This is a genomic window from Paenibacillus liaoningensis, from assembly GCF_059609455.1.
In genome coordinates, this window is record NZ_JCAALU010000026.1 from 1 (window position 1) to 55,929 (window position 55,929).

The 55,929-nt window shown below is 47.6% G+C and carries 71 protein-coding genes, 1 pseudogene and 1 other annotated feature; of the genes and pseudogenes, 3 read left to right on the forward strand and 69 right to left on the reverse strand.

Features of this window, described 5'->3' with window-relative positions:
• Positions 1-193: 193 nt before the first annotated feature.
• Together AC6B99_RS30340 and AC6B99_RS30345 are read right to left on the reverse strand one after the other, a co-directional pair.
• Positions 194-415, reverse strand: a complete 222-nt coding sequence (locus AC6B99_RS30340) for a hypothetical protein (RefSeq protein ID WP_046234262.1) — start codon at positions 413-415, stop codon at positions 194-196.
• A gap of 162 nt (positions 416-577) precedes the next feature.
• Positions 578-1,204, reverse strand: coding sequence for a stage II sporulation protein M (locus AC6B99_RS30345; protein WP_056035841.1), 627 nt, complete (start codon positions 1,202-1,204; stop codon positions 578-580).
• 108 nt (positions 1,205-1,312) lie between these two features.
• On the opposite strand from AC6B99_RS30345, the gene pdaB reads away from it, so the two are divergent.
• Entirely contained in the window at positions 1,313-2,128 is an 816-nt protein-coding gene (gene pdaB, locus AC6B99_RS30350) for a polysaccharide deacetylase family sporulation protein PdaB (protein ID WP_056035838.1), read from the forward strand.
• Between the two features lie 29 nt (positions 2,129-2,157).
• Here pdaB and AC6B99_RS30355 read toward each other — a convergent pair whose 3' ends face one another.
• Positions 2,158-2,778: a KinB-signaling pathway activation protein gene (locus AC6B99_RS30355; protein ID WP_496664935.1), complete on the reverse strand. Its 621-nt coding sequence runs from the start codon at positions 2,776-2,778 to the stop codon at positions 2,158-2,160.
• 163 nt (positions 2,779-2,941) lie between these two features.
• On the opposite strand from AC6B99_RS30355, the gene gerD reads away from it, so the two are divergent.
• Positions 2,942-3,640, forward strand: a complete 699-nt coding sequence (gene gerD, locus AC6B99_RS30360; RefSeq protein WP_056035833.1) for a spore germination lipoprotein GerD — start codon at positions 2,942-2,944, stop codon at positions 3,638-3,640.
• A 244-nt stretch (positions 3,641-3,884) separates the two neighbouring features.
• Here gerD and salA read toward each other — a convergent pair whose 3' ends face one another.
• The 66 genes and pseudogenes from salA to AC6B99_RS30690 form a co-directional block, all read right to left on the reverse strand.
• Positions 3,885-4,994: an iron-sulfur carrier protein/transcriptional regulator SalA gene (gene salA, locus AC6B99_RS30365; protein ID WP_496664936.1), complete on the reverse strand. Its 1,110-nt coding sequence runs from the start codon at positions 4,992-4,994 to the stop codon at positions 3,885-3,887.
• 106 nt (positions 4,995-5,100) lie between these two features.
• Positions 5,101-5,880 (reverse strand): N-acetylmuramoyl-L-alanine amidase CwlD, encoded by a 780-nt coding sequence (gene cwlD / locus AC6B99_RS30370; RefSeq protein WP_056035848.1) that lies wholly within the window; start codon positions 5,878-5,880, stop codon positions 5,101-5,103.
• A gap of 113 nt (positions 5,881-5,993) precedes the next feature.
• Positions 5,994-6,122: pseudogene (sat, locus tag AC6B99_RS30375) on the reverse strand (sulfate adenylyltransferase); the annotation flags it as partial.
• A gap of 1 nt (position 6,123) precedes the next feature.
• Complete coding sequence (locus AC6B99_RS30380; RefSeq protein WP_056035820.1) at positions 6,124-6,819, reverse strand: phosphoadenylyl-sulfate reductase; 696 nt, start codon at positions 6,817-6,819, stop codon at positions 6,124-6,126.
• Positions 6,820-7,197: 378 nt separating this feature from the next.
• The gene (rpsI, locus tag AC6B99_RS30385; protein ID WP_046234255.1) at positions 7,198-7,590 is read right to left on the reverse strand and encodes a 30S ribosomal protein S9; all 393 of its coding nucleotides are present in this window, start codon (positions 7,588-7,590) and stop codon (positions 7,198-7,200) included.
• A gap of 20 nt (positions 7,591-7,610) precedes the next feature.
• Complete coding sequence (gene rplM / locus AC6B99_RS30390; RefSeq protein ID WP_046234254.1) at positions 7,611-8,048, reverse strand: 50S ribosomal protein L13; 438 nt, start codon at positions 8,046-8,048, stop codon at positions 7,611-7,613.
• Positions 8,049-8,232: 184 nt separating this feature from the next.
• Positions 8,233-8,991 carry a tRNA pseudouridine(38-40) synthase TruA gene (truA, locus tag AC6B99_RS30395; RefSeq protein ID WP_494865553.1) on the reverse strand — a complete coding sequence of 253 codons (759 nt, stop codon included), beginning with the start codon at positions 8,989-8,991 and terminating at the stop codon, positions 8,233-8,235.
• A gap of 199 nt (positions 8,992-9,190) precedes the next feature.
• The gene (gene rplQ / locus AC6B99_RS30400) at positions 9,191-9,556 is read right to left on the reverse strand and encodes a 50S ribosomal protein L17 (RefSeq protein WP_046234252.1); all 366 of its coding nucleotides are present in this window, start codon (positions 9,554-9,556) and stop codon (positions 9,191-9,193) included.
• Positions 9,557-9,598: 42 nt separating this feature from the next.
• Positions 9,599-10,543, reverse strand: coding sequence for a DNA-directed RNA polymerase subunit alpha (locus tag AC6B99_RS30405; protein ID WP_046234251.1), 945 nt, complete (start codon positions 10,541-10,543; stop codon positions 9,599-9,601).
• 126 nt (positions 10,544-10,669) lie between these two features.
• Positions 10,670-11,065, reverse strand: a complete 396-nt coding sequence (gene rpsK, locus AC6B99_RS30410; RefSeq protein ID WP_046234250.1) for a 30S ribosomal protein S11 — start codon at positions 11,063-11,065, stop codon at positions 10,670-10,672.
• A gap of 19 nt (positions 11,066-11,084) precedes the next feature.
• Positions 11,085-11,453 carry a 30S ribosomal protein S13 gene (gene rpsM, locus AC6B99_RS30415; RefSeq protein ID WP_046234249.1) on the reverse strand — a complete coding sequence of 123 codons (369 nt, stop codon included), beginning with the start codon at positions 11,451-11,453 and terminating at the stop codon, positions 11,085-11,087.
• Between the two features lie 18 nt (positions 11,454-11,471).
• A complete protein-coding gene (gene rpmJ, locus AC6B99_RS30420; RefSeq protein ID WP_003333770.1) occupies positions 11,472-11,585 on the reverse strand; it encodes a 50S ribosomal protein L36 in 114 nt (37 codons plus the stop codon).
• Between the two features lie 44 nt (positions 11,586-11,629).
• On the reverse strand, positions 11,630-11,845 hold the full coding sequence (infA, locus tag AC6B99_RS30425; RefSeq protein WP_046234248.1) for a translation initiation factor IF-1: 216 nt from the start codon (positions 11,843-11,845) through the stop codon (positions 11,630-11,632).
• A 3-nt stretch (positions 11,846-11,848) separates the two neighbouring features.
• Positions 11,849-12,130 carry a KOW domain-containing RNA-binding protein gene (locus AC6B99_RS30430; RefSeq protein ID WP_056035813.1) on the reverse strand — a complete coding sequence of 94 codons (282 nt, stop codon included), beginning with the start codon at positions 12,128-12,130 and terminating at the stop codon, positions 11,849-11,851.
• Positions 12,131-12,137: 7 nt separating this feature from the next.
• Positions 12,138-12,899: a type I methionyl aminopeptidase gene (gene map / locus AC6B99_RS30435; protein ID WP_056035809.1), complete on the reverse strand. Its 762-nt coding sequence runs from the start codon at positions 12,897-12,899 to the stop codon at positions 12,138-12,140.
• On the reverse strand, positions 12,899-13,549 hold the full coding sequence (locus AC6B99_RS30440; RefSeq protein ID WP_056035806.1) for an adenylate kinase: 651 nt from the start codon (positions 13,547-13,549) through the stop codon (positions 12,899-12,901). The genes map and AC6B99_RS30440 overlap by 1 nt, the downstream gene beginning before the upstream one ends.
• Before the next feature lie 86 nt (positions 13,550-13,635).
• On the reverse strand, positions 13,636-14,937 hold the full coding sequence (gene secY, locus AC6B99_RS30445) for a preprotein translocase subunit SecY (RefSeq protein ID WP_056035803.1): 1,302 nt from the start codon (positions 14,935-14,937) through the stop codon (positions 13,636-13,638).
• Positions 14,938-15,378, reverse strand: a complete 441-nt coding sequence (gene rplO, locus AC6B99_RS30450) for a 50S ribosomal protein L15 (protein ID WP_046234243.1) — start codon at positions 15,376-15,378, stop codon at positions 14,938-14,940.
• 44 nt (positions 15,379-15,422) lie between these two features.
• The gene (gene rpmD / locus AC6B99_RS30455; protein WP_046234242.1) at positions 15,423-15,602 is read right to left on the reverse strand and encodes a 50S ribosomal protein L30; all 180 of its coding nucleotides are present in this window, start codon (positions 15,600-15,602) and stop codon (positions 15,423-15,425) included.
• A gap of 13 nt (positions 15,603-15,615) precedes the next feature.
• Positions 15,616-16,113 (reverse strand): 30S ribosomal protein S5, encoded by a 498-nt coding sequence (gene rpsE / locus AC6B99_RS30460; RefSeq protein ID WP_046234241.1) that lies wholly within the window; start codon positions 16,111-16,113, stop codon positions 15,616-15,618.
• A 30-nt stretch (positions 16,114-16,143) separates the two neighbouring features.
• On the reverse strand, positions 16,144-16,512 hold the full coding sequence (gene rplR, locus AC6B99_RS30465; protein ID WP_046234240.1) for a 50S ribosomal protein L18: 369 nt from the start codon (positions 16,510-16,512) through the stop codon (positions 16,144-16,146).
• A 60-nt stretch (positions 16,513-16,572) separates the two neighbouring features.
• Positions 16,573-17,115, reverse strand: coding sequence for a 50S ribosomal protein L6 (gene rplF, locus AC6B99_RS30470; protein WP_046234239.1), 543 nt, complete (start codon positions 17,113-17,115; stop codon positions 16,573-16,575).
• Between the two features lie 31 nt (positions 17,116-17,146).
• A complete protein-coding gene (rpsH, locus tag AC6B99_RS30475; RefSeq protein WP_046234238.1) occupies positions 17,147-17,545 on the reverse strand; it encodes a 30S ribosomal protein S8 in 399 nt (132 codons plus the stop codon).
• 31 nt (positions 17,546-17,576) lie between these two features.
• Positions 17,577-17,762: a type Z 30S ribosomal protein S14 gene (locus AC6B99_RS30480; RefSeq protein ID WP_013312154.1), complete on the reverse strand. Its 186-nt coding sequence runs from the start codon at positions 17,760-17,762 to the stop codon at positions 17,577-17,579.
• 26 nt (positions 17,763-17,788) lie between these two features.
• Positions 17,789-18,331: a 50S ribosomal protein L5 gene (rplE, locus tag AC6B99_RS30485; protein ID WP_046234237.1), complete on the reverse strand. Its 543-nt coding sequence runs from the start codon at positions 18,329-18,331 to the stop codon at positions 17,789-17,791.
• A 29-nt stretch (positions 18,332-18,360) separates the two neighbouring features.
• A complete protein-coding gene (gene rplX, locus AC6B99_RS30490) occupies positions 18,361-18,714 on the reverse strand; it encodes a 50S ribosomal protein L24 (protein WP_074905002.1) in 354 nt (117 codons plus the stop codon).
• A 58-nt stretch (positions 18,715-18,772) separates the two neighbouring features.
• Positions 18,773-19,141: a 50S ribosomal protein L14 gene (gene rplN, locus AC6B99_RS30495; protein WP_046234236.1), complete on the reverse strand. Its 369-nt coding sequence runs from the start codon at positions 19,139-19,141 to the stop codon at positions 18,773-18,775.
• Between the two features lie 44 nt (positions 19,142-19,185).
• On the reverse strand, positions 19,186-19,449 hold the full coding sequence (gene rpsQ / locus AC6B99_RS30500) for a 30S ribosomal protein S17 (RefSeq protein ID WP_056035800.1): 264 nt from the start codon (positions 19,447-19,449) through the stop codon (positions 19,186-19,188).
• 54 nt (positions 19,450-19,503) lie between these two features.
• The gene (gene rpmC / locus AC6B99_RS30505) at positions 19,504-19,704 is read right to left on the reverse strand and encodes a 50S ribosomal protein L29 (protein ID WP_046234234.1); all 201 of its coding nucleotides are present in this window, start codon (positions 19,702-19,704) and stop codon (positions 19,504-19,506) included.
• Complete coding sequence (rplP, locus tag AC6B99_RS30510) at positions 19,694-20,128, reverse strand: 50S ribosomal protein L16 (RefSeq protein WP_046234233.1); 435 nt, start codon at positions 20,126-20,128, stop codon at positions 19,694-19,696. The genes rpmC and rplP overlap by 11 nt, the downstream gene beginning before the upstream one ends.
• A 2-nt stretch (positions 20,129-20,130) precedes the next feature.
• Positions 20,131-20,793: a 30S ribosomal protein S3 gene (gene rpsC / locus AC6B99_RS30515; protein WP_046234232.1), complete on the reverse strand. Its 663-nt coding sequence runs from the start codon at positions 20,791-20,793 to the stop codon at positions 20,131-20,133.
• A gap of 13 nt (positions 20,794-20,806) precedes the next feature.
• The gene (rplV, locus tag AC6B99_RS30520) at positions 20,807-21,142 is read right to left on the reverse strand and encodes a 50S ribosomal protein L22 (RefSeq protein ID WP_046234231.1); all 336 of its coding nucleotides are present in this window, start codon (positions 21,140-21,142) and stop codon (positions 20,807-20,809) included.
• A 41-nt stretch (positions 21,143-21,183) separates the two neighbouring features.
• Positions 21,184-21,462 carry a 30S ribosomal protein S19 gene (gene rpsS, locus AC6B99_RS30525; RefSeq protein WP_046234230.1) on the reverse strand — a complete coding sequence of 93 codons (279 nt, stop codon included), beginning with the start codon at positions 21,460-21,462 and terminating at the stop codon, positions 21,184-21,186.
• Between the two features lie 65 nt (positions 21,463-21,527).
• Positions 21,528-22,358, reverse strand: coding sequence for a 50S ribosomal protein L2 (rplB, locus tag AC6B99_RS30530; RefSeq protein ID WP_056035796.1), 831 nt, complete (start codon positions 22,356-22,358; stop codon positions 21,528-21,530).
• 17 nt (positions 22,359-22,375) lie between these two features.
• Positions 22,376-22,669: a 50S ribosomal protein L23 gene (rplW, locus tag AC6B99_RS30535; protein WP_046234228.1), complete on the reverse strand. Its 294-nt coding sequence runs from the start codon at positions 22,667-22,669 to the stop codon at positions 22,376-22,378.
• Positions 22,669-23,292 (reverse strand): 50S ribosomal protein L4, encoded by a 624-nt coding sequence (gene rplD / locus AC6B99_RS30540; RefSeq protein WP_056035794.1) that lies wholly within the window; start codon positions 23,290-23,292, stop codon positions 22,669-22,671. Before rplD ends, rplW begins: the two co-directional genes overlap by 1 nt.
• A gap of 27 nt (positions 23,293-23,319) precedes the next feature.
• The gene (rplC, locus tag AC6B99_RS30545) at positions 23,320-23,943 is read right to left on the reverse strand and encodes a 50S ribosomal protein L3 (RefSeq protein WP_056035792.1); all 624 of its coding nucleotides are present in this window, start codon (positions 23,941-23,943) and stop codon (positions 23,320-23,322) included.
• Between the two features lie 46 nt (positions 23,944-23,989).
• Entirely contained in the window at positions 23,990-24,298 is a 309-nt protein-coding gene (gene rpsJ / locus AC6B99_RS30550; RefSeq protein WP_046234225.1) for a 30S ribosomal protein S10, read from the reverse strand.
• A 489-nt stretch (positions 24,299-24,787) separates the two neighbouring features.
• Complete coding sequence (locus AC6B99_RS30555; protein ID WP_496664937.1) at positions 24,788-25,582, reverse strand: ABC transporter ATP-binding protein; 795 nt, start codon at positions 25,580-25,582, stop codon at positions 24,788-24,790.
• Positions 25,582-26,499, reverse strand: coding sequence for an ABC transporter permease (locus tag AC6B99_RS30560; protein ID WP_056035785.1), 918 nt, complete (start codon positions 26,497-26,499; stop codon positions 25,582-25,584). Before AC6B99_RS30560 ends, AC6B99_RS30555 begins: the two co-directional genes overlap by 1 nt.
• Positions 26,500-26,607: 108 nt before the next feature.
• Positions 26,608-27,669, reverse strand: coding sequence for an ABC transporter substrate-binding protein (locus AC6B99_RS30565; RefSeq protein WP_496664938.1), 1,062 nt, complete (start codon positions 27,667-27,669; stop codon positions 26,608-26,610).
• 198 nt (positions 27,670-27,867) lie between these two features.
• Positions 27,868-29,058: an elongation factor Tu gene (gene tuf, locus AC6B99_RS30570; protein WP_056035781.1), complete on the reverse strand. Its 1,191-nt coding sequence runs from the start codon at positions 29,056-29,058 to the stop codon at positions 27,868-27,870.
• A gap of 116 nt (positions 29,059-29,174) precedes the next feature.
• Positions 29,175-31,250, reverse strand: a complete 2,076-nt coding sequence (gene fusA / locus AC6B99_RS30575; protein WP_056035778.1) for an elongation factor G — start codon at positions 31,248-31,250, stop codon at positions 29,175-29,177.
• A 56-nt stretch (positions 31,251-31,306) separates the two neighbouring features.
• A complete protein-coding gene (gene rpsG / locus AC6B99_RS30580; RefSeq protein ID WP_046234219.1) occupies positions 31,307-31,777 on the reverse strand; it encodes a 30S ribosomal protein S7 in 471 nt (156 codons plus the stop codon).
• Between the two features lie 50 nt (positions 31,778-31,827).
• On the reverse strand, positions 31,828-32,247 hold the full coding sequence (rpsL, locus tag AC6B99_RS30585) for a 30S ribosomal protein S12 (protein ID WP_046234218.1): 420 nt from the start codon (positions 32,245-32,247) through the stop codon (positions 31,828-31,830).
• Between the two features lie 157 nt (positions 32,248-32,404).
• Positions 32,405-32,635: a ribosomal L7Ae/L30e/S12e/Gadd45 family protein gene (locus AC6B99_RS30590; RefSeq protein WP_056035776.1), complete on the reverse strand. Its 231-nt coding sequence runs from the start codon at positions 32,633-32,635 to the stop codon at positions 32,405-32,407.
• A 218-nt stretch (positions 32,636-32,853) separates the two neighbouring features.
• Positions 32,854-36,483: a DNA-directed RNA polymerase subunit beta' gene (gene rpoC / locus AC6B99_RS30595; RefSeq protein WP_046234216.1), complete on the reverse strand. Its 3,630-nt coding sequence runs from the start codon at positions 36,481-36,483 to the stop codon at positions 32,854-32,856.
• A gap of 90 nt (positions 36,484-36,573) precedes the next feature.
• Entirely contained in the window at positions 36,574-40,140 is a 3,567-nt protein-coding gene (gene rpoB / locus AC6B99_RS30600) for a DNA-directed RNA polymerase subunit beta (RefSeq protein ID WP_430161316.1), read from the reverse strand.
• Between the two features lie 310 nt (positions 40,141-40,450).
• Positions 40,451-41,047: a class I SAM-dependent methyltransferase gene (locus AC6B99_RS30605; RefSeq protein ID WP_056035770.1), complete on the reverse strand. Its 597-nt coding sequence runs from the start codon at positions 41,045-41,047 to the stop codon at positions 40,451-40,453.
• A 215-nt stretch (positions 41,048-41,262) separates the two neighbouring features.
• The gene (gene rplL, locus AC6B99_RS30610) at positions 41,263-41,622 is read right to left on the reverse strand and encodes a 50S ribosomal protein L7/L12 (protein WP_046234213.1); all 360 of its coding nucleotides are present in this window, start codon (positions 41,620-41,622) and stop codon (positions 41,263-41,265) included.
• An 80-nt stretch (positions 41,623-41,702) separates the two neighbouring features.
• On the reverse strand, positions 41,703-42,206 hold the full coding sequence (gene rplJ / locus AC6B99_RS30615; RefSeq protein ID WP_056035766.1) for a 50S ribosomal protein L10: 504 nt from the start codon (positions 42,204-42,206) through the stop codon (positions 41,703-41,705).
• A 60-nt stretch (positions 42,207-42,266) separates the two neighbouring features.
• Positions 42,267-42,420 (reverse strand) — a sequence feature (ribosomal protein L10 leader region).
• A gap of 16 nt (positions 42,421-42,436) precedes the next feature.
• Positions 42,437-43,129, reverse strand: a complete 693-nt coding sequence (gene rplA / locus AC6B99_RS30620) for a 50S ribosomal protein L1 (RefSeq protein WP_056035763.1) — start codon at positions 43,127-43,129, stop codon at positions 42,437-42,439.
• 138 nt (positions 43,130-43,267) lie between these two features.
• A complete protein-coding gene (rplK, locus tag AC6B99_RS30625) occupies positions 43,268-43,693 on the reverse strand; it encodes a 50S ribosomal protein L11 (RefSeq protein ID WP_046234210.1) in 426 nt (141 codons plus the stop codon).
• 101 nt (positions 43,694-43,794) lie between these two features.
• Positions 43,795-44,328, reverse strand: a complete 534-nt coding sequence (gene nusG, locus AC6B99_RS30630; RefSeq protein ID WP_046234209.1) for a transcription termination/antitermination protein NusG — start codon at positions 44,326-44,328, stop codon at positions 43,795-43,797.
• Positions 44,329-44,351: 23 nt separating this feature from the next.
• A complete protein-coding gene (gene secE, locus AC6B99_RS30635; RefSeq protein ID WP_046234208.1) occupies positions 44,352-44,561 on the reverse strand; it encodes a preprotein translocase subunit SecE in 210 nt (69 codons plus the stop codon).
• A gap of 18 nt (positions 44,562-44,579) precedes the next feature.
• Positions 44,580-44,729, reverse strand: coding sequence for a 50S ribosomal protein L33 (rpmG, locus tag AC6B99_RS30640; RefSeq protein ID WP_015847242.1), 150 nt, complete (start codon positions 44,727-44,729; stop codon positions 44,580-44,582).
• 328 nt (positions 44,730-45,057) lie between these two features.
• The gene (sigH, locus tag AC6B99_RS30645; RefSeq protein WP_056035760.1) at positions 45,058-45,708 is read right to left on the reverse strand and encodes an RNA polymerase sporulation sigma factor SigH; all 651 of its coding nucleotides are present in this window, start codon (positions 45,706-45,708) and stop codon (positions 45,058-45,060) included.
• A 190-nt stretch (positions 45,709-45,898) separates the two neighbouring features.
• Positions 45,899-46,423: an NYN domain-containing protein gene (locus tag AC6B99_RS30650; RefSeq protein ID WP_056035757.1), complete on the reverse strand. Its 525-nt coding sequence runs from the start codon at positions 46,421-46,423 to the stop codon at positions 45,899-45,901.
• 3 nt (positions 46,424-46,426) lie between these two features.
• Complete coding sequence (gene rlmB / locus AC6B99_RS30655; RefSeq protein WP_056035755.1) at positions 46,427-47,182, reverse strand: 23S rRNA (guanosine(2251)-2'-O)-methyltransferase RlmB; 756 nt, start codon at positions 47,180-47,182, stop codon at positions 46,427-46,429.
• Positions 47,182-47,688 (reverse strand): ribonuclease III domain-containing protein, encoded by a 507-nt coding sequence (locus tag AC6B99_RS30660; RefSeq protein ID WP_494865576.1) that lies wholly within the window; start codon positions 47,686-47,688, stop codon positions 47,182-47,184. Before AC6B99_RS30660 ends, rlmB begins: the two co-directional genes overlap by 1 nt.
• Positions 47,685-49,100, reverse strand: coding sequence for a cysteine--tRNA ligase (gene cysS, locus AC6B99_RS30665; RefSeq protein ID WP_496664939.1), 1,416 nt, complete (start codon positions 49,098-49,100; stop codon positions 47,685-47,687). The genes AC6B99_RS30660 and cysS overlap by 4 nt, the downstream gene beginning before the upstream one ends.
• Positions 49,097-49,759, reverse strand: a complete 663-nt coding sequence (cysE, locus tag AC6B99_RS30670; protein ID WP_496664940.1) for a serine O-acetyltransferase — start codon at positions 49,757-49,759, stop codon at positions 49,097-49,099. The genes cysS and cysE overlap by 4 nt, the downstream gene beginning before the upstream one ends.
• A gap of 698 nt (positions 49,760-50,457) precedes the next feature.
• A complete protein-coding gene (gltX, locus tag AC6B99_RS30675) occupies positions 50,458-51,924 on the reverse strand; it encodes a glutamate--tRNA ligase (RefSeq protein ID WP_496664941.1) in 1,467 nt (488 codons plus the stop codon).
• Positions 51,925-52,855: 931 nt separating this feature from the next.
• Entirely contained in the window at positions 52,856-53,338 is a 483-nt protein-coding gene (gene ispF / locus AC6B99_RS30680; RefSeq protein ID WP_056035738.1) for a 2-C-methyl-D-erythritol 2,4-cyclodiphosphate synthase, read from the reverse strand.
• A 2-nt stretch (positions 53,339-53,340) separates the two neighbouring features.
• Positions 53,341-54,045, reverse strand: a complete 705-nt coding sequence (ispD, locus tag AC6B99_RS30685; protein ID WP_056035734.1) for a 2-C-methyl-D-erythritol 4-phosphate cytidylyltransferase — start codon at positions 54,043-54,045, stop codon at positions 53,341-53,343.
• A gap of 56 nt (positions 54,046-54,101) precedes the next feature.
• Positions 54,102-55,199 carry a PIN/TRAM domain-containing protein gene (locus tag AC6B99_RS30690; RefSeq protein ID WP_056035730.1) on the reverse strand — a complete coding sequence of 366 codons (1,098 nt, stop codon included), beginning with the start codon at positions 55,197-55,199 and terminating at the stop codon, positions 54,102-54,104.
• Positions 55,200-55,348: 149 nt separating this feature from the next.
• Between AC6B99_RS30690 and AC6B99_RS30695 the strand changes: the two genes are divergently transcribed.
• Complete coding sequence (locus AC6B99_RS30695; RefSeq protein WP_056035726.1) at positions 55,349-55,744, forward strand: hypothetical protein; 396 nt, start codon at positions 55,349-55,351, stop codon at positions 55,742-55,744.
• Positions 55,745-55,929: the final 185 nt, after the last annotated feature.

The following is a 55,929-nucleotide window of genomic DNA, read 5'->3' on the forward strand; positions in this document are numbered from 1 at the left end:
TAATGTGGCAGTTTCACTCGTTGTTCAGTTTTCAAAGAACAATTTCTCTTGCTTGCGTTTCGTTCGTGTCTGCCGTATGTCTCAGCGGCGACTCATATAATATATCACGGGCGCCTATGCGATTGCAAGTGTTTTTTTAATTTATTTTCGATTATGTTTCAGGCCCAAATTCAGGCCTATTAGAGGCCTTAAATTACTTATATGTACGGACGTTTAAAGCGTAGCGGGAAAGCTCTTTTGGGGATGCCAAACGGGCATACATGCGGAAAATCGTTTTGTAACGGCGGGTAATCGACTGCTTGATTTCTCCATCCAGACGGGAGTCATTGAGATCAAGCAGCATTTCATCGAGTTCCTTGCGCAGGACGTAGTCGAGTTCTTTGCATTCTTTATCGTTGAATAGAATTCCTAGCATAGTGGTTTGCGCCCTCCTCAAGTGGTGACGATCGTTCGCCTGTATAGCGAATAGGCTCGTCCTTGCTCTGCCTCATGCAGCTTGATGAAACAATAAAGCGGCGTCTACGCTTCGCACGTAATAACGCCGCTTTATTGTTATGCACAAATAATAGGAATTTTATTACATCTTCAGAAGCCAAGGTGTAATGATACTTTCAATTAAAGAAGCCACTAGCAGAGAAATCGTAAGCACAACGGCGACTGGAATCGTTTTTTTCATGAAAAATAAAATTTCGAATCCGCTCTTTTCCACTTGGCCATTCGGGCTTACGGTGGATTTCATTAGTTTTAAAACCAGGACGCCGAACCGCATCCCATATGCACCAGCAATAATGATGGCCGGAATTTCAATAATGCCGTGCGGCAGCAAGCCTTTAAAAATCATTTCCATTACAGTGCCCGCCCCGTGCAGCTCAGCTGTTCGGTTAAGCAAATAACCAATAATCATCCCATTAAAGACGAGGAAAAATAACGGTACCAATCCAAGGAATGCTCCGAGATACATAATGAAGATAGATTTAATGGCATTGTTGAAAAAAATGAACAAAATATAGCTCATCGTCGGATTAGCCGATTGATCAAGCTGCTGAGCCAGTTGAGCAATGGCCTCCAGCTGTTGATCCAGCATATCGCTAATCGTCGTATTACTTCCCCCTACAACCATTCCGGCAAAAAATAGAACAAATCCAAATGCAATATAGCCGCTCATCGAGCGAAAGTGATCGAGAATTTCCCGAGGCTTAAACAAGTATTGTCCTCCTCTGCCCATCTTCAATTGAACAAGCATGAATAACTTGGCGCTATGAGCATAGATTGTACTAGAACAAGCTTCCATTAGAGAGGAGAGCCCGTCCAAATGAACTTTTTTTATGTGATGAACGGTCGTAAAATCAAGCACTACAGTCTAATTGTACTAGCCCTCGTATTTTCGGTAGGCGTCATTTACGCGGAGCGAGACAATATTACGGTGTTTTCACCACAGCAGCCCGCTGCCATCTACAGTGTACCGACAGAAAAGAAAGTCGTGGCCCTTACGTTTGATATTAGCTGGGGTGAAAAACGCGCGGAGCCGATTTTGAAAGTGCTTAAAGACAAAGGCATTACGCAAGCTACCTTTTTTCTATCGTCGCCTTGGATTCAATCGCATTCCGATATCGTGAAGAAAATAACCGACGCCGGTTATGAAATTGGAAGCCACGGTCACAAGCATGATTATTACAGCAAGCTGAGCGACGACGAAATCCGCACGCAAATTTCTACCGCTCATTCGATTATTTCCGATACGACCGGCAAACAGCCTAATTTGATTCGGATGCCGAATGGCGATTTTGACAAACGGGTACTGCGCATTGCGAGTGAAATGAACTATAAGGTTATTCAATGGGATACCGACTCGCTGGACTGGATGAACATCGGGACGGATAAAATCATTAGCCGAGTCGTGAGCCGCGCTCATCCTGGCGATATTATATTGATGCATGCCAGCGATTCTGTGAAGCAAACTCATGAAGCACTGCCCGTTATTATCGACCAGCTGCGCTCCAAGGGCTATGACTTCGTAACGGTAACGGAGCTGATTACTCAGACGGAAACCGAGGGCAAAGCCGTACAAGACAAATCCACTATGTCCTCCACCGGTACAAGCCAATTGAACGCACTCGTCAAACATTAAGCCGTGAAAGGTTGAAAATCGCACTTACATTAAGCGACCGGCTTTGCAGATGATGCAGATTCGGTCGCTTCGCTTTTCAATATCCGCGGCAGCATCAATATTTGGTACGCATTACATACGAATAGCGGCACAATCATAAAGATGATGGCTGCGGTGTTGGTTTCCCCTTTTAGAGCAGGATAAGCTTCAATGAAAGTAACGGTAAACATAAGAAACGCGGTCGGCACAAAAGCTACCGCCTTCGTCTGCTTCACCTTTACATAAGAAACCGCCAGAGAGAACACCATAAGGAGAAGCGGCAGAAGCCAGAAGAACCAGTTATTCGTCCGCTGCTCAAACAATAAATAGCCTAAGGCAAATGCCGCAAATACGGTGGAATAGCCTTGCAGCGTGTTCCAGAGATAGCTTTTGCGAAATACGCTAAGCGCGATATAATTTAAAGTCAAATAAGCGAAAAAGCCCATCTGGCTGAATGCTCCAAACATAAGGCCAACAAGCGCCATCATTGCAAAATTAAATCCCGAGGCATCCAGCCCCATAAAGCCGAATTCCGGATCCGTCCACTGCATCGTTATTCCGCATATCGCCGTAGCCAAGCCGCCTACTGCCATACAGCTCCAAAAGAGAAAAAACCATTTTCTGATATTCACGTTTGACATCCCCCTAAATTTTTCAAGCACACCCTGTCCAACATCCTTTATTTTACCACGTTCACATTAAAAAGCTAACCTTTCCCCATGATAATCAATGGAACTTTGACACATACTACTCCCATCAATACAGGAATGCTGCCACGAAGGGAGAACACGAATCATGCGCATTCGTATGACGGTAATTATGCTTCTCATTGCAACGTCTTTTGTCTTGGCCAGTTGTGGATCAGAATCATCGGGAAGCAGCCAACAAGTCACGTACAAAGACATGAAATCGATGGTCATTGATATACTCAAAACGGAGGATGCTCAAAAAGCGCTCCAGGAATCGGCCCAGCAAATGTCGGGCTATAACGGGAACACGTCCAAGCTTTTGTCCGTTCAGGATCAGGAGCAGGTCCGTCTGGCGGTAAAAGATGTGCTTGTCGCCCCTGAATATGACAAGGTGATCAAGACGCTGATGACCGACGTGCGTTTCGCTGGGGAGTTTGCCAAAGCCGTCAATAAGCAGAACAAGGAAATTCACCAGCAGCTGCTTAAAGATCCGTCGTATCAGGAGCAGTTAATTAAGGTGATGAAAAATCCGGAGATGGACAAGATGATTTTGGAGGTACTGCAAAGCACGCAGTATAAAAAACAAGTCATGTCGATTATGCAGGAGTCGATGCAAAATCCGCTTTTCCGGCTTGAAGTTCTCGATCTGATGAAGAAAGCTGTACAGGAAGAGCTGAAACCGAAGCCTAACGAAAAGGTGGAGAAGCAAGGCTCTGGTGGGGATAGTGGGGATCAACAAGATTCCGGTGAAGACAGTGGCCAGGATTCAGGCTCAGGAGATGGACAGCAGGATAATACGATGTAGTTTGTGATCAAGGTGAATGGTGAAACGGCTGTCGCCGTCCTTTTGGCGGCACGGCGTGTTTCATTACGAGAAATAGAAGAACAGTACGGCTAACCTATACTTTCTTATATTTGGACAAAAAAAAGCCCCCGCTGTGAATGTAGGTAAGCCAGTTGCTTGGCTGATCCTCATTCGTTGGCATGGGGCTTTTTATTTTAACTATTCAGTTGAAAAAGTGAGAGCTATTCAGTCGTAGAAGAGCGTGCTATTCGCATTTTTGAAGCACTTTGTCTGCAAGCTCCAAATAAAGCAGTCCTGTCTCGCTCTCTGCCTTGTATACGGATGGCGAGAAGTCCGGCTCTGATGGATGATTATCCGGCGCACCAAGCGGAATTTGGGACAGCAGCTCGGCATGAAGCGACTCGGCTAGCCTTCCGCCGCCGCCTCGGCCAAAAATGTATTCCCGCTCGCCGCATTTGCTGCATTTGTAATACGCCATGTTTTCAACGATACCGATGATTTCGTGCTCGGTTTTGATGGCCATGGCCCCTGCGCGGGCAGCAACGAATGCCGCTGTAGCGTGAGGCGTCGTGACGATAATTTCTTTGCTTTGCGGAATGATCTGATGGACGTCCAGCGCCACATCGCCTGTTCCCGGGGGCAAGTCGAGCAGCAAGTAATCAAGCTCGCCCCATTCGATTTCGTCAAAAAAGTTGCGCAGCATCTTGCCCAGCATCGGGCCGCGCCATACGATCGGGCTGTTGTCCTCGACAAAAAAGCCCATCGACATCACCTTCACCCCAAATTTCTCAATCGGGATGACCCGCTCGTTCACGACCTGCGGGCGCTCTTCAATGCCCATCATATCGGGCACGCTGAAGCCGTAAATGTCGGCGTCAATAATGCCGACACGCTTGCCCCTGCGAGCGAGAGCGACCGCGAGGTTCACGGTCACTGTGGATTTGCCGACGCCGCCCTTGCCGCTGGCGACGGCAATGAACTGCACCCCGCTGCGGGCATCCAGCAGCGGGCTCGCCAGCCCGGCCCCGTGGCCTTGCACGGGGCCGGCGGCGCCTGCGCCTGCGGCAGCGGAGGCTTCGCCGCCGCCGCTTGGCGCCCCGCGCTGCGCGGAAGCATCCGCCGCAGTTGCAGGCTCTAGCGCACGAAACCGGCAGTGCACGGTTTCGGCGCCCAGCCGCGCTAACGCTTCGCGCAGCGCGGCTTCCAGCGAGGGCTTCGCCTCCTCGCTGGCAACCAGCACCGTCAGTGAAACTTGACGGTCCTTCACCATCACATCGCGGACGGCTACCTCGCCCGCCGTATATAGCGCCGTTACTGCTTCAACGGCTTCCAAAGCTTGCTCACGTGTTAACATTAGGATACGTCCCACCTTTATGTATGCAATTACTGCTTATTAATAATGATTATAGCATAGTTAAGCAGCAACATTCATGGCTGTAACATGTCGGAACGATTTCGACTTATGGCTTATCCTCTGCGGAAAGCGTCATTTTCTCTCCAGCAGCATATCGCAGCATCCCTTGATAAATGGAAGCAGCGACCTTGCGCTGGTAATCCGAATCGGCGAGCCTGGTTGCTTCCCCTGGATTAGACAGAAAGCCAACTTCAATTAAAGCGGTAGGCACATCTGTAATCGCTTTGAGCAAATAGACGGTATTTTCCGTTGCGGCGACACGGCTCGTATTTTCCAAATTGCGTTTGATCTCGTTTTGAATAGCAGCAGCAAGCAACTTGCTGTCCTGATGATTAGCCGGATTGTAAAAGGTTTGCGCCCCCGACCACTTTGCCGACGGAATACTGTTCATATGAATGCTGACAACCAAGTTAGGCTGACTTTCCTTTATGACATTTACACGCTTATGCAAATCCTCTGTTTTCCGCCTGCTATAGGCTTTCGTATCTGGAGCTGCCAGATCATAATCCCCTTCGCGGGTCATCACGACAATGGCCCCCGCCTGCTGCAAATAATCGCGCAAATAAAGCGCAATCGCCATATTCAAATCTTTCTCAACGACTCCCTGCTTGCTGACTGCCCCGCCGTCTACTCCACCATGCCCAGCATCAAGCGCGATCGTCTTACCGGACAAAGGCGTTGCCCAAGTTTTCCATGTCCGCGCCGTCCGTTCATCTCCGTAAGTAAGCAGCGTCCATACGAGTGCAATAGCCAGCACAGCAGCAGTCAACCGCAGCGCTCCCTTTAGCGTTATCCAAACGACCAAGCGTCGTCCCCATCGGCGCAAAAAAACCACCCCGTCCTCCATCAAATAATAATCAGCTCCAGCTTGGCCGGCGCTCATTATCATCTTATGGGACGAGATGGTTATTTATGAGTGTGTCTCAGCACATTCACAGTGTCACGCAGCAGCGCGCGTACTTTTGTGCCCGAAAACGTCAAATGCTCGGATTTGTCATGCGGACATGTTTTGGTCGTCGCCATGTTGCCGCATTTTTGACAGAAGAAGCTGTGTTCGAAATAAAGCGGTTTATTTATGCAAGCCGCACTCTGTTTTTTCTTGTCCTGCCCAGCGTCCAGCACGCGGATCTTCACCCGGTTTAACTTGACGTGTGCAATGTTCGCAACCAATGCTCGGATAGTTTTGATCATGAAGCGGGTTGTAGATGACATCATTTTCACGGATATAGTTCCATACATCTTCAGTTGTCCAATGTGCAATCGGGTTAAACTTCACCAATCCGAATTTTGTATCATACTCGATTTTTTTCGCGTTAGCCCGTGTTGGCGCCTGATCACGACGGATACCTGTAATCCATGCTTCGTATTGGGACAAAATCCGCGTAAGCGGCTCTACCTTCCGAATATCGCAGCATTGGTTAGCATCGGTTTTCCATAGCTCTTCGCCATATTGGGCAGCTTGCTGCTCCGGCGTAATTTTCGGCTTTACTTCTACGAACGGAATTCCTGGATAACGCTCGATCATGCGATCGCGAGTTTCATACGTTTCTTTAAAGTGGAAATCAGTGTCCAAGTAGAAAATGTCCGTTGTTGGGCTAACCTTCTGCAGCATATCAACGAGCACAACATCCTCTGCACCGAAGCTGCAAGCAAAAGTAAGATTAGGGAATGTTGCTACAGCAAAAGCAATAATTTCCTCTGGCGTTGCATTTTCCAGCTCAACCGCCTGCTTGGCAATAAGGGCTTCCTTCTCAAAAAGATTCATCGTTTTACTCCTCCGCATCAATACCAAGTATATTGATCTGTATTTAAGTCTAATTATACGTCGACCACTCACAATCTTCAATATCTAGTTTACTCCAAAATGAATTAAAGTTTGTTTATTATGCAAAAAAACGGGCTCCAAGCACACTTTCTCCGCTTGTCCCGTCTACATTTCCTGTATTTTCTTAAGCCTGCCTGCCAGCAAATATCCGGGTTGGTTTTTTCAGTGCTTTTTATGGACTATTTTTCAGAAAAATGACTCCAAGGATTCGGTTCCTAACCGTTCCATTTATTTCAGCTTCTCGGCACCCTCCGTCACAAACTTCAATAAACAACAAAAAACCCCCGGCCAGAAGGCCAGGGGCTGTTGAACAACATATTAACGTTTCGAGAATTGTGGCGCGCGACGAGCCGCTTTAAGACCGTATTTTTTACGCTCTTTCATACGTGGGTCACGAGTCAGGAATCCAGCGCGTTTCAGAGCTGGACGGTATTCAGCGTCTACTTTCAGTAGAGCGCGGGAGATACCATGACGGATAGCACCAGCTTGGCCGGACATACCGCCGCCGTTAGCAATAACCAATACATCATATTGCGTAAGCGTTTCTGTCAGGTTAAGCGGTTGTTTAACGATAAGTTTCAATGTTTCCAAACCGAAGTATTCGTTGATATCACGTTTGTTAATGATGATTCGTCCTTCACCTGGCACGAGACGTACACGTGCAACAGAGTGTTTACGACGACCCGTTCCATAGTATTGCACTTGAGCCATGAAACTGTCCTCCCCTTTAATTACCCGCGAAGTTCGTAAACTTCAGGATTTTGTGCTTGGTGCGGATGTACCGAACCAGCGTATGCTTTAAGTCTAAGCTTCATTTTGTTACCTTGACGTGTTTTTGGCAACATGCCGTGAACAGCCAATTCGATAACGCGATCAGGCTTTTTGTCGATCATAACGTTAGCTGGTGTAACTTTCAAACCACCAGAGTACATCGAGTGACGGTAGTACATTTTGTCTGTCAGTTTTTTACCTGTCAGAACGATTTTTTCAGCGTTGATTACGATAACGAAATCGCCTGTGTCAACGTGAGGTGTAAATTGCGGCTTGTGTTTGCCACGGATCAAGCTAGCTGCTTCGCTTGCCAGACGACCGAGGGTTTTACCTTCCGCATCAATGATGTACCATTTACGTTCAACTTCATTTGGCTTAGCCATATAGGTGGTACGCATGGAGATCCTCCTTCATTCGCTTACGTTTAAAATTTAATTTTATCAAAGAACGTTTCCGTTCGATTTATAACAGTTATTGCTGCCAAGTTTGTGACGATCTCAGTCGGGGCTGTGGGATAGCCACTAAGAAAGCACAAGTTATATATTACTATAAAAAGTGGCCTAAAGCAAGCAGTTTGTACGATTAACTTCTTAGTTCATCGGGATATTCAACTTCGACCAACGTAAGGCCATGAGGCATTGCAGTTGGGCCAGCCAAAGACCTGCTTTTGCCCTCTAATATGCGCTTCATATCTTCCGGCTGCAGCTTGCCTTGCCCTACCCACAGCAGTGTTCCCATAATAACCCGCACCATATTGTACAAAAAACCGTTGCCGGTCACGTACATATGAAGCTTGCTGCCCTGCTGTTCAAAATACGCCTCATAAATCGTTCTTATATGATGCGGCTTCGTCGAATGAATAGATGTAAAAGAAGTAAAATCATGCTCGCCTATTATATAGGGCAGTGCCTTCGCCATAGCCTCTGCGTCTAAGCGCATCGGATAATGAAAGCAATACTCGCGGGTGAATACATCCGGGAACTTGCCACGATCTATCGAATAACGATACGTCTTTCGTTTGGCCGAGCGCCGGGAATGAAAATGCTCCGGCACCTCGCGCGCCTCCAAAATAACGATATCCTTCGGCAGCCTCGTATTCAGCGCAATTGCCCATCGCTCCGACGGTATGACGGATTCCGTATGAAAATTGAATACCTGGCCCATAGCATGAACGCCTGCATCAGTCCTGCCCGAGCCAATGATATGAATCTCCTCACCCGTGAGCGCCTTTAACGCTTTCTCAATCTCCTGCTGCACCGTTCTAAGATGCGGCTCCAGCTGAGATTGGAAGCCATTAAACTGCGCCCCATCATAGCTGACCTTCACTGCAATATTTCGCATGTGGAATTCCTCCCAGACCCTCGAGAGGGCTTCTACCCTAACCTTTAAAGGCTTCTATCCCAAACTCTCAACAGAGAGTTTACCCAAACCTTCAAAAGCTCTCCAGCTTCTAGCTCCCTTATGCCTTTGCTGCATCTCCTGCTCTCACAAAAGCCAGCAAATAAAAAAAGGTGGCCTCGAGGGTCCACCCTTTCTCATGTTACGCGCGGTCTACCAGTTCCAAATATACCATTGGCGCAGCGTCGCCACGGCGAGGTCCTAGTTTCAAAATCCGCGTGTATCCGCCCGGACGCTCCGAGTAACGGGGGCCCAGCTCCGAGAACAATTTTTGGATTGCATCTTGCTCTCCATCGATTGTTTCACGACGCACGTAAGCTGCTACTTGACGACGCGCGTGCAAGTCGCCTTGCTTCGCTTTCGTGATCAGCTTTTCAGCGATCGAACGAACCTCTTTCGCTTTTGCTTCCGTTGTTTGAATACGCTCATAAAGGAAAAGGTCAGTAACGAGGTCACGGAACAATGCTTTCCGCGCGCTAGCGTTACGGCCTAGTTTTTGATATGCCATCTTGATTTTCCCTCCCTTGCCTGTAGTCTAGACTAATTGATGCTACTCTTCCATGCGCAGGCCAAGACCCAGTTCTTCCAGCTTCTCTTGAACTTCCTCAAGCGACTTGCGGCCCAAGTTGCGAACCTTCATCATGTCCTCTTCGGATTTCGTAATCAGCTCTTGAACAGTGTTGATTCCTGCACGCTTCAAGCAGTTGTATGAACGTACGGAAAGATCCAGTTCTTCGATAGTCATCTCCAGAACTTTCTCTTTTTTGTCTTCTTCCTTCTCCACCATAATCTCGGCATCTTTCGCTTCGTCAGTCAAGCCAACGAACAGATCCAAATGCTCAGTCAAGATTTTAGCGCCGAGGCTTACAGCCTCTTCCGGACGAATACTGCCATCAGTCCAAACTTCCAGCGTAAGTTTATCATAGTTAGTCACTTGACCAACACGAGTATTCTCCACACTGTAATTTACACGTGTAATTGGCGTGTAAATCGAATCAACCGGGATAACTCCAATCGGTTGATCTTCCCTTTTGTTACGGTCCGCTTGCACATATCCGCGTCCCCGATTAGCAAAAACACGCATATGGAGCCGCGCGCCGGAGGCCAAGGTGGCGATGTGAAGATCAGGGTTCAAAATCTCGACATCGCTGTCAGCACGAATATCGCCCGCCGTAACGATTCCTTCGCCTTCAGCGTCGATTTCCAAAACCTTCTCTTCATCGGAGTGGATTTTCAACGAGAGGCCCTTCAGGTTCAGAATGATTTCAGTTACGTCTTCCATCACTCCTGGAACTGTAGAGAACTCGTGAAGCACTCCGTCGATCTGAACGGAAGTAACAGCTGCACCTGGCAAAGACGACAACAAAATTCGGCGAAGCGAATTTCCAAGCGTCGTGCCATAGCCACGCTCGAGCGGCTCAACAATGAACCGTCCGTAAGTCCCATCCTCGTTCAAATCCACGGTCTCGATTTTCGGCTTTTCGATCTCAATCACTAATAGTACCCTCCTTCAAACGTCGCTCCGTTACCATACCGTATCTTAAGTCAAATCTCGTAGTATGCCAAACCTTCACAACCATTATTCACAAGTTGCTGTCATTTGATACCACAGTGGATCCAACTATACGCGACGACGTTTTGGTGGACGGCATCCGTTATGAGGCACTGGAGTAACGTCTTTAATCAGGTTAACTTCTAGACCTGCTGCTTGAAGCGAACGAATAGCTGCTTCACGACCAGCGCCTGGACCTTTAACCATAACCTCAACGGTTTTCATGCCATGTTCCATTGCTGCTTTAGCTGCAGTTTCAGCTGCCATTTGAGCTGCGAAAGGTGTGCTTTTACGCGAACCTCTGAAACCCATGTTACCGGAGCTTGCCCAAGAGATTGCATTGCCGTGAGGGTCCGTAATTGTAACAATCGTGTTATTGAATGTCGAGCGAATGTGAGCGACGCCAGACTCAATATTTTTCCGATCACGACGTTTTGTACGAACGACTTTTTTCGGTTTTGCCATTATCCTATTTCACCTCTTCTTATTTCTTTTTGTTAGCTACAGTCCGACGAGGACCTTTACGCGTACGCGCATTTGTTTTCGTGCGTTGTCCACGAACAGGCAATCCACGACGGTGACGAACACCACGGTAACATCCGATTTCAATCAGACGTTTGATGTTAAGCGAAATTTCACGACGCAAGTCGCCTTCCACTTTAACTGTTTTGTCAATTGCTTCACGAATTTTCGCAAGCTCATCTTCCGTCAAATCACGAACACGAGTGTCCGCGTTAACGCCAGTTGTGCTCAAGATTTTTTGTGAAGTCACTTTGCCAATACCGAAAATGTATGTCAGAGCGATTTCGACGCGCTTATCACGCGGCAAGTCTACACCAGCTATACGTGCCATAGGCCGTTATCCCTCCTTCTATCCTTGTTTTTGTTTGTGTTTCGGATTTTCACAAATCACCATAACGTTGCCTTTGCGACGAATGACTTTGCATTTTTCGCAAATCGGCTTAACCGAAGGTCTAACCTTCATTGTGATTACCTCCCGAATCTTTCGCTCGCAAACCGCAATGCGGCCTACTTACGATAGGTGATGCGCCCTTTTGTTAAATCATAAGGCGATAACTGTATAACCACCTTGTCTCCTGTCAGAATACGAATAAAGTGCATTCTGAGCTTACCGGAAACATGTGCGAGAATTTGATGACCGTTCTCCAGCTCCACCTTGAATGTGGCATTCGGCAACGGTTCAATCACCGTACCTTCGACCTCAATGATGTCTTCCTTAGCCAACCGTCATTCTCCTTTCGCATGTGCAAACTTCTGTATAACATAACGTAACTTGGTATTGGTCACCCTGCCTGATTCAAGCAAGCTGTTTACAACTTCGCTGCTTATCACAGGCTGTAACTCGAGATGCAGAACGTTCTTCTTCTTTGGCGAGTCGAAGCGCCGCTTATCGCCATCTACAATCATAACGAAACGTTCGTCAATGACGGATATGACCACCGCATAGCTGTCTTCATCCTTGCCCCGAAGCACTTTGACAATTTGGCCTACCTGCGGGAACTTATCCATCTCTGGCTCAGTCCGCCTGTGGCTTCGAAAGCGTCAAAATTTCAAAACCATTCTCCGTTACGGCAACCGTATGCTCAAAATGGGCACACATTGAGCCGTCTTCCGTTACGACCGTCCAATTGTCTTCAAGCGTGCGGACATATCGTTCACCGATGTTCACCATAGGTTCGATGCAAAGCACCATTCCTGGCTCTAGCTTCGGTCCGCGACCTGGCATACCATAGTTCGGAATTTGCGGCTCCTCATGAAGCTTCGCTCCAATTCCATGACCAACAAATTCGCGTACAACCGAAAAGCCAGCCGCTTCGACAACTTGTTGAACAGCATGGGATATTGTAAATAGCTTCTCATTCGGACGGATGAGATTCACGGCCGCATAAAGCGACTGCTCCGCTACATCCAGCAGCCTTTGTACTTCAGGCGTTACTGCGCCGACCGGGTAGGTCCAGGCAGAGTCGCCATGATAGCCATTGTACTGCGCTCCGATATCGATACTAATAATATCGCCTTCGTTCAACTTCCGAGGTCCTGGAAAACCATGTACCAGCTCGTCATTTACAGAAGCGCAAATGCTGGCGGGAAAACCATTGTAACCTTTAAAAGAAGGCACGGCTCCTTGACTGCGAATGTAGTCTTCAGCTAGTTGATCAAGCTCCATGGTAGTAATACCCGGCTTCACCGACCTCGCCATCAACTGATGGGCATCCGCAACAATTCTGCCTGCTTCTCTCATATAGCGCAGCTCCGATTCGGATTTGCGTATAATCATTACAATGAACCTCGCAAGATGGAAGTAATGTCGGCCGTTACCGCATCAATTTCCTTCTCGCCATCGACTTCGCGAAGAAGACCTTTATCACTGTAATAGTCAAGAAGTGGAGCAGTTTTGGAAATGTACTCATCCAGACGCGTTCCAACCTTCTCCTCCGTATCATCCGAACGCTGATACAATTCGCCGCCGTCTTTATCACAGACGCCTTCTTGCTTCGGCGGATTGAACAGAATGTGATACGTCGTTCCGCATGTTTTGCAAATGCGTCTTCCAGTTAGGCGTGCCAAGAGAAATCCACGATCAACCTTTAAATTAACGACATGGTGAATGCCTCGGTCAAGTTCCTTGAGCATGCCATCAAGCGCTTCGGCTTGTTGCAATGTCCGAGGAAAACCGTCCAGCAAAAACCCTTTATTGCAATCGTCTAGTGCAAGACGTTCTTTTACGATACCGTTCGTAATCTCATCGGGTACAAGCAGTCCTTTATCGACATACTCTTTCGCTTTGAGACCGAGCGCAGTGCCTTCTTTCATAGCAAGGCGGAATGCATCGCCTGTCGAGATGTGTGGTATACCAAACTCGGAAACGATTCGTTCAGCTTGCGTTCCTTTACCGGCTCCCGGAGGGCCCATGAATAAAATGTTCATTCGTGTTCCTCGCTTTAAACACAATAGGCTCATGCGGGTCCGTACCATCGCAAGCGACGTCACGGAAGCCCGAACAGAACCTATTGTTATTTATTGATAAACCCTTTGTAATGGCGTTTGATCAACTGGGTTTCGATTTGCTTCATCGTATCAAGCGCAACGCCGATAACGATCAGAAGCGAAGTTCCTCCAAGTTGCACCGTACGCGGCAATCCTGCAAGCGTTCCGAAGAGCACTGGCAAAATCGAGATAACCGCTAGGAAAAGCGCGCCCGTCAATGTAATACGTGACATAACGCGAGTCAGATAAGAAGAAGTTGGTTTACCCGGGCGAATACCTGGAATGTAACCACCGTTCTTTTTCATTTGATCCGCCATTTGTACCGGATTTATTTGAACGAAGGTATAGAAGAAAGTGAAACCGATAATCAACAGTACATACAAGACCATACCAAGCGGTTTGTCATAATACATATTATTGATAATCCAGTTTGCCCATGCCGATCCATTCCAGAACTGAGCAATCGTAACTGGGAACATCAGAAGCGATACCGCAAAAATAACCGGAATAACGCCTGCTCCGTTTACTTTCATCGGGATATGAGTCGATTGTCCACCGTACATTTTTCTGCCCACTACGCGTTTAGCGTATTGAACCGGAATTTTACGAATCCCTTGCTGAACAAAGATAACACCGACGATAATGGCAATGATCGCAATAAGGATCAGAACCATTTTACCGATATTCCAGAACAAAGCAGCTTCTTGACCAATAAATTGATCTTGCCAAATTGTACGGATGTGGCCTGGGATACCAGCAGCGATACCTGCGAAAATCAGGATCGAAATACCGTTACCAATACCACGCTCAGTAATTTGCTCGCCAAGCCACATCAAGAAAGCAGTACCTGCAGTCAAGATGATAGCAACAACCAAATAATCAACGAAGGTCGCTCCAGGAATCATCTCATTGCCATATTGGCGGTTGAAGCCGATTGCTGTTGCAAAACCTTGAACCAAACCAAGAATAACCGTGCCGTAACGAGTAATTTGCGCGAGCTTACGTTTGCCGTTCTCGCCTTCCTTCGCCCACTCTGCAAATTTAGGAATAACATCCATCGATAACAGCTGCACGATAATCGAAGCCGTGATATATGGCATAATCCCAATTGCAAAGATAGAGAATTTGAAAAGCGCTCCACCAGAAAACGTGTTAAGCAAGCCGAACAAATCTGCACCTGCGCGATCAACTTGTTTGAACACTTCTTTATTGATGCCCGGTACCGGAATGAAAGAACCAATCCGGTAAATGAGCAGGATGAAAAGCGTAAATAGAATGCGCGAGCGCAAATCCGCTACTTTCCAAATGTTGGACACGGTTTTGAACAATTAGATCACCTCGGTTTTACCGCCGGCAGCCTGGATTTTCTCTACCGCAGATTGAGAGAACTTGCTTGCTTTTACAGTCAGTTGGACGTTGATTTCACCGTTACCCAAAATCTTAATGCCTGCCAGTGGATTTTTAACAATCCCTTGCTCAAGAAGAACTTCTGGAGTGACTTCGGTGCCTGCTGCAAAGCTGTTCAGCTCTTCAATGTTGATTATGGCATACTCTTTACGGAAACGGTTGTTAAATCCGCGTTTCGGTACACGACGGTACAATGGGTTTTGACCACCCTCGAAACCAGGACGAACACCGCCGCCGGAGCGAGCATTTTGACCTTTGTGACCACGTCCAGCTGTTTTACCGTTACCGGTACCAATACCGCGACCTTTACGTTTTGGTGTTTGCTTGGAACCTGGTGCTGGTGCGAGTTCATGCAATTTCATCGTTCTTGCACCTCCTTGTTTATTTCTTTGTAGGAATGACTATCTTATACTTCTTCGACTTTAACCAAGTGGCTAACATGTTTAACCATGCCGCGAATAGCTACAGTATCGTTCAATTCAACGGTTTGACGGATTTTACGAAGTCCCAGCGATGCTACAGTAGCACGCTGTTTCTCGTTACGGCCGATCAAACTGCGAACGAGGGTGATTTGCAATTTTGCCATCGTATGCCCCTCCTTAACCTAACAGCTCTTCGACAGTTTTACCACGAAGCTTCGCAACATCTTCAGCACGTTTCAAACGTGAAAGACCTTCGAGCGTTGCGTTAACCATGTTCATGGAGTTCGAAGAACCGAGGGATTTCGTCAAAATATCGCCAACGCCAGCAAGTTCAAGAACTGCACGAACTGGGCCACCAGCGATAACACCTGTACCTTCGGATGCCGGCTTCAGGAGAACTTCTCCAGCGCCGAAATGTCCTAGCACAAGGTGAGGAATTGTTGTACCAACGATTGGTACATGAATCAGGTTTTTCTTAGCATCTTCGATACCTTTGCGGATTGCATCAGGTACTTCGCCTGCTTTACCGATTCCTGCGCCAACATAGCCGTTGCCGTCGCCTACTACTACCAATGCACTAAAGCTGAAGCGGCGTCCGCCTTTAACAACTTTGGCAACACGGTTGATGTTGACAACTTTTTCAGTAAGTTCTAACGTATTCGGATCTATACGCAAGTCGTTTAACCTCCTTATAAGTAAAGTCGATTAGAATTCCAGACCAGCTTCGCGAGCTGCATCAGCAAGCGCCTGAATTCTTCCGTGATACAAGTAACCACCACGATCAAATACTACTTGGTTTACACCTTTCGCTTGAGCGCGTTTTGCAAGCAATTCGCCGACTTTGCGAGCAGCTTCAACGCTGCCGCCGTTGCCGATAGCTTCAGTCAGCTCTTTGTCTTGAGTAGAAGCAGCAGCAAGTGTTACTCCTTGTACATCGTCGATCAATTGAGCATACATATGCTTAGCGGAACGAAACACAGACAGACGTGGGCGTGCAACCGTTCCATTGATTTTTTTACGAACACGCAAGTGTCTTTTCAGACGTGCCTTGTTTTTATCGCCTTTCGTAATCATTCAAGGTTCACTCCTTTCCAATTCCTCATACCGCTATGTTAAGCAGCCATGTCAGACTGCTTATTTCTTCTTACCAGCTTTACCTTCTTTGCGGATAATGCGCTCGCCTTCGTACTTGATACCTTTACCTTTATACGGCTCAGGCTCACGTACGGAACGGATTTTGGCAGCAAATGCGCCAACGAGTTCTTTATCGATTCCGCGAACAGTAATTTTCGTGTTCGCAGGAACGTCAAATTCGATTCCGCCTTCAGGAGCGATTTCCACTGGGTGAGAGTAACCAACGTTAAGAACGATTTTCTCACCATTTTTGCTTGCACGATAACCTACGCCAACGAGTTCAAGATTTTTCGAGAATCCGTCAGTAACTCCGCTCACCATGTTAGCGATGATGCTGCGAGTAGTACCGTGCAAAGAGCGATGCAATTTATTGTCAGAAGGACGTTCAATGACGATTTCAGTTTCACTCACATTGACTTTCATATCTTTGTGAAATTCACGGGAAAGCGTTCCTTTAGGTCCTTTAACAGTAATAACTGTGTTTTCCAAGTTGATTGTTACGCCGTTAGGCACTTGGATTGGTTTGCGACCAATACGGGACATCGTTACACCTCCAATCTTTGTGACTTGTTAATTACCAAACGTAGCAGACGACTTCGCCGCCAGCTTTGCCTTGACGTGCTTCTTTATCAGTCATAATCCCTTTGGACGTGGAAATAATAGCAATTCCCAGACCGCCCAGTACACGAGGGATCTCATTAGATTTTGTATAAACGCGAAGACCTGGTTTAGAAATACGTTTCAGACCAGTGATTACGCGCTCTTGGCTCGGGCCGTATTTCAAGAAAATACGGATAATCCCTTGCTTGTTATCCTCGATATATTCAGCATCGCGGATGAAACCTTCACGCTTCAGAATTTCAGCGATTTCCTTCTTCACTTTCGAAGCGGGCATTTCAACGGTTTCATGACGAACAACGTTCGCGTTGCGAATGCGTGTCAGCATATCTGCAATCGGATCAGACATAACCATTTGTGTTAACCTCCTTCCCGAACTAGGCTTATTACCAGCTTGCTTTCTTAACGCCAGGGATCTGGCCTTTGTATGCTAACTCACGGAAACAAATCCGGCAAATTTTAAACTTTTGCAAAACAGAGTGCGGACGGCCACAACGTTCACAGCGCGTGTACGCACGCACTTTAAATTTCGGTGTACGTTGTTGCTTCACTTTCATCGAAGTTTTTGCCACTGGGTATTACACCTCCTAAAAGTGGATTACTTCGCAAACGGCATACCCAATTGGGTGAGCAATTCGCGAGATTCTTCGTCCGTTTTTGCCGTCGTCACGATGACGATATCCATACCACGAACTTTATCAACTTTATCGTATTCAATCTCCGGGAAGATCAATTGCTCTTTCAAACCCAGTGTGTAGTTACCGCGACCATCGAATGCTTTCGATGATACGCCACGGAAGTCACGTACACGTGGGAGGGAGATGTTAAACAGCTTATCTAGGAAATAATACATACGCTCGCCGCGCAGTGTTACTTTAACCCCGATTGGCATGTTCTCACGAAGTTTGAAGCCGGCAATGGACTTCTTCGCGCGTGTTACAACCGGTTTTTGACCGGCGATTTGACGAAGCTCATCAACAGCAACATCAAGCACTTTCGAGTTAGCAACCGCTTCGCCGACACCCATATTGATGACGACTTTCTCGATTTTAGGCACTTGCATAACTGTTGTATAGTTAAACTTCTGCATCAGAGCAGGAGTGATCTCGTTAAGAAAACGATCCTTCATTCTTGCAGCCATGATTCATGGTCCTCCTTCCTACAGTAACGTTAGTCGATTACTTCGCCGGAACGTTTTGCGATCCGAACTTTTTTGCCGTTATCAAGCACTTTGTATCCAATGCGAGTTACTTTACCGCTCTTCGGATCAATGTGCATCACGTTCGATACGTGAATCGGCGCTTCTTGCTCGATGATACCGCCCTGCGGGTTAGCCTGCGATGGACGAGTATGCTTTTTAACCATATTGACGCCTTCTACAAGTACGCGGTTTTCACGCGGATATGCAGCGATTACACGGCCTTTTTTGCCTTTATCCTTACCGGAAATGACGATGACCGTATCATCTTTTTTAACGTGCAATTTATTGTTATGCGATTCAAGAATTTTTTTCAATCTTGGCATGAGTTACACCTCCTGCATGCTTGATGATCAAGCTATTGCAATCCCTTGGGGACTTTTATTAGATAACTTCTGGTGCAAGCGATACGATTTTCATGAAATCTTTATCGCGAAGCTCACGGGCAACTGGTCCAAAAATACGAGTACCACGTGGGCTCTTGTCTTCCTTAACGATTACAGCTGCATTTTCGTCAAACGCGATGTAGGAACCGTCTTTACGACGAACCGTACGCTTTGTACGAACGATAACTGCTTTAACAACATCACCTTTTTTGACAACGCCGCCTGGTGTTGCTTGTTTAACGGAACAAACGATCAAATCGCCGATAGCCGCTACGCGACGACCAGTTCCACCAAGTACACGGATACACATCAGTTCTTTAGCTCCTGAGTTATCAGCGACACGCAAACGGGAAAATGGTTGAATCATGTCAACGTCCTCCTTTCGGACAAAACTAGATTACATTTTCAAGCTTAAAGGACAATCGCTACTTCAACAATCTCCACGAGTCTGAAGCGTTTGTCTTTCGAAAGCGGACGAGTTTCCATAATTTTTACAACATCGCCGATTTTAGCTTCGTTGTTCTCATCATGGGCTTTGAACTTTTTCGTGGATTTGATGCGTTTATGGTACAGGTTGTGTTTTTTATATGTTTCAATAGCAACAACAACTGTTTTATCCATTTTGTCACTCACCACTTTACCGACTAACACTTTGCGGGCATTACGTTCGCTCATGTTCTTCCTCCTTCCTTAAACCTTGGCAATTTTTCCTTAGTTAAGGACTACTATTTAGCTGCTGATTCCGAGTTCTCTTTCACGCAAGATGGTTTTAGCACGAGCAATTTCTCTCCGTACGTCACGAATCCGTGTCGGATTGTCCAGTTGGCCAGTAGCCAATTGGAAACGAAGGTTGAATAGCTCCTCTTTAAAACCATTTACCTTTTGTTCGATCTCAGCAGAGGTTAGGTTACGAAATTCACTAGCCTTCATTTGCTTCACCACCTACTTCTTCGCGTTTCACGAACTTCGTTTTAACAGGCAGTTTGTGTGACGCAAGACGCATTGCTTCGCGAGCAACCTCTTCAGGTACTCCAGCAAGCTCAAACATAATTTTGCCTGGCTTAACTACAGCAACCCATTTCTCAACGTTACCTTTACCGCTACCCATACGAACCTCGAGAGGCTTTTGAGTGATTGGCTTAGCAGGGAAAATCTTGATCCATACTTTACCACCACGTTTGATGTAACGAGTCATAGCAATACGAGCCGATTCGATTTGACGGTTCGTAATCCATGACGGCTCAAGCGCTTGAAGACCGTATTCTCCGAAAGAAACTTCAGTACCGCCTTTAGCGCGACCTTTCATATGTCCGCGTTGTTGCTTGCGGTGTTTGACACGTTTAGGTACCAACATGATTAGTTGCCTCCTTCCTGGGGAGCTTTCTTCTTAACCGGAAGGACTTCGCCACGGTAGATCCAAACTTTTACACCGATACGACCATAAGTCGTATGCGCTTCAGCTGTACCATAATCGATATCAGCACGAAGGGTATGAAGTGGAACTGTACCTTCGCTATAGCCTTCTGAACGAGCAATTTCAGCACCACCGAGACGTCCGCTAACAGCGGTTTTGATCCCTTTAGCGCCAGCACGCATCGAACGTTGGATCGCTTGTTTCAAAGCACGACGGAAAGAAACACGACGCTCCAGCTGTTGTGCGATACTTTCTGCTACAAGAATAGCATCCATATCTGCTTGTTTAATTTCAGAAATATTAATGTGAACTTTTTTGCCTTTAGTGATCTTGCCAAGCTCCGTGCGCAGGTTCTCCACTTCAGAACCGCCTTTACCGATAACCATACCCGGCTTCGCAGTTTGAATCGTCACGTTAACACGGTTAGCCGCGCGCTCGATTTCGATGTGGGATACTGCCGCATCCTTAAGTTTGTTCTTCAGGTATTCACGAATTTTTACGTCTTCAATCAGAAGATCGCCGAAGTCTTTGCCTGCGTACCATTTGGATTCCCAATCACGGATAATCCCAACACGAAGACCGACCGGATTTACCTTTTGACCCACACGTTATCCCTCCTTATTTCTCAGATACCACCAAAGTGATGTGGCTGGTTCTTTTGTTGATTTTGCTTGCACGTCCCATTGCACGTGGGCGGAAACGTTTCATAGTTGGACCTTGGTTAACGAAAGCCTGGGAAATAACCAGCTTGTTAACGTCCAATTGATAGTTATGCTCAGCGTTAGCAATAGCAGAGTTCAGCAGCTTCTCCAAAATCGGGGAAGCAGATTTAGGCGTGTGACGCAGAATCGCGATTGCTTCGCCAACCTTCTTGCCACGAATCAAATCCGCAACGAGTTGAGCTTTACGAGGAGCAATACGTACGAATCTCAAATGCGCTTTAGCTTCAGACATGTGTGAACCTCCTTTCAATCGATAAAGATCTTATAGGCAAATTATCTTCTGCCCGTCTTCTTATCGTCATCATGACCTTTGTACGTACGAGTTGGTGCAAACTCACCAAGCTTGTGTCCAACCATATCTTCCGTTACGTATACTGGCACGTGCTTGCGACCGTCATAAACGCCGAAAGTGTGACCAATGAATTGTGGGAAAATTGTCGAGCGACGGGACCAAGTTTTGACCACGACTTTTTTGTTTGCTTCATTCAAATCCTCGACTTTTTTGAGCAGGTAACCGTCAATAAACGGCCCTTTTTTCAAACTGCGACCCATTTGGAGTCCTCCCTTCGCGGAAACATAGCGTGACTCAAGGTCACGCAGCTTCTATTAAGCAGTTATTACTTCGTACGACGACGAATAATATATTGGCTCGAAGCTTTTTTCTTCTTGCGGGTTTTGTAACCAAGTGTTGGTTTGCCCCAAGGAGACATTGGCGATTTACGACCGATCGGAGCGCGACCTTCACCACCACCGTGTGGGTGATCGTTAGGGTTCATTACTACGCCGCGGACTTCTGGACGTCTGTTCATCCAACGGGAACGGCCGGCTTTACCGATTTTCACGAGTTCGTGATCTTCGTTACCAACAGAACCGATTGTTGCACGACAAGTTTTCAGAATGCGACGAACCTCACCGGAAGAAAGACGGATCGATACGTAAACTTCTTCTTTACCAAGAAGCTGAGCTTCTGTACCAGCAGCACGAACCAATTGTCCGCCTTTGCCTGGTTGCAATTCAATGTTGTGGATAACCGAACCAACAGGAATGTTACCAAGTGGAAGAGTGTTACCTACTTTGATATCAGCAGTAGGGCCGGACATTACTTGATCTCCAACTTTAAGACCTTTAGGAGCGATAATGTAGGCTTTCTCACCGTCAGCGTAGTGGATTAGAGCGATGTTGGAAGTACGGTTCGGATCGTATTCGATCGTTGCCACTTTACCAGCAATTCCATCCTTAAGACGCTTGAAGTCGATAATCCGATATTTACGTTTGTGTCCGCCGCCTTGATGACGAACCGTAATTTTACCTTGGTTGTTACGACCAGCTTTTTTGAAAAGTGGTGCTAGCAACGATTTCTCCGGTGTGTCTGTTGTGATCTCTTCGAAAGTCGAGACCGACATACCACGACGTGCAGGAGAGGTCGGTTTATACTTTTTAATTGGCACTTGAATTTCCTCCTTTTCTAAACAGACGTTTCAAAGAACTCAAGTTCTTTGCTATCATCGCTCAGTTGAACGATTGCTTTTTTCCATTCGGATCTATAACCGCTATATTTACCATAGCGCTTAGGTTTACCAGCAACACGCATTGTGTTAACGCTAGTAACCTTAACTTTGAAAATTTGCTCAATAGCGTTTTTGATTTCTGTTTTGTTAGAGCGAAGATCAACTTCGAACACGTAACGTTTGGAAACCATGTATTCGCTAGTACGTTCTGTAATAACAGGACGTTTAATAATATCGCGAGGGTTTTTCATTACGCAAACACCTCCTGTACTTTCTCTACAGCATCTTTAGTGATGATGAGCTTGTCATATACAAGTACATCCAGAACATTAATGCCGTCAGCTGCGACGAATTTCACACCTGGGATGTTACGAGCAGACAATGCTACATTGTCATCATAGCTAGGCAAAACAACAAGCGCTTTACGAGCCACTTTCAGATTGTTCAGAATCGCTACGAATTCTTTCGTCTTAGGAGTCGAGAACGACAATTGATCAAGAACGATAATTTCGTTAGCGATCACCTTCGAAGATAGAGCCGATTTGATTGCCAAACGGCGAACTTTCTTAGGAAGCTTGAAACCGTAAGAGCGTGGAGTCGGTCCAAATACTGTACCGCCGCCAACCCATTGCGGGGAGCGAATGCTACCTTGACGAGCACGGCCAGTTCCTTTTTGTTTCCAAGGTTTACGACCGCCACCACGTACTTCAGAGCGTCCTTTAGTTTTGTGAGTACCTGCACGCTCAGCAGCTTGCTGAAGCGTAACAGCGCTGTGTAGAACGTGTTTATTAGGCTCGATACCGAAAACGCTATCTGCCAATTCAACCTCGCCTACTTGCGAACCGCTCACATTGTATAATGATACTTTAGGCATTTATTGTTCCTCCTTTCTTCTAAGAATTTATTTCTTAACGGTAAGTTTAACTTTCACAAAACCGTTTTTAGGGCCTGGTACAGAACCTTTAACTAGCAACACGTTACGCTCAGCGTCTACGCGAATAACTTCAAGCTTTTGAATCGTGATAGCGTCAGTACCCATGTGACCTGGAAGGCGTTTGCCTTTCGGTACGCGGTTCGCTTGAATCGAACCCATGGAACCTGGACCGCGGTGGTAACGGGAACCGTGAGACATAGGACCCGTGCTTTGTCCCCAACGTTTAATAACGCCGGCAAAGCCTTTACCTTTAGAAATACCTGTTACGTCAACGAATTCGCCTTCTGCGAAAAGGTCAGCTTTAACCACTTGACCAACTTCGTAGTCACCCAATTGGATGCCGCGAATTTCACGAACGTAGCGCTTAGGAGTAGCTCCCGCTTTTTTAGCGTGGCCAATTTCCGGCTTAATAGTTCTGCTTTCTTTCTTGTCGGCAAAACCGAGTTGAACAGCTTCGTAACCATCAGTTTCCTGGTCTTTCTTCTGCAAAACGACACATGGTCCAGCTTCGATAACAGTAACCGGAATTACATTACCTTCAGCAGTAAACACTTGAGTCATTCCAAGTTTTTTACCTAAGATACCTTTCATGTTGACACCTCATTTCCCTTCTATATCACATATACTGGTGTTGCTTTTACAGTTTGATTTCGATATCTACACCGGATGGTAAATCCAGGCGCATCAACGCATCAACCGTTTGCGGCGTAGGGTTAACAATGTCGATCAAGCGTTTATGTGTACGCATTTCGAATTGCTCCCTGGAATCCTTGTACTTGTGCACCGCACGGAGAATGGTGATGATTTGCTTTTCCGTTGGAAGCGGAATCGGCCCGGAAACACTCGCTCCGGAACGTTTTGCAGTTTCCACAATTTTCTCTGCGGATTGATCAAGAATCCTGTGATCGTACGCTTTCAAGCGAATACGAATCTTTTGCTTTGCCATATAAGTCCCTCCTTCTATCGCCCAATTTATTATCGGACATACTCCATGAGAAAACCCGGCACATGCCCCATGGCAAAGGGGCCGGGTGTGTCGGCAACCTCTCACATCATCGCAACGTCACAGACCAACAGACATTATTATAACGAAATGAATAGGCAAATGCAAGCAGAACTTTGCTTTCATGCTATTTTCAATTAAATTAGTGGTCTTTCATCCTTTTAGGCAAGAATATAGCGCCTTTTAGGTTATTAGCTTCGACACATTGCCCGCTTCATAAACAAAACGATTGCTGTGCCTTCTATATATAATAGAAGAAACTCACCTGAATACCTTCAACTAACGGCTGCAAACCGCTAAAACAGCAGAAGATCGCTCTTCTATCCGTACATCGGCAAGCTTTCACCCATGACCCGATAGAAAAGCGATCTTCTTTGCTTTATGGACAATGCGTTACTACTACTCTACTCACTAAACTTTACTCTATACTTATTAACCTAGCACAATCCGGTCGTCAGCCAGCTTCTTGCCGCTAATTTGCTCAAACTCGTTAAGCAGCTGCGCTACCGTGAGATCCTTTTTGCGGTGTTCATTTACATCGAGAATAATACGACCCTTGTCCATCATAATAAGACGGTTGCCTAGACGGATCGCCTGCTCCATATTATGCGTCACCATCAGCGTCGTCAGCTTCATCTCGTGTACAAGCGAATCCGTGAGCGCTGTAATCAGTTCTGCACGCGAAGGATCAAGCGCCGCCGTGTGCTCATCAAGCAGCAATATCTGCGGCTTCGTAAAGGTCGCCATCAACAGGCTAAGCGCTTGCCGCTCTCCACCGGACAAAAGTCCAACCTTCGCGCCCAAGCGATTCTCAAGCCCAATGCCGAGCCTAGAAAGCTGCTCCTTGAAAAAAGCACGCTTGGCTGGCGTCACACCTATCAATAGTGTACGTGGCTTGCCTCTTTTATAGGCCATAGCCAGGTTTTCCTCAATCGTCATGCGCGGCGCTGTACCCGCCATAGGATCTTGAAAGACTCTCCCAATCCACTTGCTGCGTTTAAATTCGGGCAGCAGTGTCATTTTATCCCCAGCTATTTCAACATCGCCGGTATCTGGACGCATGACTCCCGATATAATGTTCATTAAAGTAGACTTCCCTGCACCATTGCTTCCAATGACCGTTACAAAATCGCCCGGCATCAGATGCAGATTAATGTTAATCAAAGCTGTCTTTTCATCAACAGTTCCTGGATTAAACAGCTTGGACACTTTTGAAATGTTCAGCATTACTGCCCACCTCCACGTTGTACAGGATCAGTCAGCAGCTCCGCCGAGCGTTTGCGTGCCATTTTTTTCTGCTTAAACGATTTCTGAATGGTCGGAACGACAAGGGCAACAATAACGATTACCGCTGTAATCAGCTTTAAGTCAGAAGCTTTGAGCCACTCAACCCGATAGGCAATCGTAATGATGATCCGATACACAATGGAACCAAGAACAACCGCTAGCGTGGCCCAGAACACCTTCCGAGCTCCAAAAATAGCCTCGCCAATAATAACCGATGCCAAGCCGACGACGATAACGCCAATCCCCATTGAAATATCAGCAGCAGTTGACTGTTGTGCGAATAAGGCCCCAGACAAAGCAACAAGTGCATTGGATAGGGATATGCCGATAATTTTAGTCGTATCCGTGTTGGAGCCAAAGCTCCGAATCATCCGCTCATTATCTCCCGTTGCACGCAAGCTTAGCCCTAAGTCCGTATGCAGAAACAAATCCAGCAGCAGCTTGGTCACAATAACCACGATTACGACAATAACAAGTACGTTGCTAGTCGTAAAAATCGTATCCATCCCATATACCGACACATTCGGCTTGCCCATAATTCGCAGATTAATGGAATAAAGGGCAATCATCATAATAATGCCGGAGAGCAGCCCATTTATTTTGCCTTTCGTATGCAAAAGCCCGGTAATGGCTCCCGCAGCCGCACCACCGCCAAAAGCAGCAATAGTAGCCACCCAAGGAGACATGCCATTCGTTATCAAAATCATTGCAATGCCGCCGCCTGTAGTAAAGCTGCCTTCCACGGTCAAATCGGGAAAATCTAATATCCGATACGTAATGTAGACGCCTAGCGCCATCAACGCATAAATTAAGCCAAGCTCAATTGCACCAGGCATCGATTTCAACAAACTAAGCAATAGGAAACCTCCTCATGAAAAACGGGCCAATTGTAAACGGCTACTGCCGTCTAATGGCGACAATAGCCGTTACGTTACTTTTTTAAAAAAATCCCGTTAAGTTGCGAACTATTCAATAATGTTGGAAGCAGCATCCTTGACTTGATTTTTCATCTCGTCGGTTACCGTAATGCCTTGTTCCTTAGCTGCCTTCATGTTCAAAATTAGATCCAGCTTGTCCGGCACCGTTACTTTCATCTCGCCCGGCTTCTTGCCGTTTTTCAAAATATCCACAGCCATTTGGCCTACTTGGTATCCATGATCATAATATTTGAAGCCAATAGTTGCAAAGGCACCACGCTCAACCGTATCACGATCACTTGCGAAAAACGGAAGGTCATTATCATTAGCTACTTTAATCAATGTATCCAGACTGCTCACTACTGAATTATCCAATGTAATATACAGTGCATCTACTTTACCCACAAGGGAAGCAGCTGCCTGCTGTACTTCTGATGTGTTACTCACAGCTGCACGAACGAGCTTAATATCATGCTTAGCGAGCGCTTCTTCTGCAATTTTAGCCATAACCACTGCATTAGGCTCACCTTCGTTAATGACAAGGCCAACATTTTTCACATTCGAAAAATTAGCAGCTACAAAGTCCATAAGCTCTGTAATTGCTGCTGGATTTGTATCCGACGCTCCTGAAACAAGACCGCCTGGCGCATCAAGATTTGTAACGAGTTTCGAATCAATCGGATCGGTAACAGCTGCGAACAGCACAGGACGATCAGTCACTTCTTTCACAAGCGCTTGTGCTGATGGTGTAGCAATACCTAACGCCAAATCACTTTTATCAGCCGCGATCTTTTGAGCTAACGTTTGGTTGTTCGCTTGATCTGCTTGAGCCGTATTAAAATCAATGGTCAAATTTTGACCTTCAACCAAACCCGCATCCTTCAAGGCAGCGATAAATCCTTCTCTTGTTGCATCAAGCGATGGATGCTCTACATATTGCGAGATCGAAATTTTATAATTCTCTTTCGCCCCACTGTCCGTTGCTTCAGCAGAACTGCTTGGTGCAGTTGAAGCCTGCTCCCCTGTATTGCCGTTTCCTTTGTTGCCCCCACATGCTGAAATGACCAAAACGAGTACCAGCATTAATCCTACCCACATATTTTTTCTCATCTTCTATAAAACCTCCCCTACATAATAAGCTGCTTCTGTCTTACGTTCCCATAAGGTTTCCCTCTATCGCAGCTGTATACATCTTCTCTCATATTAAAGGCGATGCAGCAGCCCCGTCAATGACTTGTCCATGGAAAATAAAAAACCTCTCACCGAGGTGAGAGGTTTGATTCGAGCGCGGCTTAAAGCCGCACGCGATTATTTTTGGATAGTTGCTACAGCGCCAGCGCCTACAGTACGGCCGCCTTCACGGATGGAGAAACGAGTTCCCTCTTCAACCGCGATTGGAGCGATAAGCTCAACAGTAACTGTGATGTTGTCGCCAGGCATAACCATTTCAGTACCTTCTGGCAGGTTGATGATACCAGTAACGTCAGTTGTACGGAAGTAGAACTGTGGACGGTATCCAGTGAAGAAAGGCTTGTGACGGCCACCCTCTTCTTTAGTCAGAACGTAGATTTGTGCAGTGAAGTTAGTGTGTGGTTTAACCGAACCCGGTTTAGCCAATACTTGTCCACGCTCAATATCTTTACGGTCTACACCACGAAGCAATGCGCCAACGTTGTCGCCTGCTTGAGCGGAGTCAAGCAATTTACGGAACATTTCAACGCCTGTTACTACGGATTTGCGGGACTCTTCAGCAAGACCGATAATTTCGATCTCGTCGCCTACTTTGATAACGCCACGCTCAACACGGCCAGTTGCTACTGTACCACGGCCAGTGATTGTGAATACGTCCTCGACAGGCATAAGGAAAGGTTTCGCAACATCGCGCTCAGGAGTTGGGATGTAAGTATCAACTTGCTCGAAGAGCTCGATGATTTTTTCAGCCCAAGGACCATCAGGGTTTTGCAGAGCTTCACGAGCAGCACCGCGGATGATTGGAGTGTCGTCGCCTGGGAACTCATACTCGGAAAGAAGGTCGCGAACTTCCATCTCAACCAGTTCAAGAAGCTCTTCGTCTTCAACCATGTCGCATTTGTTCAGGAATACAACGATGTAAGGAACGCCAACTTGCTTGGACAGCAAGATGTGCTCACGAGTTTGTGGCATAGGGCCATCAGCTGCGGAAACTACTAGGATTGCTCCGTCCATTTGTGCAGCACCAGTGATCATGTTTTTTACATAGTCGGCGTGACCTGGGCAGTCAACGTGAGCGTAGTGACGAGCTGGCGTCTCATACTCAACGTGAGCTGTCGAGATCGTGATACCGCGCTCGCGCTCTTCTGGAGCTTTATCGATTTGGTCAAAAGCGATAGCAGCACCGCCGTATTTTTTGGAAAGTACAGTAGTGATTGCTGCAGTCAGAGTCGTTTTACCGTGATCGACGTGACCAATAGTACCGATATTAACGTGCGGTTTGTTACGTTCAAATTTAGCTTTTCCCATTGAACTTAATCCTCCTCAATATTTAAAAGGTTTTATATAGTGGCTGAACACTTGCTTGCTTAGCAAGCTGTAATGCCAACCGGAGTAAAAAAGACTAACCTAGACAAAAGCAAACATTATTCGCCTTTGTTTTTAGCAATAATCTCTTCAGCAATCGATTTAGGAACTTCTTCATAGTGAGAAAGCTCCATCGAGAATACACCGCGTCCTTGTGTACCGGAACGAAGTGTTGTGGAATAACCGAACATCTCGGAGAGAGGCACCTTAGCACGGATAATTTGCGCGCCTGCGCGAGTATCCATACCTTCAATGCGACCACGACGGGAGTTCAACATACCCATTACATCGCCCATGTACTCTTCAGGAACAGTAACTTCAACCTTCATGATTGGCTCAAGCAGAACTGGCTTACATTTTTCTTTGGCAGCTTTAAGCGCCATCGAACCTGCAATTTTAAACGCCATCTCCGAGGAGTCAACATCATGATAAGATCCGTCGAAAACAATCGCTTTAACATCAACGAGCGGGAAACCAGCGATAACGCCGTTTTTCATCGACTCTTCGATACCAGCTTGGATTGGAGCGATAAATTCACGAGGAATCGATCCACCCACAACTTTGTTTTCGAACACGAAGCCTTCACCCGGCTCTTGTGGAACGAATTCAACCCAGCAATGGCCATATTGACCTTTACCACCGGATTGACGTACGAATTTACCTTCGACTTTTGCAGCTTGACGGAACGTCTCACGATAAGCAACTTGAGGCTTACCAACGTTTGTCTCAACCTTAAATTCGCGAAGCATACGGTCAACTAGAATCTCAAGGTGAAGCTCACCCATACCAGAGATAATCGTTTGGTTTGTTTCTTCATCCGTATGCGCACGGAATGTAGGATCTTCTTCCGCAAGCTTGGAAATCGCGATACCGAGTTTGTCTTGGTCAGCTTTCGTTTTTGGTTCGATAGCAACCGAGATAACTGGCTCAGGGAAATTCATCGACTCAAGAATAATCGGATGTTTTTCATCGCAAAGCGTGTCACCTGTAATGGTATCTTTCAAACCAACTGCAGCTGCGATATCTCCGGAGTAAACTTCGGAAATCTCTTGACGGCTGTTCGCATGCATTTGCAGAATCCGACCAATACGCTCACGTTTGTTCTTTGTACCATTCAGAACATACGAACCGGATTTCAGGACGCCAGAATACACACGGAAGAACGTCAATCTACCTACATAAGGATCCGTCATGATTTTGAATGCCAGAGCCGAGAACGGTTCTGAATCCGAAGATTGACGAATTTCCTCACTACCGTCATCAAGCATACCTTTAATAGCTGGTACATCAAGTGGCGATGGAAGGTAGTCAACAACAGCATCCAACATCATTTGAACGCCTTTGTTACGGTACGAGGAGCCAACGATAACTGGGAAGATTTTAACTTCACAAACGCCTTTACGAAGCGCTGCTTTAATTTCTGGAATTGTAATTTCTTCGCCTTCCAGATATTTCATCGTTAATTCTTCGTCCAGCTCGGCAACTTTCTCGATCAATTCCGTACGGAGTTCTTCGACTTGGTCGGCGTACTCAGCAGGAATTTCGATTTTCTCAGGATCTTTTCCGAGATCATCTTTGTATTTGTAAGCTACGCGTTCAACGATATCGATAACGCCTACGAAATCACTTTCAGCGCCAATCGGAATTTGAATCGCAACAGCATTTGCTTGTAGACGCTCGCGCATATCCTTGATAACGTTCAAGAAGTCTGCACCGATAATGTCCATTTTGTTGATATAAGCGATCCGAGGTACACCGTAACGGTCTGCTTGACGCCATACGGTTTCGGACTGAGGCTCAACGCCTTCTTTTGCACTGAAAACGCCAACTGCCCCGTCCAATACGCGGAGGGAACGTTCAACTTCTACTGTGAAGTCAACGTGTCCTGGGGTATCGATGATATTGATGCGGTGACCATCCCATTGAGCAGTCGTCGCGGCAGACGTAATCGTAATACCGCGCTCTTGCTCTTGTTCCATCCAGTCCATCGTAGCGGCGCCTTCATGCACCTCTCCGATTTTGTGAGTACGGCCTGTGTAGAACAAGATACGCTCAGTTGTAGTGGTTTTACCCGCATCGATATGCGCCATAATCCCGATATTCCGTGTATTTTTCAAGGAGAACTCTCTAGCCATGAACTGATCTCCTCTCATTAAATGAGATTATTTGTTGATTCAGCGTTAGCCGAATCCTACCAACGGTAGTGAGCAAACGCTCTGTTTGCTTCTGCCATTTTGTGTGTATCTTCGCGCTTCTTAACGGATGCACCAGTGTTATTGGAAGCATCAGTAATTTCAGCAGCCAAACGCTCTACCATCGTTTTCTCACCGCGGTTACGTGAGTAGTTCACGAGCCAACGGAGACCAAGCGATGTACGGCGCTCAGGTTTAACTTCGATCGGCACTTGATAGTTGGCACCGCCGACACGGCGTGCTTTAACCTCAAGTACTGGCATGATATTTTTCAAAGCTGCTTCGAACACTTCCATCGGATCTTTACCCGTGCGTTCTTGGATCAGTTTGAAGGCATCGTACAACAGCGTTTGAGCTGTTCCGCGTTTACCGTCGATCATAATGCGGTTGATGAGTCTCGTTACCAGTTTGCTATTGTAAACCGGATCCGGAAGCACATCGCGTTTTGTTACAGGACCTTTGCGTGGCATGAGAAAGTCCCCCTTTCTTGAATGATAATTTCATTAGTGGTAAAACCATTTTATTTCTTAACTTTAGGACGTTTAGCACCGTATTTCGAACGAGCTTGGTTACGGTTGTTAACACCCGCTGTATCCAAAGCGCCGCGAACGATATGATAACGTACACCCGGAAGGTCTTTTACCCGTCCGCCACGGATCAATACGACACTGTGCTCTTGAAGGTTATGTCCGATACCCGGAATGTAAGCTGTAACCTCTACGCGGTTAGTCAAACGTACACGCGCGTATTTACGAAGTGCAGAGTTCGGTTTTTTCGGAGTCATTGTACCTACACGAGTGCACACACCGCGTTTTTGCGGAGCACTGATGTTTGTAGCTTCACGTTTCAAGGCGTTGAAACCTTTTTGCAAAGCTGGCGATTTCGATTTTACGACTTTAGCTTGGCGTCCTTTACGGACTAGCTGGTTAATTGTTGGCATGTTGCCACCCCCTTCCGTTATTCATGTCATTTAATATGGTAGACATTACACCTAATTTTAAAGCCCACAGATCCAGGTGGTTCATAAAAGAACAAATAAAAATTCTTACCAGTCCATCATCAGGTTGAAGTTGCACCAGCAAAAATGCTTTTTTCCTTTATTCATCATCGGTTACGAGCGCTGCCATAGCAGCTCCGACATCAATTCCACAGGTTTTCCCAAGGTCTTGCATCGTTTCTACCCATTTGACCGGGATACTCGACCGCTCACACAAATGAATGACTTTCTCTTTCATTCGCGGATCTGCATCTTGAGCAATGTAGACTTCGACTGCTTTATCTTGCTCAAGCATCTTCGTCGTCTGTTTCGCGCCAACTTTAAACTGCATGGAATCACCTATCCTTTAGCGGTAGAAGATCACACAATTAGGCACACTTCGATATAGTATCACCTGTACACCTAGAGTGTCAAGTAGCTTTATCAGAAAAACCGCAAATGCTAGACATTACCTCTTCTGAAAAGCTGCCATAGACTCGATGTACGCATACGCAGGCAGCTTCCCCTCAATTACTAGGGGAGGCCGCCGCCGCATGCATGCTTCAAGCTTTAGTCAACGGTAACTGCTTCTGATTCCAGTTCGCCTTGGTTTACAACAGTTTCCTGTTCATCCTCAAGTCCTACCAGACGGATATTGCGATAACGCGGCATACCCGTACCAGCTGGAATCAACTTACCGATAATAACATTTTCCTTCAGACCAAGCAATTGATCGACTTTGCCTTTAATAGCAGCGTCAGTCAAGACGCGAGTCGTTTCTTGGAAAGAAGCTGCCGACAAGAACGAATCCGTCTCAAGAGACGCTTTCGTAATACCGAGCAATACCGGTTTGGCTACTGCTGGCTCTTTATCAGCAAAGATCGCTTCGCGGTTGGCAGATTCATATTCATGAATGTCTACGAATGCGCCTGGCAGAAGCTTCGTTTCTCCCGCATCAACGATACGGATTTTGCGGAGCATTTGCTTAACCATGACTTCAATGTGCTTGTCATTGATTTCTACCCCTTGGTTCCGGTAGACGCGCTGTACTTCCTGCAAAATATAGTTTTGAACGCCGCGGATGCCTTTAATCCGAAGCATATCTTTAGGGTCAATCGAACCATCTGTCAGCTCGTCGCCGGCTTCAAGATGCTGACCTTTTACAACACGGATACGCGAACCGTAAGTGATCGCATAAGTTTTGGATTCCGCTTCACCTTGAACTTCGATTTCACGGCGATCCTTCGCTTCACGAATTTCTTTGACCACACCGTCAAGCTCGGTGATAATCGCTTGACCTTTCGGATTACGCGCCTCGAAAAGCTCCTGGATACGCGGCAAACCTTGCGTAATATCGTCTCCGGCAACACCGCCGGTATGGAATGTACGCATCGTGAGCTGTGTTCCTGGCTCACCGATGGATTGAGCGGCAATGATACCTACTGCTTCACCGATTTCAACATGCTTGCCTGTTGCCAGGTTGCGGCCATAACAAGTTTTACATACGCCATGACGAGCGCGGCAGCTAAGCACGGAGCGGATTTGCAGTTTTTCAATACCCGCATCAATAATCGCATCGGCTCTGTTCGAGTCAATCAGATCATTGCGGCTGACGATAACTTCGCCAGTCTTCGGATGACGAACCGTCTCGAAAGCGTAACGGCCTTCAATACGATCGTACAGATCCTCAATAACCTCTTTACCGTCTTGAATTTTGCTCACGGAGAAGCCTTTATCGGTTCCGCAATCTTCTTCACGAACGATAACGTCTTGTGCAACGTCAACGAGCCTACGAGTCAGGTAACCGGAGTCAGCTGTACGAAGAGCTGTATCCGCGAGACCTTTCCGCGCTCCATGCGTCGAGATGAAGTACTCGAGTACCGTCAGACCTTCGCGGAAGTTCGATTTGATTGGCAACTCGATAATCCGGCCCGATGGGTTGGCCATCAGACCACGCATACCGCCCAACTGGGTGATTTGCGATTTGTTACCCCGTGCCTTCGAATCAACCATGAGCATAATGTTGTTGTAACGATCCATGGACTTCATCAAAATTTCCGTCAGCTCGTCTTTACATTTGCTCCAAATGCTAATAATCCGGTCATAACGCTCTTCGTTCGTAATCAGACCACGACGGTACTGATTCATAACGATAGCAACCTGATCATCCGATTTCTTAAGAAGCTCTGTTTTCTCCGGCGGCACGATAACGTCCGATACGGCGATCGTAATACCTGCACGCGTGGAGTAAGTGAAGCCGAGCTGCTTGATACGGTCAAGGATGACAGCCGTCAGCGTCGTATGGTAGTTTCTGAAGCACTCAGCAATAATATTACCAAGATAATCTTTACCTACACCGCCTGCTATCGGCAATTCTTCAATGATTTTTTTCAAATCACTGCCTTTTTCGTATACAAAATATTTATCCGGCGTACCGTTCAACAGGTTCGTTTTCGTAGCCTCGTTGATATACGGGAAATCTTCCGGGAAAATTTCGTTGAAAATAACTTTACCAACCGTCGTTGACATCAACGACTGCTGTTGTTTTTCGGTGAACACAGTCTTTTTCAAGACTTTCACCGGAATAAAGATCCGTGCATGCAGCGAAACAATACCGCGTTGGTACGCCGATACCGCTTCATTCACCGTTGCAAATACCGAACCCGTACCATGCGCTTCCTTGTTGTCCATCGTCAGATAGTAACTGCCGAGAACCATATCCTGAGAAGGCGTAACGACTGGCTTGCCGTCTTTAGGGTTCAAAATGTTGCCCGATGCAAGCATGAGCAAGCGAGCTTCCGCTTGTGCTTCTGCAGACAAAGGTACGTGAACGGCCATTTGGTCACCGTCGAAATCCGCGTTATAAGCGGTACATACGAGCGGGTGAAGCTTGATGGCACGGCCTTCAACCAAAATCGGCTCAAATGCTTGAATACCGAGTCTGTGAAGGGTCGGGGCACGGTTAAGAAGAACCGGGTGCTCCTTAATTACTTCTTCAAGAACATCCCATACTTCAGGGCTTACGCGCTCAACTTTGCGCTTCGCGCTCTTAATGTTGTGCGCAAGTCCTTTGTTGACGAGTTCTTTCATAACGAATGGCTTAAACAGCTCAAGCGCCATTTCCTTCGGAAGTCCGCATTGGAACATCTTCAGGTTCGGTCCTACTACGATAACGGAACGGCCAGAGTAATCGACACGTTTACCGAGCAAGTTTTGACGGAAACGTCCTTGCTTACCTTTAAGCATATGGCTGAGCGATTTGAGCGGACGGTTACCCGGTCCAGTCACTGGACGACCACGACGGCCGTTATCAATCAGCGCATCAACTGCTTCTTGAAGCATACGTTTCTCATTTTGCACGATAATGTCAGGAGCACCCAGATCAAGCAGGCGCTTTAGACGGTTGTTACGGTTGATTACACGACGGTACAGGTCATTAAGGTCAGACGTTGCAAAACGTCCGCCATCCAGTTGTACCATCGGGCGAAGCTCAGGAGGGATAACTGGAAGCACATCGAGAATCATCCATTCCGGCTCATTGCCAGAATTGCGGAATGCTTCGATAACTTCAAGACGCTTGATCGCACGGTTACGGCGTTGGCCCTGAGCCGTACGAAGCTCTTCTTTAAGCTGTTCCAGCTCTTTCTCCACTTCAATGTCCTGCAGCAGTTTTTTGACTGCTTCAGCACCCATTCCAGCGTGGAAGCCGTAGCCATATTTCTCACGGTAGCTGCGGTATTCCTTTTCGGACAGCAGCTGCTTTTTCTCCAGCGGCGTATCACCAGGATCAGTTACAACATAAGATGCAAAGTAGATGATCTCCTCAAGCGAACGAGGCGACATATCCAATGCCAAGCCCATGCGGCTAGGAATCCCTTTGAAATACCAGATATGGGATACAGGAGCTGCAAGCTCAATATGTCCCATACGCTCACGGCGAACTTTCGCACGTGTTACTTCAACGCCACAGCGATCACAGACGACGCCTTTATAGCGAACGCGCTTGTACTTGCCGCAGTGACACTCCCAGTCTTTGGTAGGACCAAAAATTTTCTCGCAGAAGAGGCCTTCCTTCTCCGGTTTTAACGTCCTATAGTTGATCGTTTCCGGCTTTTTAACTTCTCCGCGGGACCAGGAACGAATTTTCTCAGGCGAGGCAAGCCCAATTTTCATATACTCGAAGTTGTTCACGTCCAACAAGGAGCAACCCTCCTTCGTCATGTATGGCTATTTCATGCATACTAGCGGCTGCGTATTCGCTAGAAGCGTACACGCAGCTGGGCTAGGTTTTTATTCAAGAGCGCCTACTTCAGCGCCTTCTAAATTAAGATTCAGCTTATCTCCTGCTGCGTCATCATCGTCATCCGACTCTCTAAGCTCGATCTCTTCTTCATTTTCGGTCAGGATTTTGACGTCCATACCCAAACTTTGAAGTTCTTTGATCAATACTTTGAATGACTCTGGTACGCCCGGCTCTGGTACGTTCTCGCCCTTAACAATCGACTCATACGTCTTCACGCGACCAACAACATCATCGGATTTGACTGTAAGAATTTCTTGCAAGGTGTAAGCAGCACCATATGCTTCAAGCGCCCATACTTCCATCTCACCGAAACGCTGTCCGCCGAATTGAGCTTTACCACCCAATGGCTGTTGCGTAACGAGCGAGTAAGGACCTGTGGAACGAGCATGGATTTTATCATCAACCATGTGCGCGAGTTTGATCATGTACATGACGCCAACAGTAACTTCACGTTCGAAGTTTTCACCCGTACGGCCATCATAAAGTACAGTCTTACCATTACGCTGCATGCCTGCTTCTTCCATGGCATCAAAAACGTCATTCTCCCGCGCGCCGTCAAATACAGGCGTCGCAGCATGCAAGCCAAGACGTTTACAAGCGAGACCCAAGTGAACTTCCAGCGCTTGGCCGATGTTCATACGGGAAGGTACGCCCAGTGGGTTGAGAACAACTTCAACTGGTGTGCCATCTGGCAGGAACGGCATATCTTCTTCCGGCATAATGCGGGCAATAACCCCTTTATTACCGTGACGTCCAGCCATTTTATCACCCTCGGAAATTTTCCGTTTTTGAGCGATATAAGCACGAACGAGTTGATTTACACCAGGAGGCAGCTCATCGCCGTTCTCGCGGGTAAATACTTTTACGTCTACAACGATTCCGTCAGTACCATGCGGTACGCGAAGCGAAGTATCTCTTACTTCACGAGCTTTTTCACCGAAAATCGCATGAAGAAGACGCTCTTCAGCTGTCAGCTCTGTTACACCTTTAGGTGTTACTTTACCAACGAGAATATCGCCTGCACTGATTTCTGCACCAACACGGATAATGCCGCGCTCGTCGAGATTTTTCAGTGCTTCTTCGCCGACATTCGGAATGTCGCGTGTAATTTCTTCTGGTCCAAGCTTCGTATCACGGGCTTCCGACTCATATTCCTCAATGTGGATCGAGGTATATACATCTTCTTTAACAAGCTTTTCACTAAGAAGGATAGCATCCTCATAGTTATAGCCTTCCCATGTCATAAAGGCAACGACCACGTTGCGGCCCAGTGCCAATTCGCCCTGCTCAGTTGACGGTCCATCAGCGAGAATATCGCCTTTTTGGATAACGTCGCCTTTATGCACAAGCGGACGCTGGTTAATGCATGTTCCTTGGTTGGAACGCGTAAACTTATGAAGCTTATGCTTAACGAGATCGCCAGTTACCGACTTGCCGTCAATTTGCTCTACACGGCGCAGCCAAATTTCATTGGCAGATACACGTTCAATAATTCCATCATGTTTGGAGACAATACATACACCGGAGTCTTTAGCCGACTTATGCTCCATACCCGTACCGACAAGCGGTGCTTTCGGGATCAAGAGAGGTACGGCTTGCCGCTGCATGTTGGAACCCATTAGCGCACGGTTGGAGTCATCGTTTTCCAAGAACGGAATAAGCGCCGTCGCAACCGATACTACCTGCTTAGGAGAAACGTCCATGTAGTCAACGCGCTCGCTTGGCATCGTAAGGATGTTGTCAGCTTGCTTGTTGTAACGAACGATAACGCTGCTATCTTCAAAAGTACCTTCTGGAGTCAGCTTCGCATTCGCTTGTGCGATTACATAGTTGTCTTCTTCATCTGCAGTCAAATAGGAAATTTGTTCCGTTACAATTCCTGTCTTCGCATCTACCCAACGATAAGGCGCTTCAATGAAGCCATATTCGTTAATGCGAGCAAAGGAGGACAAGGAGTTGATCAGACCGATATTCGGTCCCTCTGGCGTCTCGATCGGACACATCCGCCCATAGTGGGAGTGATGGACGTCACGGACTTCAAAGCCCGCGCGCTCACGCGTCAAACCGCCGGGTCCGAGTGCAGACAGACGACGTTTGTGCGTCAGTTCAGCAAGCGGATTCGTTTGGTCCATAAACTGCGAGAGCTGTGAGGATCCAAAGAACTCTTTAATCGAAGCTATAACGGGACGAATGTTAATCAGCGCCTGCGGCGTAATCGCGTTAGCATCCTGAATCGACATCCGTTCACGCACAACTCTTTCCATACGGGATAAACCGATACGGAATTGGTTTTGCAGAAGCTCCCCTACAGAACGCAGACGACGGTTGCCCAAGTGGTCAATGTCATCCGTGCTTCCTACACCTTGAAGCAGGTTAAGGAAATAGTTAATGGAAGCAATAATATCTGCCGGCGTGACGTGTTTCACTGCTTTATCAATAATTCCGTTCGCGATGACTTTAATCACTTTGGATTCGTCAAGCGGCGAGAATACACTGATTGCTTGCAGTGGAATACTATCTGCATCAAGTACGCCATTGGCGACATGATACGTTTTGAAGCCGACATTTGTTTCAAGCTTCTCCAAAATGTCATCCAGCAAGCGGCGGTCAATCATTTGACCTGCTTCGGCAATGATTTCACCTGTCGAAGGATCGACAAGCGTTTCAGCCAAGCGCTGGTTGAATAGACGGTTTTTGATATGAAGCTTTTTGTTAATCTTGTAACGTCCTACATTTGCTAGATCATAGCGTTTCGGATCAAAGAAGCGTGCTACGAGCAAGCTCTTCGCGTTATCAAGCGTAGGCGGCTCACCTGGACGAAGGCGCTCATAAATTTCGATCAGCGCTTTCTCGGTAGAATCCGTGTTGTCTTTATCAAGCGTATTGCGAATATACTCGTCATGGCCGAGCAATTCCAATATTTCAGCGTCAGTGCCGAAGCCTAACGAACGCAAAAGTACCGTAACCGGAATTTTCCGAGTGCGGTCGATACGAACGTAGACAATATCTTTAGCATCCGTCTCCAGCTCTAACCAAGCTCCACGATTCGGGATAACGGTCGCTGTGTAGTTTTTCTTCCCGTTTTTATCAACCTTCGTGCTGAAGTACACACTTGGGGAGCGCACCAATTGGCTGACAATAACCCGTTCCGCTCCGTTAATGATAAACGTGCCGGTCTCTGTCATCAGCGGGAAGTCACCCATGAAAACTTCCTGTTCCTTCACTTCGCCCGTCTCTTTATTAAAGAGCCGCACTTTCACGCGTAGTGGAGCAGCATACGTCACATCGCGTTCTTTTGATTCATCGACCGAATATTTCGGTTCGCCCAAGCTGTAGTCGATAAACTCAAGCGATAGATTGCCCGTAAAGTCCTGAATCGGCGAAATATCTTGGAATAACTCAATTAAATCCGTTTCCAAGAATTTTTCGTACGATTTTTGTTGGATTTCAATCAGGTTCGGGACTTCCAGCACCTCGTTGATTCGGGCATAACTTCTCCGCGTGCGCCGACCATACTGAACAAGTTGTCCTGCCAACTTAACCTCACCCCTCATGTCTGTCTCACAGCAACGAAACGTACTGCGTAACTGCTTACTTATTCAAATAAAGAAAAGCCCTTATCGAATAGTTCGAAAAAAGAGCATGTTCCACGAGCCAACCATACGCAGCGCAAGCGTATAGAATCCATATCAAGTAATTTTGCCCAAAATGTAAACATTATACGTCAACTACGCATTCTATATGCATTTTGCGCTAAAAATTCGCACTTGACATTTTAGTTGACTAAAGAGATTTAGCCCAATTTAATGCTGACATTTTATAATCTTACCACATATAGAAAGTCAAGTCAAGGAATCAAATGACTCATTTAACAGCTTTGTAAATTCGATAGCCCTTATCTTTCGTCACTTCGATTACTTCACTGAACAACGTCTCAAGCTTCGCTTCCGCTGATGCGGCGCCCTGCTTTTTCTGAATGACGACCCACATCGTTCCGCCAGGAGCCAATAGCCCATAGCCTTCTTCAAAAATACGATGTACAATCTCTTTCCCAGCCCGTATAGGAGGGTTAGTGACGATCATATCAAATGTGGACTGCCGAACCGCTTCATACACGTCGCTTTGATAAACCGTTATATTCTTTATGCCGTTGTTGTGCGCGTTTTCTTTGGACAGCTCTACCGCTCTTTCATTCACATCTATCATCGTTACATGGCTTTCCGGAGCAAGCCGAGCAATGGTAAGACCGATCGGCCCGTATCCGCACCCGACATCCAATACGCTGCGTTCGCCCTTCAGCTCCAGTGCATCCAGCAGCACACGCGTGCCGTAATCGACACCCGTTTTCGAAAAAACGCCAGCATCCGTCATAAATTTCAATTCAAAACCGCGCAGCTTTTCTTCGTGAATGCGCCGGTCACTTTTCACGCCGGGGCTTGGCGAATAGTAATGGTCTGACATGCGAATCCCCCCTGACCTGATAAGGTCGAACCTTATACTTTCATAGATTCAAGCGTAAACGGCTGTTGCCGTCCTCTGGTGGCAAAGCTTCCGTTTCGCGATGAAATAAAAACATTTATAAGTGTCTAGCTTATAAATATTTTTATTTTAAACATAGAACGAACCCCTTGAAACGTAGCGTTTCAAGGGGCCCGCTATCTTCTAAAGAAGAGATATTACTTAACTTCTACAGCTGCGCCAGCTTCTTCAAGCTTAGCTTTAACTGCTTCTGCTTCTTCTTTAGCAACGTTTTCTTTGATTGCTTTAGGAGCGCTATCAACCAGATCTTTCGCTTCTTTCAGGCCAAGACCTGTGATTTCGCGAACGACTTTGATAACGTTGATTTTGGAAGCACCAGCGTTGTTAAGGATAACAGTGAACTCAGTTTGCTCAGCTTCAACAGCTGCGCCGCCGCCAACAGCAGCTACAGGAGCAGCAGCAGTAACGCCGAATTCTTCTTCGATTGCTTTAACAAGATCGTTCAGTTCAAGAACGGTCATAACTTTAATGGCTTCCAAGATTTGATCTTTAGACATGGTTATACCTCCAGAAGTGGGTTTAGTTTTTTTAAGCTGCAAGTTTAAACGAGCAGCAGATTCGATACGTGTGAAAAAAATTAAGCTTGAGCTTCTTTTTGCTCGCCAACTGCTTTAACCGCAAGCGCGAAGTTGCGCACTGGGGCTTGCAATACGCTGAGGAGCATGGAAAGCAATCCATCGCGGGACGGAAGTTCCGCCAGCGCTTTGATTTGATCCATATCAACGATTTTACCTTCAACAACGCCGCCTTTAAGTTTCAGAGCGTCGTTCTTTTTAGCGAAATCATTAAGAATTTTTGCTGGAGCAACTGCATCTTCGTTACCGAAAGCAATAGCTGTCGGTCCAGTTAGAATCTCATTCAACTCAGAAAGACCAGCTGCTTCAGTAGCACGGCGAACTAGCGAGTTTTTCAAAACTTGAAACTCGATGCCAGCCTCACGCAGTTGTTTGCGAAGTTCTGTAACTTGCGCAACGTTCAATCCGCGATAATCGGCAACGACAGTGCTGGAGCTATCACGAAGCTTTGCTGTAATAACTTCAACCGCTTGTTGTTTCTCTTGGATGATTTTTGCGTTTGCCAAACTGTACACCTCCTGTATTATTTGTACATTCCGTTATTTGACGAGTCAGATCTCTTGCCGCGATGCATGAGAAAAGCCTCCGCTATTAAGTAGCGAAGGCCATGATGGTTCGTTAGTACGACCCAAGGCCGCACACAAACGCTTTATCATAACACCTCGGTAGGAAATTAAGCCTTTCGGCACCTACTGTCTACGGTATGCGTGTTCGATTTTAGTTCCGTTCCTTGCTATTAGCGGTAGCTAGCAGCGGAGACGCGAGCGCCAGGGCCCATTGTCGAGGAAACGGCGATGTTTTTCAAGTATACACCTTTAGCTGCAGCTGGTTTAGCACGAACCAAAGCTTCTACAAGAGCGCGAAGGTTAGCATCAAGCTTATCAGCATCAAAGGATACTTTACCGATTGGAGCATGGATTTGACCAGCTTTGTCCAGACGGTATTCAATTTTACCGGCTTTAATCTCTTGCACGGCTTTAGAAACGTCAAACGTTACTGTGCCGGCTTTAGGGTTAGGCATAAGGCCTTTACCACCGAGAATACGACCAAGTTTACCAACTTCAGCCATCATATCCGGCGTTGCTACGCAAACGTCGAAATCGAACCAGCCTTGTTGGATTTTGTTAATCATGTCTGCGTCGCCGACAAAATCAGCGCCAGCAGCTTCTGCTTCCTTCGCTTTGTCGCCTTTTGCGAATACGAGGACGCGTTTAGTTTTACCAGTACCGTGCGGAAGTACAACGACGCCGCGCACTGCTTGGTCTTGTTTACGAGGGTCTACACCCAGACGTACAGCAACTTCAACGGATTCGTCGAATTTAGCTGTTGCTGCTTTTTTCACAAGCTCAATCGCTTCTAACGACTCGTAAGTCGCTTCGCTATCGATCAGCTTGGAAGCTTCTACATACTTCTTGCCATGTTTAGCCATTGTAAATATCCTCCTCAAGTGGTTATAGCGGAAAATCCTCCTAGGGAAAATCCTCCCACAGTGAAGCCTAAGCTTCACAGTCCGAGCATCCTTGTAACAGTCAGCCCTTCGTTTGTTATCCTAACGGATCAAACGCAATTAGTCAACGATTGTAACGCCCATGCTGCGTGCAGTGCCTTCGATCATAAGCATTGCTGCTTCAACGGAAGCTGCATTCAAGTCGGGCATTTTTTGTTCCGCGATTTCACGGACCTTAGCGCGATTAACGGTAGCTACTTTCTTCTTGTTCGGCTCGCCTGATCCTTTTTCGATACCTGCTGCTACGCGGAGCAATACTGCTGCCGGTGGAGTTTTAGTTTCGAATGTGAATGAACGATCCTCAAATACGGAAATAACAACCGGAATAATCAAACCTGCTTGATCTGCTGTACGAGCGTTAAACTCTTTACAGAACGCCATAATGTTAACGCCTGCTTGACCGAGCGCCGGACCGATAGGTGGAGCTGGATTCGCTTTACCTGCAGGAACTTGCAGTTTGACCATCTTGATGACTTTCTTAGCCATGACTATACACCTCCTTACCCTGGTAATCCACAACATACAACTAACGAGTTTGGTGCTTCTGCATCCCCCCAGCAAGCTGGCGTTCTACAGAAATACCGGAACTAGATCTTTTCCACTTGAGTATAATCCAACTCAACTGGCGTTTCTCTGCCAAACATGTTGACATGAACCTTGAGCTTCGCTTTGTCCAGCAAAATTTCTTCTACTGTACCAACGAAATCCGCGAACGGACCTTCCTTGACCCGTACAGTTTCCTTCAGATCGAATTCGATCTTCGGCTTCGGTTCCTCCATACCCATATGCTTCAAAATCTGTTCGACTTCGTCTGGCATAAGAGCGATCGGCTTCGAGCCTGATCCTGTCGATCCTACGAATCCTGTAACACCCGGCGTATTGCGAACAACATACCAAGAATCGTCAGTTTGAACCATTTCTACGAGAACGTAGCCTGGATAAACTTTACGTTGAACGGTTTTTTTCTTGCCGTCCTTCTCGACCACTTCTTCTTCCATCGGAACTAGTACGCGGAAGATCTTGTCTTCCATGCCCATCGATTCCAAACGGCGTTCCAAATTGGCTTTTACTTTGTTCTCATAACCGGCGTAAGTGTGTACGACATACCATCTTTTTTCCATTTCAATTCACCTTTGGACCCTTCTTAAACAATCAGTTCAACTAGAGACGAGATCCCGATGTCAAGAAGCCAAAAGTAAATCGTCACAGCCGTAATCGTCAAAACGACAACGATAGAATAGCTTGTCAACTCTTTACGGTTTGGCCAACGAACCTTTTTCAGTTCTGCCCAGCTGTCAGCAAAGAAACCAAACGTTGTTCCGAAGCTTTGCTTCACTTTAGCCAAAAATGCCACGGTCACACCTCCATTTGACTATCTCGTCTCGCGATGAGGAGTCTGCTCGTTACAAAACTTGCAAAACTTCTTCAACTCGATGCGGTCGGGGTGATTGCGTTTGTTCTTGCTGCTCGCATAGTTTCTCTGTTTGCAGTTTGTGCATGCCAACGTGATAATAACCCGCATTGAATTACACCTCCCGAACTGCTACTAAATACCTGTTCACCCTGAAACATGCAGTACCTCAAGATGAAATGAAGGCCAACACGAAAAAAAACCTCATATTTAGGCCTACCCGAACACTTTATCACACGACATACTGGATGTCAATGTAAAAGATAGAATGCGAGCTTGTACAAAAGCTGGAAACAAGGCGGCATCGGGTCCGCCCTGTTTCTACAAGTATAGGCAGCATTTTCCGATTTAAAACGGAAATGAAGCCATCCTCTTCTACAATTACAGAGAAAAGGACAGCTTCTGCATTCTCACTTAAGCTATAAGTATGATGACACTGTTACCCGCTTATGTCCCGGACTTCCAAATAACGTTCAAGCTTCCGCTTCACGCGCTGTAGTGCATTATCAATAGACTTCACATGACGATCCAGATCAACTGCTATTTCCTGATAGGACCTTCCATCCAAATAAAGCATGAGCACCTTGCGTTCAAGATCACTCAAAATTTCGGACATTTTGTCTTCCAGACCGCTAAACTCTTCCTGGTTAATGATCAACTCTTCCGGATCTGATACCCGGGTCCCGCATATGACATCAAGCAAAGTACGATCGGAGTCTTCATCGTAAATGGGCTTATCGAGCGAGACATAGGAATTGAGCGGGATATGCTTCTGCCTGGTGGCCGTCTTAATCGCCGTTATAATCTGCCGCGTAATGCACAGCTCTGCAAATGCTTTAAAGCTTGCGAGCTTGTCCCCTTTAAAGTCGCGAATAGACTTATACAGTCCGATCATGCCTTCCTGCACAATATCTTCCCGGTCCGCACCGATAAGAAAATAAGAGCGTGCTTTAGCTCGAACGAAATTCTTATATTTGTTAATCAAATATTCGAGCGCCAGACTGTCGCCATTGCGAACCGCTTCTACGATTTCCTCGTCCGTACTGCAGTCATATTCGAGCGTACTCCATTCTTTGAGGTCGATGCTCACAAACTATCCCTCCGGCCTGCAAGGCGTACGCCGCTAGATTCATAGCCAGCAAATATAGAGCCAGTATACATTATGTAACCTGACAACGTCAACCGATTTAGACCCCGAATCGATAACAAAACCTATTCAAAGTGTCGAAAATTTTACAGATACATCCAGAAATAATTCACCGCAGCCTTAGGGCGCACTGTTATTTCTTGCCTCGCCTAAGCCTTTCCAGCTGCATGCGAATTTCAAGGCTAAGACTGTTGTCCACCGTATTGCGGCGGCTCTTCGTTTCTTCCCTCAGCGTAAGCTCAATTTGCTTGCGGTTCTGCTCAATTTCAATTAACAGCTCTCGTGCCGAGAGGCGAAGCGCCCCATGGGCGAAAGCGACATGCTGTTCTACGAGATCAGAAGTAGCGACATACAAATGGCGTCTTTTTTGAAACAGCTCAACTACCATGCGCTCAATGCATTCATCCGCTGTTTCCTTTTCCTTCGTATACACAATTGTCAGCTTGTGGTGCTTGAAGGTCGCTCCAAGCCCAGGCACCTGATGCGCATCGAAAATGACATAGACCGCCATGCCGGTAAACCCCTGATAATCCGCGAGCATATCAAGCAGCTTGTCCCTTGCTTCCTCGAGATCGATGGCTTTCAGCTTTTCCAGCACGGGCCAGGCCCCAATCATGTTGTAGCCATCCACTAGCAAAATATCGTCACGCCGTTTCATGCTTTAAACGCTCCGGCGCTGTCTAACCACTTCGTACATGAACACGCCCGCAGCAACGGAGGCATTCAGCGAATTTAGCTGGCCCTGCATCGGAAGCTTCACCAGAAAATCGCATTTTTCTTTGATGAGGCGGCCAATCCCTTTGCCTTCATTGCCGATGACGACAGCAAGCGGCATGTCGAATTTCATCGAATAAATTTCCTGCTTGGCACTGACATCCGTACCTGCTATCCATATGCCTTCTTCCTTGAGCCGATCGATCGTTTGCGCCAGGTTTGTCACGCGGGCAACGGGCACATATTCCGCCGCTCCCGCCGACGTTTTGGAGACGGTAGCCGTTAATCCGACCGCGCGGCGCTTCGGAATAATAACGCCATGAACGCCGGTGCATTCCGCGGTCCGCAGAATTGAGCCCAAATTATGAGGGTCCTCAATTTCATCCAGCAGCAAAATAAAAGGCGTCTCATTGCGGCTGCGCGCCGCTTCTAATATTTCTTCAATCTCGGCGTAGCGAAAAGCAGCCGCCTGCGCAATAACGCCTTGATGCTGAACGCCCTCGGCCATGCCATCAAGCTTCCTTTTATCGACAAATTGCACGATAATTCCGCTTTTTTTCGCCTCTGCCGTAATCGGCTGTGTCATGCTCTTCTGGGCGCCTTCGGCGATCCAAATTTTATTGATTTCACGCCCGGAACGAAGCGCCTCCAGTACGGGATGCTTGCCAGCAATAATTTCATCTTGCGGGGTAGTTTCAGTCATTATTCGCCCTCCTTTGTTTTCTTGGCTGCGGTGGAAGGGGCGGCTGGCTGTGCCAGCCGTTCCTCTCCGTCTTCTCTTGCTGCAATCGCACAGGCGAATAACTCATGCAAGCGCTGAATGCGGCCTTCATAATATAAATACCCAACGAGACATTCAAGCGCGGTTGCTTGACGATAATCGGCGGGGTCAGCATTTTTAGGCGGCGCACCTGACTTCGTATTGCGTCCGCGCCGCACCACATCTGCCTCTTCCTCCGTCAGCAGCGGCTGCCAGTGCTCCAGCAAAATCCGCCGCTGCGCCTTGGCCGAGACGATGCCCGTCGCTTCGCGGTGCAGGTGATGCGGCTTATGGTTCGGCAGGGACACCAAGTATTGGCGGACCAGCAGCTCGAACACACTGTCGCCCACATAGGCGAGCACGACGGGATTCAGCAGATTTGTTTTTTTCGAAGGCGAGTAAAACAATAAATCGTTCGCTAGCGCCTCGCTGTTATGCGGTTCACTCATAGGCGGCGCCAACGGATGCCTTGCGGCGTATCCTCAAGAGCGATGCCTTTCTCTGTCAGCAAATCGCGAATTTCGTCTGCTCTAGCCCAGTTTTTCGACTGGCGCGCTTCCGTTCTTTCGACAATCAGCTGCTCAATTTCCTCATCAAGCAGATCCGCTTCAGCCGACTGTGGCGGAATTAAGCCAAGCACCTCGTCCATTTGCTCCAGCACATCCAGAAAAGCCTGCACGCCCTCGGCACTCACATCTGCGCGATTCAAATATTGATTCGCTTCGCCAACCAGATCAAAGACCGCGGTAATCGCATCCGGCGTATTGAAGTCATCGTCCATTTTCGCTTCAAATACGCTCATAATTTCCGCCAAGCGAGCATCAAGCTCGAACGCCGCAGCTCCCGTCTGCCCCTCGCTCTTCAGCACTTGCAGACGATGGCGCAAATTGGACACGCTGTTCGCGATGCGCTCCACGCTGTTTGCCGCTTGCTTTAGCGCTTCTTCGTTGAAGTTAAGCGGACTGCGATAATGTCCAGACAAAATAAAATAACGAATCGCTTGCGGCTTCACCTGCTTCACCAGCTCATGCACCGCAATACCATTGCCCAGCGATTTGGAAATTTTCACATTATCAATGTTAATATAGCCGTTATGCATCCAATAATTCGCCAGCGGTTTGCCCGTCAATGCTTCCGACTGTGCGACCTCGCACTCATGATGCGGGAACTGCAGGTCCTGTCCGCCGCCATGAATATCGAGCGTGTCCCCGAGATGCTTGCGCGCCATTGCCGAGCATTCGATATGCCAGCCTGGACGGCCCGGTCCCCACGGCGTTTCCCAGAAAATCTCGCCCGGCTTTGCGCCTTTCCACAGCACAAAATCCTTAGGACTCTCCTTGCGATCGCCTACTTCAATCCGGATGCCGAATTGCAGCTCCTCCAGATTTTGATGAGACAGCTTGCCGTATTCCTCGAACCTCGCGGTGCGGAAATAAATATCGCCTTCGCTCTCATAAGCAATGTCCTTGTCCAGCAGGCCTTGAATAAAATCGACGATTTCCGTAATATGCTCCGTTACGCGTGGGTTCAGTGTTGCCTTATGCACGGCAAGCGCTTCGAGATCCGCATTGAATGCCGCGATAAATGTCTCCGCCACTTCTGGAACCGTAGATCCCAGCTCCTCCGCTTTGCGGATCATCTTATCATCCACGTCCGTAAAGTTGACGACATAATTCACCTCATAGCCTGTGCTCTCCAAATACCGCCGAACGACATCGAAGAAAATAAACGGCCTTGCATTTCCAACGTGAATATAATCGTATACCGTCGGCCCGCATACGTACATTTTAACTTTCCCTGGCTCCTGCGATTCAAAAGCTTCCTTCGTGCGGGTCAATGTATTATACAGATGTAGCGTCATTTTCGTAAATCCCCTCCAGTTACAGGCTCCCTGAGCTCTTTCAACTCTGTTTTCAAACGATCAATTTCTTTTTGCATATCACGCAGCATTTCGATAACCGGGTCAGGCAGCTGGTTGTGCTCCAGTCTGTCCTTCACCCGTTCGCCATTTCGTTTCACCACTCTGCCGGGGTTGCCTACAACGGTACAATTAGGCGGCACCTCGCGCAGCACAACCGCATTCGAGCCTACATTTGAATTATCGCCAATTTTGAACGATCCCAGCACCTTCGAGCCCGAGCCAATGACGACATTGTTGCCGATGGTCGGATGGCGCTTGCCCTTCTCCTTGCCCGTACCGCCAAGCGTAACCCCTTGATAAATGACGACATCATTGCCAATTTCGCATGTTTCGCCGATGACAATGCCCATCCCGTGGTCGATGAACAGCCGATCGCCGATCGTAGCACCTGGGTGAATTTCAATGCCCGTCATAAAACGGCTGAATTGAGATATGATACGCGCAACCGTAAACCATTTGTGACGAAAAAAATAATGCGCTGCCCGATGCGCCCAAATCGCATGCAGGCCGGAATAAGTGAAGACGACCTCAAAGCGACTTCTGGCGGCCGGATCATTTTCGAATACCGCTTCAATATCTGAACGTATATGGCGAAACATCAGCTTATCTCCTCTCAAGCCAGCAGGCCGCTGCCCCTCTTAGAGACTGCGACGAAATGAAGTACCGCTAATTTCCTCGCAGCTCCTTAGTCCTGCCTAGCTGGCCGCCGCATATCCATATAAAAAAGCCCCCACAGCATTTGCATGCTGCAGAGGCGTGTGTTCAATCGCGGTCCCACTCTGCTTGAATAGCCTGACAACATATCTGCGCCGCTCGCAGCAAGCTTCGGCATGTCTGCCTTCGCCCACTTCAACCTATGGCTGCCAGATAGCTCAGCTGCTATCCATCTCAAAGCCTTTAACGCAGGCTTACGTTGCCGCCTACCCCACAAGCGCCGCCGACGCAGCATGCGAACGAAACTTCTCTCGTTCCATGACAGCTGTTCGGGCCTCTGGCTCGGAACAAAGCTCCCAGGTGCAATTTTCCGCCCGCCGAATTAGACAACTTGCAGCTACATTGTCCAATAGCCGCGGGTAACCCGGCCTGGATGCAATGACGGTTGTCCTCTCTGCAAATCCAGCAAAACGTACTTTTCCTGTTCATAGCTTGTTAATTGTAAACTTCCTAATAGTAGCCCTAGTATACCCAATCCACCCTTATGTGACAAGAGGCATTGTGTCCGGGCGTAATCGTACGGTGAAAAAGAGCACGCCCAGCGCGAATACTCGCGCCACGGCCCTCTCCCCGTGCAGCAAGCCTAGCGGCCCAACCGCTCGTTCAGTCTCGCGATGACTTTCGCTTGGCCAAGCAGCACGATGGATTGGTTCAAGTCCGGTCCATGCGTCTGTCCGGTCAACGCGGCACGGATAGGCATAAACAGCTGTTTGCCTTTGAAGCCGGTATCCTTTTGCACTGTTTTAATGGAAGCCTTCACGCTACCTTCATCAAATGCCTCGGCTGGTGTTGCTTCTACTTGTGCGAGGAAAGCCGCAAGCACGACAGGCACCTGCTCTTCTGCAAGCACAGTTGTCGCTTCTTCTTCATCTTGGGCAGCCTCTTGGAAGAAAATCTCGGTATGCGGTACGATTTCCGCTGCATAACGCAGCTTGTCCTGGTACAACGCCACGAGACTGCTCACCCATGCGCGGCCAGCTTCATCCAATGGCTCAGATACGCGGCCAGCTTTAACCAAATGCGGCAGGCACATCTCGACGACGCGCGCCAGATCTGTTTTTTTCAAATATTCATTGTTCATCCAGCTCAGCTTCTGCGTATCGAATACGGCCGGGCTTTTGCTGAGGCGCTCAGCATTGAATACTTCAATCAATTGCTCACGGGTGAAAATCTCCTGCTCGCCTTCCGGCGACCAGCCGAGCAGCGTAATAAAGTTGAACATCGCCTCTGGCAAATAGCCTAGCGAATCGTATTGCTCAATGAATTGGATAATCGACTCATCGCGCTTGCTGAGCTTTTTGCGAGTTTCGTTAACGATCAGCGTCATATGACCAAAGCAAGGCGGCTCCCAGCCAAATGCTTCATAAATCATCAATTGGCGCGGCGTGTTGGAAATATGGTCTTCGCCCCGCAGCACGTGGCTAATTTTCATCAGGTGGTCATCCAGCGCAACGGCAAAATTGTACGTCGGGATGCCATCTTTTTTCACAATGACAAAATCGCCTGTTTCCGCCGTATCAAAGCTGATTTCACCTTTTACGACATCGTCAAATTTGTAGGTGCGGCCTTCCGGCACGCGGAAACGAATGCTTGGCACGCGGCCTTCTGCCTCAAATGCCGTGCGCTGCTCATCTGTCAGATTGCGATGCAGTCCGGAATAACGCGGCGTTTCGCCCCGGGCTGTCTGCTCCTCGCGCTCACGCTCCAGCTCCTCTTCGGTGCAGTAGCAGCGGTAAGCTAGGCCGCGATCCAGCAAATCCTGCCAATATTTTTCGTAAATATCAAGACGCTCCGTCTGACGGTAAGGACCGTAGTCGCCGCCAACGTCGATGCTTTCATCCCAGTCAATGCCGAGCCATTTCAAATAAGTGAGCTGGCTTTCTTCTCCGCCGGCAATATTGCGCTTCACATCCGTATCCTCGATGCGGATAATAAACTTTCCGCCCAAATTGCGGGCATACAAATAATTAAATAAGGCCGTTCTTGCATTGCCAATATGCAGATGCCCCGTCGGCGACGGTGCGTATCGTACGCGAATTTCTTGTGTCATTGGTAAATCGCCCCTCCCTAGTCGCTTGCAGCCTTGCGCTTTTAGTACTGCCAAACTCGTAAGATAAGTAAGGTGAAAAAGAGTCTGCGCTGCGCGAAAAGAGCTTGCTTCCGATCGCCATTACCCCTGAGTTTCCTTGAATTAACCGGCTAGGCCGTTGAAACTTAAGGGTAAAAGCATAAGCTTACGATGCTGCTTTCCTACGGAAAGCTTTAAACGAACGCTATCGCTTCTCCAGCAACCCCTTTTCTCTCCACTACGACTTTTTCACCCTACTTCTTACATCCTTGCAGTAAATCAGCTATTACTAAGCTTTCCTTAAAAAAACCTGCTGCGTTTCCTAAATATAACCTTCGCCTTGCCTTGAACAAAATGCTTTTGCTATATCTTTAGCAAAATACTTTAGGACATGTATGCCAACGTAAGCAAGCCACATAATAATCTTGATTGATTATAGCATCAAACATGAACAGGAGCCTGCGTATCGAAAGTCAGCTTCATGCCATAGGCATTAGGCGGACACAGCAGCCGCTATTACAGCCGAAACACGGGTTATGGCAGGACGCGGACTCAGAAGACGCTAATGTGCTCCCGATCGTTATTTTGACAGGAAAATCAAGGGCATAACGGATTTCCTGTCCGCTTAAGACCTCAAATCCTCTCAAAAGCCAGAATAGCGCAACCTCAGTCCTCAAGGTGAAACGGCTTTCGCTGTCAATTGGCGGCGTGGCGCGTTTCATTCCGAGAAATAGAGAGAAAGTATGGCAAAATCATATACTTTCCTATATTTCAAGCGTAACGGCTGTCGCCAGCCTCTGGCGGCAAAGCTACCTATGCATGAGTATCCGGATTCTGGTTTGCATACACACCCTAGATAAACCAACAGCGTGAAGAAGTCTTTTCCCATCCCAGCTCTCAAAAATTATTGCGATTATATCACATCTTTAATCAGGCAAACAACGGATTGTGCCGCAATTCCTTCGCCACGTCCAGTGAAGCCGAGCTGCTCCGTCGTCGTCGCCTTCACATTCACCTGGGACACATCTGCCTCCAAGGCGCCTGCGATAATTTCCGCCATTTGCGGAATAAAGGGCAGCATCTTGGGACGTTGTGCAATAATGGTCGAGTCAATGTTTCCCAGCTTATAGCCGCGCTCCTTGACGAGTCCCCAAATATGTACAAGCAGCTTCAAGCTGTCCGCATCCTTGAACTCAGGGTCCGTATCGGGAAAATGCTTCCCGATATCGCCCAGCGCCAATGCGCCCAAAATCGCATCGGTAATCGCATGCAGCAGCACGTCGGCATCGGAATGCCCTAGCAGCCCTTTTTCATATGGAATGGTTACACCGCCGATAATGCACGGCCTTCCTTCTACCAATTGATGAACGTCAAAGCCTTGTCCTACACGAATCATAGTCAGCGTTCCCCTCTCTCCCGCTTTGCGAGCAAAAACTCCGCCCATGGCAAGTCCTCAGGCGTCGTAATTTTTATATTTGTATAATCGCCTTCCGCAACGGCAACCGGTGCGCCCATTCGCTCGACAACCATCGCGTCGTCCGTCCCCAGAAAACCCTCTGCATGGGCCTGCTCATGCGCACGCACAAGCAGTTCACGACGAAAAGCCTGCGGCGTTTGAATCGCCCACAAGCTTCGGCGGTCAGGCGTCGATACGATCAAGCCGTTATCGCCCACCTGTTTAATCGTATCCTTCACTGGTACTGCCAGCACAGCCGCGCCTTCACGCTCCGCCACAGAGCAGCAGGCGCCGACCGCAGCTGCCGTCACAAGCGGCCGCACGCCATCATGCACCATGACCCACTCTATAGCAGGTGAAAGCGCCTGAATGCCGCTATACACCGAATGCTGCCTTTCGCTGCCGCCTGCAACAACTGCCTTCACCTTGGCAATGCCAAAGCGGTTGACCAGCTCTTCCACGCGCCCCACATCATCAGCGCCGACAACGACGATAATTTCAGCAAGGTTATCAAGCGAAGCAAACAGCTCAAGCGTATGTACAACAATCGGCTTGCCCTGCATTTCCAGGTACTGCTTGCTTTCTTTTGTCCCCATTCGCGAACCGCGTCCGGCCGCGACGACGACAACTCCCCATTTTGCCCCCATGTCGTATTCCCCTCAAATCTGTGTGCCGGTATTGTATCCCCTCTATCATACCTTTTTTACTGTGCTTTTTCCAACAGCTTCGGCTTGGCGAAAATCATCCGTCCCGCAGATGTTTGCAGCACGCTCGTTACAAGCACTTCCATCGTTGTGCCGATATATTCGCGTCCGCCTTCTACTACGATCATCGTGCCATCGTCGAGATAAGCGACACCCTGTCCATGCTCCTTGCCGTCCTTAATGACCTGCACAATAATTTCTTCACCCGGCAGCACAACTGGCTTCACCGCATTCGCCAAATCGTTAATGTTGAGTACAGATACGCCTTGCAGCTCGCACACCTTATTCAGGTTAAAATCATTCGTTACCACTTTGCCATGCAGCGCCTTGGCCAGCTTCACCAGCTTGCTGTCCACCTCGCTGATTTCCTCGAAATCTCCTTCATAGATAAGCACGCGCACATCAAGCTCTTTCTGGATTTTGTTCAAAATATCCAGCCCCCGGCGGCCGCGGTTGCGCTTGAGTAAGTCCGAAGAATCGGCAATATGCTGCAGCTCCTCCAGCACAAATTCAGGAATAACCAGCGTTCCCTCAATAAAGCCGGTTTTGCAAATGTCGGCGATCCGCCCATCAATAATAACGCTCGTATCCAAAATCTTATGCTCCTCGAACCCGCTAGTCTCATCGATAGCAGGGGCCGCTTTGCGCTGGTTCCACAGCTCAATCAGCTTTTCCGTCAGCTCATCCCGCTTGTTCCAAGCAATGCGCACGCCCAGATAGCCGAAGAACAGCGCCATAATGGCCGGCAGCATAACACCTACGCCTCCAATGTCCGACACCGCCGGGTACAACAGCACCGACAGCAGCAGCCCTACGAACAATCCTGCTGCACTAGCAAGCAAATCCTTGACCGGCATAGCCGAAGTCTGCTCCGCTCCACGCTGCATTAAACGAATGAGCGGATTTGCTGCCAAGGTCGCGAGAATGACCCCGCACAATGCGCCGATTCCGACATTCATGTAATAAGTGCCGGAATGCTCAAGCATCCCAATAGATGGCTCAGCCCATAATCCCGATAAACTGGTCATGCTGTGAAGCTCGCGTCCTGCCATTGCACCTAACATTATTCCAATTAATTGAATGATACGTCTTACCATATTCATCCACCTCCATTACAATTATGTTCCAATTGGGAACACTCTAACCGTCAAAGGTGAATGATTTTTCATTTTGAAATGCGGACCAAGTAAGCTTATAATGGAAACAAGATCAGAAGTTGCTAAAGTTGATGAAAGAGGTGTAACCGATGAGCGCACCAACATTGGATCAATTTCAACAGCAAGTATCCGAGTTACTGCTAAGGCATCGGAGCCTGCTAGATGTGATGTCAAAGTTTGGGCAGGCTGGAACGTCCGTCAATCGTGCGGTAACGAAAGCCGTGACCGACTGCGGCTGCATTGAGCTTGCTGCCCGCAAGCAGCATTATTCCGATGAGCCGAATCTTACCAACGCGAAAGAAACGCTGCAAAGCCACCTTTCTGGCGAGCTGTGCGAGAACTGCCGCGATGTGCTTAAGGCCGACCTCGGACGCAATCTGTTCTACATGACCGCGATGTGCAATCTGCTGGATATCCAGCTGGACGAAGTCATCGCCGATGAGTATGACAAATGCTCAACGCTCGGCCTATTTAATTTAACGTAAAGCGAATGCCTGCAAAGCCATTGCTACCTCAACATAATGATGCAAGATGCACAAGGTGAAATGGCTGTCGCCATCCTTTGGCGGCGCGGCGCATTTCAGTCCGAGAAATATAGAGAAAGTACGGGGAAATCATATACTTTCCTATATTTCAAGCGTAAACGGCTGTAGCCACCCTCTGGCGGCAA

Bases quoted from the DNA above. Each gene is read 5' to 3' on its own strand.
- AC6B99_RS30340 (WP_046234262.1), bottom strand. From the start codon at position 415: ATGCTAGGAATTCTATTCAACGATAAAGAATGCAAAGAACTCGACTAC.
- pdaB (WP_056035838.1), top strand. From the start codon at position 1,313: ATGAACTTTTTTTATGTGATGAACGGTCGTAAAATCAAGCACTACAGT.
- gerD (WP_056035833.1), top strand. From the start codon at position 2,942: ATGCGCATTCGTATGACGGTAATTATGCTTCTCATTGCAACGTCTTTT.
- salA (WP_496664936.1), bottom strand. From the start codon at position 4,994: ATGTTAACACGTGAGCAAGCTTTGGAAGCCGTTGAAGCAGTAACGGCG.
- AC6B99_RS30380 (WP_056035820.1), bottom strand. From the start codon at position 6,819: ATGAATCTTTTTGAGAAGGAAGCCCTTATTGCCAAGCAGGCGGTTGAG.
- rpsI (WP_046234255.1), bottom strand. From the start codon at position 7,590: ATGGCTCAAGTGCAATACTATGGAACGGGTCGTCGTAAACACTCTGTT.
- rplM (WP_046234254.1), bottom strand. From the start codon at position 8,048: ATGCGTACCACCTATATGGCTAAGCCAAATGAAGTTGAACGTAAATGG.
- truA (WP_494865553.1), bottom strand. From the start codon at position 8,991: ATGCGAAATATTGCAGTGAAGGTCAGCTATGATGGGGCGCAGTTTAAT.
- rplQ (WP_046234252.1), bottom strand. From the start codon at position 9,556: ATGGCATATCAAAAACTAGGCCGTAACGCTAGCGCGCGGAAAGCATTG.
- rpsK (WP_046234250.1), bottom strand. From the start codon at position 11,065: ATGGCAAAACCGAAAAAAGTCGTTCGTACAAAACGTCGTGATCGGAAA.
- rpsM (WP_046234249.1), bottom strand. From the start codon at position 11,453: ATGGCACGTATAGCTGGTGTAGACTTGCCGCGTGATAAGCGCGTCGAA.
- rpmJ (WP_003333770.1), bottom strand. From the start codon at position 11,585: ATGAAGGTTAGACCTTCGGTTAAGCCGATTTGCGAAAAATGCAAAGTC.
- AC6B99_RS30430 (WP_056035813.1), bottom strand. From the start codon at position 12,130: ATGGATAAGTTCCCGCAGGTAGGCCAAATTGTCAAAGTGCTTCGGGGC.
- map (WP_056035809.1), bottom strand. From the start codon at position 12,899: ATGATTATACGCAAATCCGAATCGGAGCTGCGCTATATGAGAGAAGCA.
- AC6B99_RS30440 (WP_056035806.1), bottom strand. From the start codon at position 13,549: ATGAACATTTTATTCATGGGCCCTCCGGGAGCCGGTAAAGGAACGCAA.
- rplO (WP_046234243.1), bottom strand. From the start codon at position 15,378: ATGAAATTGCATGAACTCGCACCAGCACCAGGTTCCAAGCAAACACCA.
- rpmD (WP_046234242.1), bottom strand. From the start codon at position 15,602: ATGGCAAAATTGCAAATCACCCTCGTTCGCAGTTTGATCGGCCGTAAC.
- rplR (WP_046234240.1), bottom strand. From the start codon at position 16,512: ATGATTACGAAAGGCGATAAAAACAAGGCACGTCTGAAAAGACACTTG.
- rplF (WP_046234239.1), bottom strand. From the start codon at position 17,115: ATGTCCCGTATTGGTCGCAAACCAATCCAAGTGCCTAACGGCGTAACA.
- rpsH (WP_046234238.1), bottom strand. From the start codon at position 17,545: ATGGTTATGTCTGATCCGATTGCAGATATGCTGACACGCATTCGCAAC.
- rplE (WP_046234237.1), bottom strand. From the start codon at position 18,331: ATGGCTGCAAGAATGAAGGATCGTTTTCTTAACGAGATCACTCCTGCT.
- rplX (WP_074905002.1), bottom strand. From the start codon at position 18,714: ATGCCAAGATTGAAAAAAATTCTTGAATCGCATAACAATAAATTGCAC.
- rplN (WP_046234236.1), bottom strand. From the start codon at position 19,141: ATGATTCAACCATTTTCCCGTTTGCGTGTCGCTGATAACTCAGGAGCT.
- rpsQ (WP_056035800.1), bottom strand. From the start codon at position 19,449: ATGAGCGAACGTAATGCCCGCAAAGTGTTAGTCGGTAAAGTGGTGAGT.
- rpmC (WP_046234234.1), bottom strand. From the start codon at position 19,704: ATGAAGGCTAGTGAATTTCGTAACCTAACCTCTGCTGAGATCGAACAA.
- rplP (WP_046234233.1), bottom strand. From the start codon at position 20,128: ATGTTGGTACCTAAACGTGTCAAACACCGCAAGCAACAACGCGGACAT.
- rplV (WP_046234231.1), bottom strand. From the start codon at position 21,142: ATGTCTGAAGCTAAAGCGCATTTGAGATTCGTACGTATTGCTCCTCGT.
- rpsS (WP_046234230.1), bottom strand. From the start codon at position 21,462: ATGGGTCGCAGTTTGAAAAAAGGGCCGTTTATTGACGGTTACCTGCTC.
- rplW (WP_046234228.1), bottom strand. From the start codon at position 22,669: ATGAAAAACCCTCGCGATATTATTAAACGTCCTGTTATTACAGAACGT.
- rplD (WP_056035794.1), bottom strand. From the start codon at position 23,292: ATGCCTAAAGTATCATTATACAATGTGAGCGGTTCGCAAGTAGGCGAG.
- rplC (WP_056035792.1), bottom strand. From the start codon at position 23,943: ATGAAAGGTATCTTAGGTAAAAAACTTGGAATGACTCAAGTGTTTACT.
- rpsJ (WP_046234225.1), bottom strand. From the start codon at position 24,298: ATGGCAAAGCAAAAGATTCGTATTCGCTTGAAAGCGTACGATCACAGG.
- AC6B99_RS30555 (WP_496664937.1), bottom strand. From the start codon at position 25,582: ATGCTGAACATTTCAAAAGTGTCCAAGCTGTTTAATCCAGGAACTGTT.
- AC6B99_RS30565 (WP_496664938.1), bottom strand. From the start codon at position 27,669: ATGAGAAAAAATATGTGGGTAGGATTAATGCTGGTACTCGTTTTGGTC.
- tuf (WP_056035781.1), bottom strand. From the start codon at position 29,058: ATGGGAAAAGCTAAATTTGAACGTAACAAACCGCACGTTAATATCGGT.
- fusA (WP_056035778.1), bottom strand. From the start codon at position 31,250: ATGGCTAGAGAGTTCTCCTTGAAAAATACACGGAATATCGGGATTATG.
- rpsG (WP_046234219.1), bottom strand. From the start codon at position 31,777: ATGCCACGCAAAGGTCCTGTAACAAAACGCGATGTGCTTCCGGATCCG.
- rpsL (WP_046234218.1), bottom strand. From the start codon at position 32,247: ATGCCAACAATTAACCAGCTAGTCCGTAAAGGACGCCAAGCTAAAGTC.
- AC6B99_RS30590 (WP_056035776.1), bottom strand. From the start codon at position 32,635: ATGCAGTTTAAAGTTGGCGCGAAACAGACGACGAAGATGCTTGAGCAA.
- rpoB (WP_430161316.1), bottom strand. From the start codon at position 40,140: ATGAGGGGTGAGGTTAAGTTGGCAGGACAACTTGTTCAGTATGGTCGG.
- AC6B99_RS30605 (WP_056035770.1), bottom strand. From the start codon at position 41,047: ATGTCAGACCATTACTATTCGCCAAGCCCCGGCGTGAAAAGTGACCGG.
- rplL (WP_046234213.1), bottom strand. From the start codon at position 41,622: ATGTCTAAAGATCAAATCTTGGAAGCCATTAAAGTTATGACCGTTCTT.
- rplA (WP_056035763.1), bottom strand. From the start codon at position 43,129: ATGGCTAAACATGGCAAGAAGTATGTAGAAGCTTCCAAGCTGATCGAT.
- rplK (WP_046234210.1), bottom strand. From the start codon at position 43,693: ATGGCTAAGAAAGTCATCAAGATGGTCAAACTGCAAGTTCCTGCAGGT.
- nusG (WP_046234209.1), bottom strand. From the start codon at position 44,328: ATGGAAAAAAGATGGTATGTCGTACACACTTACGCCGGTTATGAGAAC.
- rpmG (WP_015847242.1), bottom strand. From the start codon at position 44,729: ATGCGGGTTATTATCACGTTGGCATGCACAAACTGCAAACAGAGAAAC.
- AC6B99_RS30650 (WP_056035757.1), bottom strand. From the start codon at position 46,423: ATGAAACGGCGTGACGATATTTTGCTAGTGGATGGCTACAACATGATT.
- rlmB (WP_056035755.1), bottom strand. From the start codon at position 47,182: ATGACTGAAACTACCCCGCAAGATGAAATTATTGCTGGCAAGCATCCC.
- AC6B99_RS30660 (WP_494865576.1), bottom strand. From the start codon at position 47,688: ATGAGTGAACCGCATAACAGCGAGGCGCTAGCGAACGATTTATTGTTT.
- cysS (WP_496664939.1), bottom strand. From the start codon at position 49,100: ATGACGCTACATCTGTATAATACATTGACCCGCACGAAGGAAGCTTTT.
- cysE (WP_496664940.1), bottom strand. From the start codon at position 49,759: ATGTTTCGCCATATACGTTCAGATATTGAAGCGGTATTCGAAAATGAT.
- gltX (WP_496664941.1), bottom strand. From the start codon at position 51,924: ATGACACAAGAAATTCGCGTACGATACGCACCGTCGCCGACGGGGCAT.
- ispF (WP_056035738.1), bottom strand. From the start codon at position 53,338: ATGATTCGTGTAGGACAAGGCTTTGACGTTCATCAATTGGTAGAAGGA.
- ispD (WP_056035734.1), bottom strand. From the start codon at position 54,045: ATGGGGGCAAAATGGGGAGTTGTCGTCGTCGCGGCCGGACGCGGTTCG.
- AC6B99_RS30690 (WP_056035730.1), bottom strand. From the start codon at position 55,199: ATGGTAAGACGTATCATTCAATTAATTGGAATAATGTTAGGTGCAATG.
- AC6B99_RS30695 (WP_056035726.1), top strand. From the start codon at position 55,349: ATGAGCGCACCAACATTGGATCAATTTCAACAGCAAGTATCCGAGTTA.